Here is a 55,462-nt window from a genome sequence, read left to right on the forward strand (position 1 = left end):
CATCATGTCGCCCATCGGCGTCTTGCCGAAGGCCTGCGTCATCTGTTCGCGCAGGCGCTCTTGCTCCTTGGCGAAGGCCAGCATGGACTGCTCCAGGAAGCTCGGCACCACCATCTGCATCTGATCGCCGTAAAACGAGATGAGCTGGCGCAGGAACGAGATGGGCAGCATGTTCTGCCCGTTCTTGTCGTTCTCCAGTTCAAAGATGATCTGGGTCAGGACAGAATGCGTGATGTCATCGCCCGTCTTGGCATCCTGCACCACGAAATCCTCGTCGCGCTTGACCATCTCGGCCAAGTCCTCCAACGTCACGTAAGTGCTGGTGCCGGTGTTGTAGAGACGGCGGTTGGCATATTTCTTGATAACCACCGGATCATCTTTTCCAGGCATTCGCAGACCTCCCCCTGCGCGACTTCACAGCGGATCCTCACGGCTCCGCTTGGAAGCAGGATATGCGAAAGAGTGCGGCAATTGAAAGCGGTTTTCGCTGCAAGCGCGAACGCAATTTCGCGCGCGCCGCATTTTCACCGGTCGTGAAGGCAGCGTGCGCTTGACGCGCTGCGGAATGAACGCAACAAAAGAGTTATGCAGTGATCATCGCCAAGTAGGGAGTGAGCCATGCCGTCTTCCAACACCATCGTCGTCGCCAGTGCGGCGCGCACGCCCGTGGGCGCGTTCAGCGGGTCCTTCGCCCAAACGCCCGCGCACGAGCTCGGCGCCGTGGTCATCCGCTCCCTCCTTGAGCGTGCGAAGGTTGAGGGAGGGGAGGTCGACGAGGTCATCCTCGGCCAGGTGCTGACGGCCGGCCAGGGCCAGAACCCGGCACGCCAGGCCGCAATCGCCGCCGGCCTGCCCAGGGAGACGACGGCCTGGGGCATCAACCAGGTGTGCGGCTCCGGCCTCCGCGCGGTCGCCATCGGCATGCAGCAGATCGCCTGTGGCGACGCGAGCGTCATCGTCGCCGGCGGCCAGGAGTCCATGTCGCTGTCGCCGCACTGCGCGCACCTGCGCGGCGGCGTGAAGATGGGCGACTACGCCATGATCGACACCATGATACGCGACGGCCTGTGGGACGCCTTCAACGGCTACCATATGGGGATCACCGCCGAGAACGTCGCCCGCGCTTTCCAGATCACCCGTGAAGAGCAGGACGCCTTCGCGCTTGCCTCGCAGAACAAGGCCGAGGCCGCCCAGAAGGCGGGCCGCTTCAAGGACGAGATCGCGGCCGTCACCATCAAGACCCGCAAGGGCGACATCGTCGTCGAGGACGACGAGTATATCCGTCACGGCGCCACGCTCGAGAACATGCAGAAGCTGCGCCCCGCCTTCGACAAGGAAGGCACCGTGACCGCCGCCAACGCATCCGGCATCAATGACGGCGCGGCCGGCGCCGTCCTGATGAGCGAGGAGGAGGCCGTCCGCCGCGGCATCGAGCCCCTGGCACGCATCGCTTCCTGGGCGACCGCCGGCGTCGACCCGGCGGTGATGGGCACCGGCCCTATCCCCGCTTCCCGCCGGGCGCTGGAGAAGGCCGGCTGGCGCGTCGAGGATCTCGATCTGGTGGAGACCAACGAGGCATTCGCCGCGCAGGCCTGCGCGGTCAACAAGGACATGGGCTGGAATCCGGAGATCGTGAACGTCAACGGCGGCGCCATCGCCATCGGCCACCCCATCGGCGCCTCCGGCGCCCGCGTGCTCAACACGCTTCTCCACGAGATGCGCCGCCGTGGCGCGAAGAAGGGCCTTGCCACGCTGTGCATCGGAGGAGGCATGGGCGTGGCGATGTGCGTGGAGCGGTAAAGGAGAGTGAATAGGGAGTAGGGCAACCCCTACTTCCTATCTCATTCGTGACTAAGGGAGGAGACACATGTCCAGAACGGCACTCGTGACTGGCGGCACCCGCGGCATCGGTGCGGCCATTTCGGTGGGACTGAAAGAGGCGGGCTACAACGTCGCTGCAAATTATGCCGGCAACGAAGAGGCGGCAAAGCGTTTTACCGAGGAGACGGGCATTCCCGCTTTTCGGTGGTCGGTGGCCGATTACGGGGCTTGCGCGGCCGGCATCGCCCAGGTGGAGGCGGAGCTGGGCCCCGTCGACGTGCTGGTCAACAATGCCGGCATCACCCGCGACGCCATGTTCCACAAGATGACGCCCGAGCAATGGCGCGAGGTCATCGATACCAATCTCTCCGGCGTCTTCAACATGACGCACCCCCTGTGGTCCGGTATGCGCGAACGCCAGTTCGGCCGTGTCATCACCATCTCCTCCATCAACGGCCAGAAGGGCCAGATGGGCCAGGCGAACTATTCGGCCGCCAAGGCCGGCGATCTCGGCTTCACCAAAGCGCTGGCGCAGGAGGGCGCGCGCGCCGGCATCACCGTCAACGCTATCTGCCCCGGCTACATCGCCACGGACATGGTGATGGCCGTGCCGGAGGCGGTGCGCGAGAAGATTGTCGCCCAGATCCCTGTTGGCCGGCTGGGCGAGGCGGCGGAGATCGCCCGCTGCGTGGTCTTCCTCGCTTCCGACGAGGCCGGCTTCATCACCGGCTCGACGCTGACGGCCAATGGCGGGCAGTACATCGCCTGAAAAGGCGCATGTGCCCCATAACGAGACGAAACTGTTAACAGCCCCACGGGCCCGCCTGTGGGAATCCTGTGGAGCGTCGGTCGACAAGCTGTTGAAGACACAACATCTTGTGTGGAACGAAAGGGGAATATTCTCCGATCGCTGATTCGTCGCCGTTTCGTTCCGGGTTTGGCCGGAACGTTAACGGCGCGCCGTTCCGGGGGCACGAAGCCGTTAACGAAGGCTTTGGAAACATTAATGAAATCTGAAGCTTCGCTACAGTGGCACCGCACCGGCATCGAACGGGAGGACAAAAGTTAACGCGCGGCAGCGGAATCGTGCGGAGCGCTGGAACAGCGATTCACGATGTGGCTGTGAGCGACGCCTGGAGTGCCATATATTGTGGTGTACAAACAGAGAACATCGACAGGTCGGTGATTCGTCGCCGATTCGTTCCAGACTCGTTCCAAAGATTAACCGGGAGCGTTTTTTGCCTTTCGTTCCCCCGGTCACTTCCTATATGTCTGCGGCGGTAGCGGGGGCTTTGCGCTTCCGCACCACGCATGCGAGATCAGGCTGCGGATGAACATTCAGCCAAAGTACAGCGAACCTGCCGTCCTCGACGGGCGCGGCGTGACGGCGGTTCTGGGACCCACCAACACCGGCAAGACGCACCTGGCCATCGAGCGGATGGTGGCGCACGAGTCCGGCCTCATCGGCCTGCCGCTGCGCCTGTTGGCGCGCGAGGTCTACGGCCGCGTGGCGGGCCGCGTTGGTGAGCGGAACGTGGCGCTGATCACTGGCGAAGAGAAGATCGTGCCGCCTGGCGCGCGCTACTCCGTGTGCACGGTGGAGGCGATGCCGCGCCAGACAGACGCCGCTTTCGTCGCCATCGACGAGGTGCAGCTTGCCGGCGATCTGGAGCGCGGCCACATCTTCACCGACCGCATCCTCCACCTGCGCGGCCGGCAGGAGACCCTGCTTCTGGGCGCGGCCACCATGCGCGGCATTCTGGAGAGGCTCCTAAGAGGCATCTCTGTCGTCACACGCCCACGCATGTCGGTGCTCACCTACGCGGGCACGAAGAAGATCACGCGCCTGCCGCGCCGCTCCGCCGTCGTCGCCTTCTCGGCAGACGAGGTCTATGCCATCGGCGAGCTTATCCGCCGACAGCGCGGCGGTGCGGCCATCGTGCTGGGCGCGCTTTCCCCGCGCACGCGCAATGCCCAGGTCGCGCTCTACCAGTCGGGCGACGTCGATTACCTCGTCGCCACCGACGCCATCGGCATGGGGCTCAACCTCGACGTCGACCATGTGGCCTTCGCCCAGAACCGCAAGTTCGACGGTTTCCAGAACCGCGACCTCTCAGCGGCAGAACTCGCGCAGATCGCCGGCCGCGCCGGCCGCCACGTGCGCGACGGCACCTTCGGCGTCACCGGCAGAGTGGACCCGTTCGCGGACGCCCTGGTCGAGCGCATAGAGACGCACCAGTTCGAGCCGGTGAAGATGCTGCAGTGGCGCTCGGCCGACGTCGATCTCTCCAGCATCGACGCGCTGAAGGCCTCGCTCGAGGCCGCGCCGCCGGCCGAGGGCCTGACGCGGGCGCTGCCGGCGGCGGATTTGCGCGTGCTCGATCACCTGTCGAAGGATGAGAGCATCTGTGCGCTTGCCGCCAGGCGCAACGAGGTGGCGCTTCTGTGGGATGCCTGCGCATTGCCCGATTACCGCAAGATCGCGCCTGCCCAGCATGCGGAGCTGGTCGGCGCCATCTTCACGGATCTGGCCCGCAGCGGCCATGTGGACGAGGACTATCTGGCCGACCAGGTGCGCCGTGCCTCGTCTACCGAGGGCGAAATCGACGCGCTGTCGGCGCGAATTGCCCAGATTCGCACCTGGACCTTCGTTTCTCACCGTCCTGGCTGGTTGTCCGATCCGACACACTGGCAGGAAAAAACACGCGAGATCGAGGACAGGCTGTCGGATGCCCTGCATGAACGATTGACGAAACGTTTCGTTGACCGCAGGACTTCCGTGCTCATGAAGCGCTTGAGAGAGAATGCAATGCCCGAAGCAGAAATCAGCCCCGCCGGCGATGTCCTGGTCGAAGGCCACCACGTGGGCGAGATGCAGGGATTCCGCTTCACCGCCGACAAAAGCGCGGAGGGCGAGGACGCCCGCGCTGTCAAGACGGCTGCACAGAAGGCGCTCGCCGCAGAATTCGAGACCCGTGCCGAGCGCTTCGCCACGGCACCCAACGGCGACCTGGCGCTAGACTCCGACGGGAACCTGCGCTGGCTCGGCGCGCCGGTGGCCACATTGGCAGCGGGTGATGACGCCTTGAGGCCGCGCGTGATACTGCTCGCCGACGAGCAGCTCACCGGGCCGGCGCGCGACAAGGTGGCGGCGCGCGCCGAGCGCTACGTCAATTTCCAGATCGAAAGCCAGCTCAAGCCTCTCCTCGACCTGAAGAATGCCGAGACGCTGAGCGGCATCGCACGCGGGCTTGCGTTCCAGTTGGCAGAGAATTTCGGCCTTTTGAACCGCCGCGACGTGGCCGAGGAGGTGCGCTCGCTCGATCAGGAGGCGCGGGCGGCGCTGAGAAGGCTCGGCGTGCGCTTCGGCGCCTACCACGTCTTCGTGCCCGCCCTCATCAAGCCGGGGCCGGCCGGGCTCTCGACGCTTCTGTGGGCGCTCAAGAACGATGCAAGGGACAAGCCCGGCTACGGAGACGTGGTGGGGGCGCTTGCCGCCGGCCGCACCTCCATCGTCACCGAGCCCGGCTTCGAACGCGCCTTCTACCGCCTTGCCGGCTTCCGCAATCTCGGCCGCCGGGCCGTGCGCGTCGACATCCTGGAGCGGCTGGCCGATCTCATCCGCCCGGCGGTCAACTGGAGACCGGGCACCGGCAAACGGCCCGACGGCGCCTATGACAGCGGCGCCTTCGTCGTCACTCCCGCCATGATGTCGATTCTGGGCGCGACTGCCGAGGACATGGAAGCCATCCTCAAGGGGCTCGGTTATCGCGGCGATGCAAAGCCGGCTGAAGAGGTGACGGCAAGGCTCGAAACGCTGGATCGGAGCGCCGAGGCCGAGGCGGCGGCAAAGGAAGCGGCTGCGGCGCCTGCCGAGGAAAAGCGGGCGGAGGAAATGCCGGCCGAGAGCGGGAAAGAGACTGCCGCGGAAGAACCGGCGGAGGGCGAGGGCGAGACCGCTGCTCGCAGCCTCGCCGCTGAATTGCAGCCGACGACGGAGACGCCTTCGTCGGATGGCTCCACTCCCGAGAGCGAGGCCGTGGCCGCGCAACCGGAGCAGGCCGTCGCGTCGGCCGGTGAGGCGGAAGGCCTCGCCAGCAACGAGGGACCTGCACAGCCTGTGGAGGTCGAAGCTGCCGAAGAAGCCGGTTCCGGCGAAGCATCCGCCGGTGCGGACGCCGAGGAAGCGCCGAAGCCCGTCATCGTCTGGCGGCAGGCGCGCACCGAGCGGCGCCACCCTCCGCGCGGTCGCGACAGGCAGGACGGCGACCGTCAGGCGCGCGGCAAGAGCCACCCGCGCCACGCCGACGAGGGCCAGCGCAAGGCGCCGCGCAAGGGTAAGGACGGCCAGCGAAAAGGCCCGCCCGGCAACCGGCCGCCACGCGGCGACCGCCCGGCGAAGGTCGATCCCGATTCGCCCTTCGCCAAGCTCGCGGCCCTCAGGGACCAACTCACCAAGTAGGGACCGCGCCACCCGTGACCGCCGAAGGACGCCAGCGCATCGACAAGTGGCTGTTCTTTGCGCGTGTGGTCAAGTCGCGCTCGCTCGCCGCAAGGCTTGCGCAGGCGGGCCGCGTGCGCGTCAACCGCAACAAGATCGACCAGGCCTCCTACCAGGTGCGGCCGGGCGACGTGTTGACCATCACGCTCGACCGCCGCATCCTGGTCTACCGCATCCTCGATGCCGGTGAGCGGCGCGGGCCTGCGGCCGAAGCCCGCCTTCTCTACGAAGACCTCACGCCGCCCGCCCCGCCGGCGGCGAGCCCTGCGCTGCAGCCGCTGCGTGAACGCGGCGCCGGCCGTCCGACGAAGAAGGAAAGGCGGGAGCTTGATGATTGGAAGGGCGAGGGGTGAGTGATGGAGCACAGCGGTTGCCGCTTGGTGCCTTGCCTGCCGCCTTCCACGCACCGGGAAAAGCTGTTCCCCCGCGACCTTCGGCTGGGGAATGGCTACCCTTGCCACGGCCCTATAAAGGGTCTACCTCACGCGCCGACGCCATAGACGACCCGAGAGCCCGAAATGACCTACGTCGTGACCGACAACTGCATCAAGTGCAAGTATATGGATTGCATAGAGGTGTGCCCGGTCGATTGCTTCTACGAGGGCGAGAACATGCTCGTCATCCACCCGGACGAGTGCATCGACTGCGGTGTGTGCGAGCCCGAGTGCCCCGCCGAGGCGATCAAGCCCGACACCGAGCCGGGACTCGACAAGTGGCTGCAGATCAATACCGAGTATGCCGACAAATGGCCCAACATCACGGCCAAGAAAGAGCCGCCGGCAGACGCCGAGGAGTTCGACGGCGTCGAAGGCAAGTTCGAGAAATACTTCTCGCCCGAGCCCGGTGAAGGCGATTGAAAACGGGCCGCGCGGCCGCAATCAGCGCCGCGTCACCATGTCGCAAGCAGAGGACCGGCTGGGGATCGCCCACCGGCTGCGACTGTGCATATGCAGCAAATAGTTGATTCTTTCAGCTTTTTGTGTTACTTTTTTTCGACATGCCGGTGACAATACGTCTTTTGATGGCGCAGACGAAATAATCACTGAAAGGTGGGGTTTCACATCCGGGCCAAGGCAACTTGGCCATGGCGACGTGCGTGAGCCGCAACAGGGCCGCCCGGAAACCATCTCCTCCAGCGCTTTTCAATTGCGAACCGGCCTTCAGCACGGGCGGGCGCGGGCGTACTCCGCCCCATCGAGAACAGGAGTGTTTAAGCGTATGGCAAACCAGCAGAAGAAGTCGGCACAGCGGCAGGGGTTCAAGACGGGTGAATACATCGTCTACCCCGCGCACGGGGTCGGACAGATCGTAACGATCGAGGACCAGGAGGTGGCCGGGCACAAGCTGGAGCTGTTCGTGATCGATTTCCAGAAGGACAAGATGCGCCTCAAGGTGCCGGTCGCCAAGGCAACCTCCATCGGCATGCGCAAGCTTTCGGAGACGGATTACGTGGACCGTGCGCTCAAGGTCGTGCAGGGCCGTGCCCGCGTCAAGCGCACCATGTGGTCGCGCCGGGCGCAGGAGTATGATGCCAAGATCAATTCGGGCGACTTGATCTCCATCTCCGAGGTGGTGCGCGACCTCTACCGCGCCGAGAACCAGCCGGAGCAGTCCTATTCCGAGCGTCAGCTCTACGAGGCCGCGCTCGATCGCATGGCGCGCGAGATCGCTGCCGTCAACCGCGTCTCGGAGACCGAAGCCGTCCGCCTGATCGAGGTGAACCTCGCCAAGGGTCCGCGCCGTGGCGCCAAGGCCGACAACGAGGAGACGGAGAAGGAAGAGGCTGCGTAAGCTTCTCTCCGGGGAGCGTCCTTTGCGCGTCCGGATGGGCGCGCGGCGCTCTCAAGCCGATTTTAGTTCCGGGCCCGGCCGCCTTGCGGTCGGGCCTTTTGTTTTCCGGCTACTTTTGGCAGGCAGAGGGCTGAATCTCGACGCCGGGCTCGTCGCATAAAGCTTGAAACCGCGTATCCCTTCTCGGGGGAACGGCAGTTCACTTCACAATCACTGTTTCGTGCCGGTGGAACTTTTGGCCTCCACTTGGGTTATTCTATCCGAACTTAACCGGGTGGGCCGGGTGCGGGAATCGGCTATTGCAGCCGGCCATCATCGCAGACCGCAGGAGCGCTTGGGATGCAGCAGAGCGCTGGGCGAAGGCTCGTCAAGGCAGCCATGAAGGCGCCTTACTTGGCGCGCGAGGAAGAGCACGCGCTTGCCGTCCGATGGAAGGAATGCCAGGACCAGAAAGCGCTTCACCGCATGACCATTGCGCATATGCGGCTCGTCATCGCGATGGCAAGCCGTTTCCGCAATTTCGGCCTGTCGATGAGCGATCTCATCCAGGAAGGGCATGTCGGCCTGCTCGAGGCGGCCGCACGCTTCGACCCGGCGCGTGAGGTGCGCTTCTCCACCTACGCCACCTGGTGGATCCGCGCCTCCATGCAGGACTATATCCTGCGCAACTGGTCCATCGTACGGGGCGGCACGAGTTCTGCCCAGAAGGCGCTGTTCTTCAACCTTCGGCGGCTGAGAGCCAAGCTGCAAAAAGCCGGCGGCGCCACGCCGCCCGAGGAGATCTACCGCGAGGTAGCGCTGGCGCTGCGGGTTTCGGAGGACGACGTGGCGCTGATGGACGCGCGGCTGGCCGGCTCCGATACATCGCTCAACGCGCCGCTGAAAAGTGATAACGATCTCGCCTCCGAACGCATCGAGTTCCTGATCTGCGACGACCCATCACCCGACGAACTGGCGCGCGAGACGATCGACGGCGAGCGTCGTGTGCAATGGCTCAACCAGGCGCTGGAGACACTCAACGGGCGCGAACTGACGATCCTGCGTGAAAGGCGGCTTTCGGAGGAGGGCGCCACGCTGGAGGCGCTGGGCGCCACGCTCGGCATCTCCAAGGAGCGCGTGCGCCAGATCGAATCGCGCGCCCTGGAAAAGCTGCGCACCGCATTGGTGAAACGGCACCCCGAGATCGCCGCGCAGGCCGGTTGAGACACCGCGTAGATACAAGAATATGGAGCGTCCTTGCGTCGCGTTCGAACGGACGCACGGCGCTCTATCTACCTATCGATCCGTGACGATCTTCACCTTGTCGCCGACCGACAGGGCCGAACCGGGGCCGAGCCCGTTGAGCAGGCGGAACAGCTCCAGCTTGCGGTCGACACCCCTCATCCTGTTGGCAAATGTGGCCACGGTGTCGCCGGCTCCCACCGTCTCCACGCGGATCCTCAGCGGTTTGAGCGCGGCGATCTCCGCCTTGTCCAGCACGCGGAAGCTGTCGGCGATGGTACGCGCCACGGCGTCCAGCCGGTTGCTGTCCAGCGGCGCGACGGTCAACAGGCGGTAGACTTGCTCGCCGACGCGGATCACCGTCACGTCGAACTGCCATTCGTTCGTATAGGCACGCGCGGTGGCGGCCTCGCGACCGTTGATGCTGGTCTCGCGTATGGAACTCGGGTCCAGCCCGCTCAGCCAGTCGCCCTGCAGGTAGTCCTTCAGTGTGGTGTCGCGAGAGACCGTTGTGCCGTCGAAGCGGAAGGCAAGGTCGTCCGGGCCCTTGGCCGTCACCTCACCGGTGGAATTGTCGATCACGAATCCTTCGGGTACCGAAAGGGCGACGCCGAGGGTGGGGTGCAGGAAGTCGCGCCCGCGTACGTAGCCCTCGTCCGGCTTGTCGCCGTACACCATGCCGTCGATGCCTTGGAGATAGGCCTCACGGTCGCGGGCACCGGTGCCCGGCGCGCCGAACTGCCGTGCATGCTCCTGCGCCAGCTCGATGCGCCGTGGCGTGTTCGGGTGGCTAGCCAGGAAATCGAGCGAGGATTCTCCGGTGCCGCTGACGTCGCGGAAACTCTGATAGGCGTCCATGGAGCGGAGGAAGCGCGACGCCGCATAGGGGTCGTAGCCGGCGCGGCCGATGGAGCGGATGCCGATCTTGTCGGCCTCCAGCTCCTGGTTGCGGGAGAACTGGGCGAGCAGCAGCTTGCCGCGCAGGGCGGCGGCTCGGGCGTTGACGTCAGAGCTCACCACCTCGTCGACCACGCGATTCGTAAGGTTCGCCTCCGCTTCCCTTTTCTGGCGCTCCAGCCCGTGGTTGGCTGTTACATGCGCCATCTCGTGTGCCAGAACGGCGGCCACCTCGGCTGAATCGCTGGCTAGCGCCAGGAGCCCGCGCGACACGTAAAGATAGCCGCCGGGAAGCGCGAAAGCATTGATATTGGGCGAGTCCAGAATGGCGATGCGGTAGGCCTGGGAGGGGTTGTCCGGGTCCAGCGTCAGCTTGCCCACCACCCGCGCAAGTGTGCGCTCCAGCTTGGGGTCGGAATACTCACCGCCGTAGGTCTGCAGGATCTTCGGGTGCTGCCGGCGGGCGATGTTGGCCAGCCGGTCGCCGCGTGTCACCGTGTCGACGGTGATCGGATTGGAGGAAGGAACGAAGCCTGCCTCGGTGAACTCCATCGCCTGGCACCCGCCCAGCCCCGCCGTCAGGAGCCCGGCAAAAAGTGCCCGGCGCAGGGGGGTGCCCCGCGTGCGGCCCGTCGCCGTTCTCGTTATCTTCCGGTGAAGCAGCGCAATATCCTTTCGACAGCTCGTTCGGCGGTGTGCCGCCTCCTTGCGGACCTAGCCACAGTCTTCCGTCGAAGACAAGAATCAGCACGTAGGGGGTTTCGCCTGTGACGGTAAATAATGGCAAATTCGGGCTGGGCAATGGCTTCCGCCTATTGCGGCGCCTTTCGTGTGCCCAGATAGCGGTCAAAGGCCGCCGGTCCTCTTCTGCCTGAAAGGAAATCCATCGTCGCCCCCACACCGGCGATGGCGCCGTTTTCCAAGAAGACCAGCGTCTTCGACAGGCGCTCGGCGTCGCGCGGGTCGTGGGTGGCCATGAGGATCGTCATCGCCTGCTCGCGGTGGAGCGCGGCGATCAGGTCCAGCATCTCGTCGCGCAGCGCCGGGCCCAGCGAGGCGAAGGGCTCGTCGAGCAAAAGCACCGGCCGCTCGCGTACCAGCACCCGCGCCAGCGCCACGCGCTGCCGCTCACCGCCGGAAAGCGCATGCGGCAGCCGCTCTTCCTTGCCGGCAAGCCCGGTGCGGGCGAGCGCGTCCGTGACCGCCATCTGGTCGACACTGGAAAGGCGCAAGCCCGCCGAGCGGCCGAGCCCGACATTCTGCGCCACGGTGAGGTGGGCGAAGAGGTTGTTTTCCTGGAACACCATCGAGACCGGGCGCCGGTGCGGCGGCAGGTGGGTCACGTCTTCGCCGCCGATCAGCACTCGGCCGGCATCGGGCGCCTCGAACCCGGCGATCAGGTTCAAAAGCGTCGACTTGCCGGAACCGCTCGGCCCCATCAGCGCCACGATGTCCGAGGCACCGATCTTGAGGTCGAAGCGCATCGCCGCCCCGCCGGAATAGGCGAAGCGCAGGCCCTCCAGCCGGATGGCGGCGCCGCCGGGATCGTCATGCCGCGTCATCCCCTTCCCTTACCCCAGCGCGTGGCGGCGAACATCAGCCCCAGGCATAAAAGCCCCAGGAAAAGTGCGATGCCGGCGGCATCCGCGGTGCGGTAGCTGCCCATGCGCTGCAACAGCAGATAAGGCAGCGTCTGCACCCGGTCGCTGCCGAACAGCGCGATGACGCCGAGGTCTCCGAGCGACAGCGCCATGGCGAAGGCGAAGGCAGTTGCGGCCGGCTTCCTGAGCGCCGGCCAGTCGACGAGGCGAAGCCGGTTCCAGCCGGAAATGCCGAGCGCTGCGCACAGTTTCTCATGCCGTGCGCTCGCCGCGTCGTAGGCGGGCCGCACGGCGCGCATGGCAAAGGGCATCGCCATGACGGCGTTCACCGTCACCACCATCACCGGCGCGAAGGCGAAGACGTCGCCGAAATGCCGCAGCAGGACGAACCAGCCGGCACCGATGACGATCGGCGGCACGATCAGCACCATCGCCGCGCCGGTGTCGCTCATGCGCTCGAGGAGACCCGGCACCGGGGCCGCGCGGGCAAGCTCCAGCGCGCGGCGCGCCATCACCAGCGATAGGGACAGAAGCAGGCACAGAAGGGCGGCGAGGGCGGAAAGCACGAGGCTCGTCGCCGTCGCCGATAGCACGGCGTTCTCGCCGGCGAGGCGCCCGAGGTCGGCCTGCAACCCGGCAATCACCGTCGCCGCCATCGGCCCCGCCACGAAGGCGAGCGCCAGGAGGATGATGGCGGCGTTGAAGCCTTTTTCCCCGCGTCCGGGAAACAGCGCCCGGCGCGGCGCCACGGGCAGGCTCGCATCGCCCGTCATGGCGGCGCCCAGGCGGGCCAGCGCCAGCACGATCGCCCCCGTCAGCGCCACCTGCACCAGCGTCAGCGCAATGGCCCGCGCAGGGTCGAAATCGAAGCGCAGCGCCTGGTAGATCGCCACTTCGAGCGTCGTCGCCCGCGGCCCGCCGCCAAGCGTCAGAACGATGGTGAAGGAGGTGGCGCACAGCATGAAGACGAGCCCCGCCACGCCGGGAAGGGCAGCGCGCAGGACCGGCCACTCTATGAAGCGGAAGGAGGAAAAAGCGCCCATACCGAGCTGTGCGGAAAGCCGCCACTGGTCCGCCGGCACGTTTTCAAGCGCGGCCAGGAAGAGGCGCGCGGCAAGAGGCAGATTGAAGAAGACATGGGCGACCAGAATGCCGGAAAGCCCGTAGATGCCCGGCCAGCGCTCTTCCGACAGAGCGGAGAACAGCGGTGCGAAATAGCCGGCCCGCCCGTAGAGCGCCAAAACGCCGAGGGCGGCGACGATGGCCGGCAGTGCCAGCGGCACGGCGAAAAGCTGCAGGATGAGGCCGCGCCCGAAGAAGCGCGGGTGGCGTGCCAGCGCCCGCGCCACGAGGATCGCCGGGGCAACCGAAAGCAGCGTCGAGAGTGCCGCCTGCCACAGCGTGAAGCGGGCCACCCGTACGAGATAAGGATCGAAGGCCGAAAGCGCGCTCCGCCAAGCCGTCAGCGCTTCCTGCCCGAGCCCGAAAAAGGCCCCTCCGATGAGAAGGCCGATCACCGCCAGCGCCAGCACGCCGGCGGCAACGCGGCCCTGTCCCTGTCGCCGTGCCGTCACCGGCTCATCACGGACAGCCACTCATCGACCCAGGCCTTGCGGTTTTCCGCCACCTCTTGCGGGGAGAAGAGCAGCGTCTCGGCCGGCTCCACCAGTTCATCGAAGGCCGGGTTCAACGGCTTGGAGGTCTCTCCCACCGGGAACATCCAGTTGGTCTCGGGAATGGCGTCCTGGAAGCCGGGGCCGGTCATGAAGGTGAGGAATTCTTCGGCAAGCGGATTGTCCGCTCCCTTCACCGTCTTCGCCGCTACCTCCACTTGCAGATAGTGCCCCTCCTCGAAGGCCGCGGCCGCATAGCGTTGGGTCCCCTCGGCGATCCGGTGATAGGCGGGCGAGGTGGTGTAGGACAGCACCATCGGCACCTCGCCGCCGGTGAACAGCCCGTAGGATTCGCTCCAGCCCGGCGTCACCGTCAGTACCTTGTCCTTCAGCTTCGCCCAGGCGTCGGCCGCCTCGTTCCCATACACCGCTTTTACCCACAAGAGCAGGCCGAGCCCCGGCGTGGAGGTGCGCGGGTCCTGGATGGCGATCTTCAGGTCGTCGTCCGCCTCCACCAGCGCCTTCAGGCTCTGCGGCGGGCTGTCGAGGGCTTCCGTGTCGTAGACGAAGGCGAAATAGCCATAGTCGTAAGGCACGAAGACGTCGTCGGAAAAGCCGTCCGGCACCTCGACCCTGGAAAGATCGATGTCGTGCGGTGCGAACAGCCCCGTCTCCTTCGCCTCATGGGTCAGATTGGTGTCGAGCCCGAGCACGATATCGGCCTGCGTGTCCGCGCCTTCGAGCCGCACCCGGTTGAGCAACGCCACTCCGTCGGCCACCGAAACGAACGCGAGGTCGCAGCCGCATACCGCCTCGAACGCCTTCTCCACCACCGGGCCGGGGCCCCAGTCGGCGGTGAAGCTTTCATAGGTGTAGACGGTGAGCTTTTCCTGGGATCGCGCGCCGCCAGCGGCAACCAGGCCCAATGCGCATATCGCGCTTGCAACAATCCAGCGCATCAGCGCCTCCTCTCTTTCGTTCCAGGGGAATGAGGCGCCTTGCAATCGCAGCGTCTAATCCCTCCGCCGGTGCAAACCGGATCAGGTTCAGCGGGTTGGCACATGCCTCTCAGCCGGTCGGCAGCCGGCACCCCGTTAGAGCGAACGGGAAGATAGAGCGGGGTGGTGTGGAGCGCAAGTGGACACGCCGCTTCCGCTTCCCCCGCCCGCCGTGCTAATGCCCGCGTCCATGAGCCGATTTGCCATCCTGCTTGGCGGCGAGCTTCGCCGCACGCCTGAACTCGACGCCCAGATTGCCGGGGCTCGCGTCATCGCCGCCGATTCCGGCATGCGCCATGCCGAGACGCTTCGTATCACCCCGGAACTGTGGACGGGAGATTTCGATTCGGTATCCGACGGGCTGAGCGAGGCGTTCGCGCACGTGCCGCGCGAGGTCCACCCTAGAGACAAGGACAAGACGGACGGCGACATCGCCATCGAGGCGGCGCTCGGCCTCGGCGCCACCTCGCTGGTGCTCGTCGGCGCCTTCGGCGGGGCACGCCCCGACCACGGCTACCTGCACCTTACCCAAGCGGTGCGGCTTGCCGAGGCTGGCGTGCCGACACTACTCACCAGCGGCGCGCAGGAAGGGCAGCCGCTCACCACCGGCCACCGTCACAGTTTCGACTATGCCGAGGGAACGCTGTTCAGCATTCTCGCGTTCACCGCGCTTTCGGGCCTCACCGTCGAGGGGGCGAAATGGCCGCTCGACGCGGTGGGGGTTCCCTTCGGCTCCTCACTGACGCTCTCAAACGAGGTGCACGGCCAGCTTGCCGTCACGCTGCGCAAGGGCCGGGCGCTGATCATCGTTCATCTCCACGGGCCGGAAAAGGGCTGACATGGCGCCGCCGCTTCTGAAGCTCGATGATATCCACCTCACATTCGGCGGCACGCCGCTGCTTGCCGGCGCCTCGCTGATGGTGGGGCCGGGCGAGCGCATCGCCCTTGTCGGGCGTAACGGCTCGGGCAAATCCACTCTCTTGAAGATCGCGGCCGACCTCGTGGAGGCGCAATCGGGCGAGGTGTTCCGGCAGCCAACGGCCACCATGCGCTATCTGCCGCAGGCGCCGGACTGGCAGGGCTTTTCCACCGTTCGCGCTTATGTCGAGGCGGGGCTGGGGCCGGCCGACGATATAAACCGCGTGGCGCTGGTGCTGGGCAAGCTGGGGCTGACGGGGGAGGAGGAGCCGGCTTCGCTCTCCGGCGGCGAGGCGCGGCGGGCCGCACTCGCCAAGGTTCTCGCACCGCAGCCTGACCTGTTACTTCTCGATGAGCCGACGAACCACCTCGACCTCGCCACCATCGAATGGCTGGAGGAAGAGCTTTCCCGCTCCTCTTCGGCGCTGGTCATGATCTCCCACGACCGCCGCTTCCTGGAGCGCGTCAGCCGCGCCACGGTGTGGCTCGACCGCGGCACGACTCGGCGGCTCGACAAGGGCTTCGCCCATTTCGAGGATTGGCGCGACAAGCTCCTGGAGGAGGAAGAGCGCGACCAGCAGAAGCTCGGCCGGCAGATCGCCCGTGAGGAGCACTGGCTGCGCTACGGGGTGACAGCCCGGCGCAAGCGCAACGTGCGCCGTCTCTCCGAGCTTCAGGACATGCGCGCCCGCCACCGCTCCCATCGCGGGCCGGAGGGCACCGCAGTCATGACGGCGAGCGATGCTGCGGAATCGGGCAAGCTCGTCATCGAGGCCAAGGGGATCGAGAAGCGCTTCGGCGACCTCACCGTGGTACGCGACTTCTCCACCCGCATCCTGCGCGGCGACCGGGTGGGTCTCGTCGGTCCCAACGGGGCGGGCAAGACGACCTTGCTCAAGATGCTGATCGGCGTCACCGCGCCCGATGCTGGCTCGCTGCGTCTCGGCGCCAACCTGGAGGTCGCTACCCTAGACCAGAACCGCGCCGCCCTCGATCCGAACGAGACGCTGGCCCACTTCCTTACCGACGGGCGCGGCGACAGCGTGGTGGTCAACGGGCAAGAGCGGCACGTCGTCTCCTACATGCAGGACTTCCTCTTCAAGCCCGAGCAGATGCGCACGCCCGTGCGCGAGCTTTCCGGCGGTGAGAAGGCGCGGCTGGTGCTGGCGCGGCTCCTTTCCCGACCGGCCAACCTTCTGGTCCTCGACGAGCCCACCAACGACCTCGACATGGAGACGCTCGACCTCCTGCAGGAACTGGTGGAAGGCTTCCCCGGCACCGTCATCCTGGTCAGTCACGACCGCGACTTCCTCGACCGCACCGTCACCACCACCATCGCGCCGGAAGGCGATGGGCGGTGGACGGAGTATGCGGGCGGATATTCCGACATGATGGCGCAGCGCAAGGGTGTCGGGCTGGCCGGCCGCAAGGCGCGCCCGCCCGAGCAGGCGGGCAAACCGGCCGTGCCGCGCCGGGAGCCGAAGCCGGGGACGAAAAAACTGTCCTACAAGCAGAAATTCGCCCTGGAGACCCTGCCTTCGAGGATCGAGGCGCTCGGTGCAGAGATCGGCGGGCTGGAGGAAAAGCTCGCCGACCCCACGCTCTATGCCCGCAACGCGGCCGCTTTTTCACAGCTCACGAAGGAACTCGATGAAAAGCGGGGCGAGCGTGAGCGGCTGGAGGAGGAGTGGCTGGAACTCGAGATGCTGCGCGAGGAGATGGAAGGTGGATAAAGACAGGCTTTCTGCCGGAGCCGCCTGTGCTATCTTGCCCGCCTCCAGCCGCAGTGTGTCTCATGCCCACCGCCGTCGTCAGATCGACCATCTCGCTGTCTATCGCGCTTTCGCTCTTCCTCGCGGCAAGTGCCCGCGCACAGGAGCCGGATCGGCTCTACAGTGCTGCGACCATCATCACCGGCACGCTGGCAGCGGAGAGACAGCGCGGCTTTGCAGCCTGCCTGGAAGAGGTGCTGGCAAAAGTCTCCGGCGACACCAGCCTTGCCGGCTCACCCGAGGCGGCGGAACTTGGCAAGCGGGCGGCGGAGTTCGTCGAGACCTATTCGCTGCGCGACCGCATGGCGGGCATTCCGGTGCACGACGAGCAGGGGACGCGTGAGCGGCCGCACGTCCTCGAGGTGGACTTTTCGCCGGCAAAGATCGATGAGGCGCTCGACGCGCTGGGCCGCGCGCCATGGACGGAGCGGCCGGTCATCACACTTCTCATCGGTATCGACAACGGCGCGCGGCGGTTCGTGCTGGCGCGTGATTCCGCCCGTGGCACCGGCCAGCGGGAGGCGCTTTCGGAGATTGCAGGGCGCCTCGGGCTGAAGGCAAAGCTGCCGGGCGAGGCGATGCTTGCGGCAGTGCCGATCGACCACGCATCATTGGGCGCGACGAGGATCGACGGGCTGGAGACCGTGCGCGAAGCGCTCGGCGGCGAGGTCGTTTTGAGCGGGATGCTGGCGTGGGACGAGACGGCTTTTCGCTGGACATCGACCTGGCAGCTCGTCTCGGAGAACGGGGCGGAAGCGTGGGAGGCCACCGGCGTTTCCTTCGATGCCGTCTTCCGGGAGGCATTGGCCGGGGCGATGCGGATCCTGTCGAGCGAGAGCCGGAGATAGCAAGGCACTCTTCACCCGATGCTAACCCCAAGGGGTGACAGTGCCTGCCTGACGGCGGGGCCATCGCCCCTGAGATTTAGCCTCGGGTGAAGAATGAGCGAAGAATTTCTCGTTTCGGCAAAGCCCGACCTGCAAAGGGCGCGCGCTGCGTGGCTGACCGCACTCAGCCAAGAGCGGCGGCTGGCGCGGCTGACAGTGGAAGCTTATGAGCGGGACACGCGGCAGCTTCTGCAGTTTCTCACCGGCCATTGCGGCGGCGCGCCGGGGATAGCCGAGATCGCCGACCTGCGGCCGGCGGACCTGCGCGCTTTCCTGGCCTCGCGGCGCACCGGCGGCGCCGGCGCGCGCACGCTCGGCCGGGGGCTTGCCGGCATCCGCTCGCTGCTGCGCTATCTGGAGCGGCGCGGGCTGGTGAATGCGGCGGGTGCGGGAGCGCTTCGCGCGCCACGGGCGCCGAAGGGCCTGCCGAAGCCGCTGACGGCGGCCGACGCGCGGCGCGTCGCCTCCGGCGAGGGGCAGCTTGCAGAGGAGCCATGGGTCGCCGCGCGCAATGCCGCCGTGCTGGCGTTGCTCTACGGCGCGGGCTTGCGCATCGGCGAAGCGCTTGCCCTTAGGGGCGGAGACATCGCGACGGCCGGAGACAGCACGCTGCGCGTGACGGGCAAGGGCGGTAAGACCCGGGTGGTGCCGGTGCTGCCTGTCGTCTTCCAGGCCATTGCCGAATACCGCCGGCTCTGCCCTTATCATCTCAGCGCCGAGGCGCCGCTTTTCCGCGGAGCGCGGGGCGGAGCCCTGCAGCCGGCCATCATCCAGCGCGAGATGAAGAAGATGCGCTCGGCACTCAACCTGCCGGAGACGGCAACGCCGCATGCGCTCCGCCACTCCTTCGCTACCCATCTGCTTGGCCGCGGCGGCGACCTGCGCGCCATCCAGGAGCTTTTGGGCCACGCCAGCCTGTCGACGACGCAGGTCTACACGGCAGTCGATACCTCGCGGCTCCTGGAGATCTACGACAATGCGCATCCGCGTGCGTGAAGAGCGCAATTTGCATGGCCGGCTTAACTGTTTTGCCGTTTTCGTGCGGTAACAACGAACCCATGAACCGAACCCGTGCTATCGCCGACCGCGTTGCCGCCCTTTCCCTGAGCCTCGTGGCGGCGGTCAATCTCCTGTTCGTACTGTTCTTCGCGGCGGTGCTGGTTCTTGTCAGCGGGCGCGCCCGCGCCGAGGAGGTGGCCTGTGAGGGCACCAATCTCGTCGAAGCGCTTTCCGAGCGCGATCCGGCGCGTTTGCGGCGGATGCGGGAGGAGGCCGCGGCCACGCCCAACGGCCAGGGGCTATTGTGGCGTGTCGAGGGGAGGGACGGCCCACCCTCCTTCCTATTCGGCACAATGCACATGACGGACCCGCGAGTGGTGGCGATGCCGGCCGCAGCGCAAGCCGCCTTCGCCGCGGCGGATACCGTCGCCATCGAGACCACGGACCTGCTCGATGAGAAGGCGTTGATGGCGGCTCTGGCGGAAACGCCGGAGCTGATGATGTTCCCACCCGGAGAGGCGCTGACCGACCATCTGACGCCCGAAGAGCAGGAGCGGCTTCGCACCGCTCTCCAAACCTACGGCGTGCCGCTCCAGAGCGTCGTCAAGCTGAAGCCGTGGATGCTTCTCTCGCTCGTCGCGCAACCGGCCTGCGAGGTCGAGCGGCAGGAGGCGGGCGCGGTGGTGCTCGACGACAAGCTTGCACGAGACGCGAGGGCGGCGGGCAAGCGGCTTGTCGGCCTCGAAACGGCGAGAGAGCAGTTTTCGGCCATAGCCTCGCTGCCGATGGAGATGCATATCGAGGGGCTTATCAGCACGATCGACCTGGGCGAGAACGTGGATGACGTCACCGAAACCATGATCGGGCTCTATCTCGACGGCGAGATCGGCATGGTCCTGCCGGCGATCACGAGCCTGCTGCCGCAAGGCGCACAGTTCGCAGCCGGCTCCGCGGCCTTCGAGGAGAAACTGATCAAGGCCCGCAACAGGGTCATGGCCGAGCGAGCCATTCCCCTGCTCGAAGAGGGCGGAGCCTTCATCGCCGTCGGCGCGCTGCACCTGCCGGGCGAGACAGGGCTTGTCGCGCTGCTGCGCGAGGAAGGCTACACGGTCAGCCGCGCCGACTAACGCATCGGCTCGAAAATCGGAATCGATTTTCGAGAAGCACGATGCGTAGATTCAATCACCTACAGCGTCCTTTGTGCGTCCTAAAGGACGCACAGTGCTGTAAGGTCGGCGCGCTTCCAATCAGGAATGGATCGGCTTGTCGAAGGTGGCGAGCGCGGCCTCCTTGACCGCTTCCGACATGGTCGGGTGGGCATGGCAGGTGCGGGCGAGATCCTCGGACGAGCCGCCGAACTCCATCAGCACCGCCGCCTCGTGGATCATCTCTCCGGCGCCGAAGCCGACGATATGCGCGCCGAGCACGCGGTCGGTCTTCTTGTCGGCGAGGATCTTCACGAAACCGTCCGTGTGCAGCATCGAGCGGGCGCGGCCGTTGGCGCTGAAGGGGAACTTGCCGGCGTTGTATTCCACGCCTGCCTTCTTCAATTCCTCCTCCGTCTTGCCGACGGAGGCGATCTCGGGGCTCGTATAGACGACGCCGGGGATGACGTCGTAGTTCACATGGCCGGCCTGGCCGGCGATGATCTCGGCAACGGCGACGCCCTCATCCTCGGCCTTGTGGGCGAGCATCGGACCGGCGATCACGTCGCCGATGGCGTAGATGCCCTCGACATTGGTGCGCAAGTGCCCATCGGTCTTCACGCGGCCGCGCTCGTCCACCTCAACGCCCGCTTCCTCCAGCCCCAGCCCGTCGGTGAAGGGCCTGCGGCCGGTGGCCACCAGCACGACGGCGGCCTCGACGGTTTGTGACGCATCGCCGTTGGTCGGCTCGAAGGTCACCTTGGCGCCCTTGCCGGCCTTGGAGACGTCCGTCACCTTGGCGCCCAAGTGGAAGGTGAAGCCCTGCTTGATGAGCATGCGCTGGAACTGCTTGGCCACCTCGCCGTCCATGCCGGCGAGGAGGGTGTCGAGATATTCGACGACCGTCACCTTGGCGCCCAGCCGCGCCCACACCGAGCCCAACTCCAGCCCGATGACGCCGCCGCCGACCACCACCATGGTCTCCGGCACCTTGGTCAGCTCCAGCGCGCCGGTGGAGGAGACGATCACCTTCTCGTCGAACTTGACATCGACGCCGGGAATGCCGGCGACGTCCGAGCCGGTGGCGATGACGATGTTCTTCGTCTCGACCGTCTCTTCCTTGCCGTCCTCGCCGGCGACCACCACCTTGCCGGCGGCGGCGATCCTGCCGGTGCCGCGGAAGACGTCGATCTTGTTCTTCTTCATCAGGAAGTCGAGGCCCTTGACGTTCTGCTCGACCGTCTTGTCCTTGTGGGCCAGCATCTTTTTCAGGTCGAATTTCGGCTTGCCGACGTCGATGCCGAGGTCGGCAAAGGAATGCCCTGCCTCGGCGAACATCTCGGTGGCATGCAGCAGCGCCTTCGACGGGATGCAGCCGACATTGACGCAGGTGCCGCCATGGTTCGGCCGCTTCTCCACCACTGCCGTCTTCAGGCCGAGTTGGGCTGCCTTGATGGCGCAGACATAGCCTCCAGGGCCGGTTCCGATCACGACGACGTCGTAGGTGGTGGGCATCGTTCTCTCCGTTTGGGGTGGAAGGCGGCGTGTGGGTTCGGTGAGGATTATCGGTCGGCGAAGGCGAGGCGCAGGCCAAAGCCGGCAAAGGCGGCGGCCGTCGCGCGCCGCATCCACTTCATCACCGTCTCGCTTCTCAAGACCTTCTCGCCGACAAGGGCGGCGAAGCCGCCATAGACGAGGAAGACGGCAAAGGTCATGGCCATGAAGACGGCGCCGAGGATGAGCATCTGGCTGACCGAGCCGGCGGCGGGATCGATGAACTGCGGTAGGAAGGCGAGGAAGAAGAGGGACAGCTTCGGGTTAAGAATATTGATCAGGAAGCCGGTCCTGACGATCGCCATCGCGGCCAGCGGCCGGCGTTCGCCGGCATTGATCCTGAGCGGGCCCGCTTCCTTCAGGGTCTGCCAGGCGAGATAGAGAAGATAAGCGACGCCGGCGAGCTTGATCGCCTGGAACAGCAGCGCACTCGTGTGGAGAAGGGCGGCAAGGCCGACAACGGAAGCGAAAAGGGCCGGCAGGATGCCGAGCGTGCAGCCGAAGGCAGCAGCGAAGCTCGCCCTGCGTCCGTTAGCAAGGCCGGTGGCGACGGTGTAGACGACGCCGGTGCCGGGGATGAGGATGACGATCAGGGAGGTGACGAGGAACTCGATGCTCATCGGCGGGACTCCGGGGAGGAGGGGTGGGACGGTCGGCTATCCGGAAAGGTCGACGCCCCTTCGCGTGACACAGAATCGTCGTCTCCGGACATGAGCAAGTCCCCCTGACCCTTCCTTATCCTAAAGATCGAGCACCAGCCGCTCCGGGTCCTCCAGCACCTCCTTGACGCGCACGAGGAAAGTCACCGCTTCCTTGCCGTCGACGATGCGGTGATCGTAGGAGAGCGCCAGGTACATCATCGGGCGGATCTTGATCTCGCCGCCGACGACCATCGGCCGCTCCTGTATCTTGTGCATGCCGAGGATGCCCGACTGCGGGGCGTTCAGGATCGGTGTCGACATGAGCGAGCCGTAGACGCCGCCATTGGAGATGGTGAAGGTGCCGCCCTGCATCTCGGCCATCGACAATTTGCCGTCGCGGGCGGCCGCGCCCAGCCGGCCGATCTCCTTCTCGACCTCGGCGATCCCCATGCGGTCGGCATCGCGCACGACCGGAACGACAAGGCCGCGCTCGGTGCCGACGGCGACGCCGATGTGGCAGAAATTCTTGTAGATGATGTCGGTGCCGTCGATCTCGGCGTTCACCGCCGGGATCTCATGCAGCGCGTGGCACACCGCCTTCGTGAAGAAGCCCATGAAGCCCAGCTTTACGCCGTGTCTCTTCTCGAACAGGTCCTTGTACTTCTTGCGCAGGTCCATCACTGCCGTCATGTCCACCTCGTTGAAGGTGGTGAGCATGGCAGCCGTCTGCTGCGCCTCCTTGAGCCTGCGGGCGATTGTCTGGCGCAGGCGCGTCATCTTCACGCGCTCCTCGCGCGCCTCATCTTCGGCCGGCGCGGGCGCACGGGCGACCTTCGGCGCCTCGGCGGGCTCGCTGGGCGCGGCACGGCCGCGCTGCTCCATCGCTGCCAAAACGTCGCCCTTGAGCACCTGGCCGTCCTTGCCGGAGCCGGCCACCTCGGAGGCCTTCAGCCCCTGCTCCTTCAACAGCTTGGCGGCGGAGGGCGCGGGCGGACGGGCCGTTTCCCTGGCGCCGGTCTCGTTTTCGGCGGGCGCTGCCGCTGCCTCGCCGCTTTCCCTCTTCACGGCGGTGCTGTCTGCCACGCTTTCCTCGATGCGGGCAAGAAGGGCGCCGACCTGAACCTCGTCGCCCGTCTTCACCATAAGCTCGCGCAGCACGCCGGTGACAGGCGCCATGATCTCCTGAGCGGCCTTGTCGGTCTCCAGCTCCAGGATGGCCTCGTCGGCCTTCACCACGTCGCCGACCTTCTTGTATATCTCGCCGACCTCGGCCTCGGTGACGGATTCGCCGGCCGAAGGCACATTGACCTCGACGATCTTGCCGCCCGCGCCGGCCGGTCCTTCGACTTTCTCCGCTTTCACCTGTCCCTCTTCCTTTTCCTTCTTCGCGGGCTTTTCCGCAGGCTTCTCGGCGCCGGCAGCCTTGCCGTCGGCGATGGCACCCAGAAGTGCGCCGACCTCCACCGTTTCGCCTTCCTTGACGGCGACCTCCTCGAGTGTGCCGGCGGCGGGCGCGGGGACCTCGACGGTCACCTTGTCGGTCTCCAATTCGACGATCGGCTCATCGATCTTGATGGCGTCGCCGACATTCTTGAACCAGCGGCCGATGGTCGCCTCGGTGACGGATTCGCCCAGTGTGGGAACGCGGATTTCGGTGGCCATGGATCTGTTTCCGTTGGTTCTGTTCGATCGGTTGCTAGATCGTGATGCCTCTTCGTGGAATCGGTATCACGATCTATCTATTTGTTTCAGCATGACCTTATCCGAAAACCGGTATCCACTTTTCGGGGTCATGCCCTAGCTGCCTAACGCGTCCTCCAGGAAGGCCGCAAGTTGCTCCATGTGTTTCGACATGAGCCCCGTCGCCGGCGAGGCGGAGGCCGGGCGGCCGGTGTAGCGCACGCGCTGGCGTTTGGCCTCGATGTGCTGCAGCACCCATTCCAGATACGGGTCGATGAAGGACCAGGCGCCCATGTTCTTGGGCTCCTCCTGGCACCAGACCATCTCCGCATTGCGGAAACGCGACAACTCGGTGATCAGCGCCTTCGCCGGGAAGGGGTAGAGCTGCTCGACACGCAACAGGTAGACGTCGTTGATGCCGCGCTTCTCGCGCTCCTCGTAGAGGTCGTAATAGACCTTGCCGGAGCACATGACGACGCGGCGGATCTTCGAATCCTTGACGAGCTTGATCTCCTTGTCGAGATACTGCGCATCGTCCCACAGGAGCCGGTGGAAGGAGCTCTCGCCGGACATCTCCGGCAGGGTGGAAACCGCCCGCTTGTGGCGCAGGAGCGACTTCGGCGTCATCAGGATGAGCGGCTTGCGGAAGTCGCGCTTCAACTGCCGGCGCAGGATGTGGAAGTAGTTTGCCGGCGTGGTGACGTTCGCCACCTGCATGTTGTCCTCGGCGCACATCTGCAGGAAACGCTCCAGGCGCGCGGAGGAGTGCTCCGGCCCCTGGCCCTCGTAGCCGTGTGGCAGGAGGCAGACAAGGCCCGACATCCTGAGCCACTTGCGCTCGCCGGACGAGACGAACTGGTCGAAGACGACCTGGGCGCCGTTGGCGAAGTCGCCGAACTGGGCTTCCCAGAGCGTCAGCGCGCGCGGCTCTGCCAGCGAGTAGCCATATTCGAAGCCGAGCACGGCCTCCTCCGAGAGCATCGAGTTGATGACCTCGTAGTAGGACTGCTGGGGCCCCAGATTGTTGAGCGGGATGAAGCGGCTCTCGTCGCGCTGATCGTAAAGCACTGAGTGGCGCTGGGAAAAGGTGCCGCGCTCGGAATCCTGGCCGGACAGGCGCACCGGATTGCCCTCCAGAAGAATTGAGCCGAAGGCGAGCGCTTCGGCCGTTGCCCAATCGATGCCTTCGCCCGACTCCATCATCTTCCTGCGGTTGTCGAGGAAGCGCTGGGCAGTGCGGTGGACCTCGAAACCCTCGGGTACCTCGGTCAGCTTCTTGCCGATTTCCTTCAGGGTCTTCACCGGAACGGCAGTCTTGCCGCGGCGCTGCTCGTCCTCGTTGTCGGCTTTTCTCAAGCCGGACCAGGCGCCGTCCAGCCAGTCGGCCTTGTTGGGCCTGTAGGATTGGCCGGCCTCGAACTCGGCTTCCAATTGGGCGCGCCAATCCGCCTTCATCCGCTCGATCTCGTCTTCGGTGACGAGGCCCTCGTCCAAGAGCTTCTTGGAATAGATCGCGCCGGTCGTCGGGTGCTTGCGGATCTCGCGATACATGATCGGCTGCGTGAATGCCGGCTCGTCGGCCTCGTTGTGGCCGTAGCGGCGGTAGCAGAACATGTCGATGACGACAGGCTTGTGGAACTGCATGCGGAACTCGGTCGCCACCTTTGCCGCATAGACGACCGCCTCCGGGTCGTCGCCGTTTACGTGGAAGATCGGCGCTTCGACCATCTTCGCCACATCCGAGGGATAGGGCGAGGAGCGCGAGAAGCGCGGATTGGTGGTGAAGCCGATCTGGTTGTTGATGATGAAATGCACCGTACCGGCGACGCGGTGCCCTTTGAGGCCGGAAAGGCCGAAGCACTCGGCCACCACGCCCTGCCCGGCGAAGGCGGCGTCGCCGTGCAGCAGCAGCGGCATGACACGGGCGCGCTCGGGCAGCGGCACGACCTCCTCGCGCGTGCGGCCATAGACCTGGTCCTGCTTGGCGCGCGCCTTGCCCATGACGACCGGGTTGACGATCTCCAGATGCGAGGGGTTGGCCGTCAGCGACAGGTGCACCGTGTTGCCGTCGAACTCGCGGTCGGAGGAGGCACCGAGGTGGTATTTCACATCGCCGGAGCCCTCCACGTCGTCAGGGGTGAAGGAGCCGCCCTTGAACTCGTGGAAGATGGCGCGGTGCGGTTTGGCGAGGACCTGGCTGAGCACATTGAGGCGGCCGCGATGGGCCATGCCGAGCACGATCTCCTTCAGGCCTAATTGGCCGCCGCGCTTGATGATCTGCTCGAGCGCCGGGATCAGCGCTTCGCCGCCATCGAGGCCGAAGCGCTTGGTTCCCTTGTATTTCACATCGATGAACTGCTCGAAGCCTTCCGCCTCGATCAGCTTCTGCAGGATGGCCTTCTTGCCGTTGGCGGTGAAGTCCACCCCTTTGTCCGGCCCCTCGATGCGCTCCTGGATCCAGGCTTTCTCCTCGGGGTTGGAGATGTGCATGAACTCGACGCCCAGCGTCGAGCAATAGGTGCGCTTGAGGATCGCCAGCATGTCGCGGATGGTGGCGGTCTCGAGCCCGAGAACGTTGTCGATGAAGATGGGGCGGTCGAAATCGCCCTCGGTGAAGCCGTAGGCCTCGGGCGAGAGCTCGTTATAGTCCTCCAGCGGCTTGGCGATGCCGAGGGGGTCCAGGTCGGCGTGCAGATGCCCGCGCATGCGGTAGGCACGGATCATCATGATGGCGCGGACGGAATCTCGTGTGGCGCGCTGCACCTCGGCTTCCGTCATCGCGGCGCCTATCTTGGCCGCCTTTTCCCTTATCTTGTTGTCGAAATGGCTCTCCAGCGGCCCCCAGTCGCCGTCAAAGGCCGAGACCAGCTCGCCGTTGGCGGTGATCGGCCAGCCCTTCTTCTTCCACGAGGCGCCGGCGGCGGCCTTCTTCACGTCCGCCGCGCTGTCCTTGAGTTGGCTGAAATAGGCCCGCCAGTCCTCATTGACCGAAGCCGGATCGGCCTCGTAGTCGGCGTAGAGTTCCTCGATATAGGCGGCGTTGCCGCCGTAGAGGAAGGATGTGAGGGAGAATTCGTCGTTGGCCTGATCTTGCCGTGCCATCTGTCTTAACCGGGTTTTTCGCCGGTCTCCTGTTTTATAGTGAGTAGTGAGTAGGGAATAGTGAGTGGTAGCTCTTCGCCCGCTCACGTCGCTCATTCACTACTCTCTACTCACTATTCCCTACTCACTCACTTACCCTCGGATCGCCTCGACCAGGGTTTTTCCAAGGCGCGCGGGCGAGGGCGAGACCCTGATGCCGGCGCGCTCCATGGCTTCGATCTTGTCTTCGGCGCCGCCCTTGCCGCCGGAGATCACCGCGCCGGCGTGGCCCATGGTGCGTCCGGGAGGGGCAGTGCGGCCGGCAATGAAGCCGGCCATCGGCTTCTTGCGGCCCTTCTTCGCCTCGTCCAGGATGAACTGCGCTGCATCCTCTTCCGCCGAGCCGCCGATCTCGCCGATCATGACGATGGATTCCGTCGCCTCGTCGGCCAGGAACATCTCCAAAACGTCGATGAACTCCGTGCCCTTTACGGGGTCGCCGCCGATGCCGACGGCCGTCGTCTGGCCGAGCCCCTCGTTGGTGGTCTGGAACACGGCCTCATAGGTAAGCGTGCCCGAGCGCGATACAACGCCCACCGAGCCCTTCTTGAAGATGTTGCCCGGCATGATGCCGATCTTGCATTCGTCGGGGGTCAAGACACCCGGGCAGTTCGGCCCGATCAGGCGGGAGTTCGACTTGTCGAGCCGCGCCTTGACCTTGACCATGTCCATCACGGGAATGCCTTCGGTGATGCAGACGATGAGCGGGATTTCCGCCTCGATCGCCTCGACGATGGCCGCGGCCGCGCCTGCCGGCGGCACGTAGATCACGGAAGCGTTCGCCCCCGTCTTCTCCTTGCCCTCGGCCACGGAGGCGAAGATCGGCAGCTGCGCGCCGCTTTCGACCGAGCCCCAGGTCTCGCCGCCCTTCTTCGGGTGGACGCCGCCCACCATCTTCGTGCCGTTATAGGCAAGCGCCTGCTCGGTATGGAAGGTGCCGGTCTTGCCGGTGAGGCCCTGGACGAGAACCCTGGTGTCTTTGTTGACGAGGATGGACATTCTTTCTCCTAAAGCCGCTTTAACTCGGTGACAGTCAAATCACTCTCGGCGTTGCCCGTGTTGAGGGTCGTGGCAGGCTCGAACATGAGGACGACGGGCTCGGGGGTGAGCGAGCGGGGGCGATGCTCGACAGTCTTCGGCACGACGACGAACTCGCCCTCGCCCAGTTCGACGGAGCCGTCGCGGAAGTCGATGGCGATGCGGCCGCGCAGCACGAGGAAGGCCTCGTCCTCGTTGTCGTGGGCGTGCCAGTCGAACACCTCGCCGAACTTGGCAATCTTGACCTGCGAATCGTTCACGTCGCCTGCGATATGGGGATCGAAGACCTTGTGAATCTGCCGGTCGGCGGCGTTCAAGAGATTGATCTTTCGGGGTGGCATCGGGCTCGTTCTTCTGCGATGGCTATCACTGTTCGAGAAACGGGTTCACGGCTCGGACGGACCCGTAAATCTGATTGTGGTTGAGGTCTTCGGTGTAGAAAACGGGCGCACCAAGCCGCTCCGCCGCGCCGAGCAGCGCGGCGTCGTAGTATTTGAGCTGGTACCTTCTGGCCATGCGAAGCCCAGCGGCGACATAGGCCTGATCGACTGGCACGAACGGAAGCTGCCCGAGAAATGCCAACCATTGGTCCACCACACCGTCATTGGCGAGAGACTTGCGGCGCGCGACGTTGGCAAACTCGGCAAGCGTCTGACCCGACACCCCGAAAAGCGTCCCGAGAACGAGGTCATGTGCGATGTCGTGACGAAGCGGATCAAGTGTCCTCTCCGAAGCCGCGTAGAGGAGGACGTTCGAGTCGAGAAAGCATTCGATCCTCTCGTTCGGCATAGATCTCGTCCCGGTTCCACTCATAGGCAGGCCCTAAATCGAGAGGCCTTTCTTCCATCAGCCGTCGCATGCCTTCCTTCGCCCACGCGATCCGATCTTCCTGCTCGACCTCGTGGGCAAGCAGGCCGCGGACCATCGCGTTGAGCGTGGTCTTCCGCTTCTCGGCGAGCTTGCGGGCCTGCTCGAGCAGTGTCTCGTCAATGGCCAGCGTCACGTTCTTCATCGCAACCTCCACATAATCGCACAGTCTTAATATGTGTGATTATGTGTAAAATCTCAACTCCCGACCGCCGCAACGATCTTCTTCGCCGCGTCGTCGAGATCGTCGGCGGGGATGACGTTCAGCCCGCTCTCCGAGATGATCTTCTTGCCGAGCGCGACATTGGTGCCCTCGAGCCGCACGACCAGCGGCACCTTCAGGCCCACTTCCTTCACAGCGGCGATGACACCCTCGGCGATCACGTCGCAGCGCATGATGCCGCCGAAGATGTTGACGAGGATGCCCTTCACGTTCGGGTCGGCGGTGATGATCTTGAAGGCGGCCGTCACCTTCTCCTTCGAAGCGCCCCCGCCGACGTCGAGGAAGTTGGCGGGCTCTGCGCCGTAGAGCTTGATGATGTCCATGGTCGCCATGGCAAGGCCGGCGCCGTTCACCATGCATCCGATATTGCCGTCGAGCGCCACATAGGCGAGGTCGTATTTGGAGGCCTCGATCTCCTTCTCGTCCTCCTCCGTCGTGTCGCGCAGCGCGACCACGTCCTCGTGGCGGAAGAGGGCGTTGTTGTCGAAGGAGACCTTGGCGTCGAGCACGCGCAGGCGGCCGTTCTCCATGACGATCAGCGGGTTCACCTCCAGAAGGCTCATGTCCTTCTCGGTGAAGGCCTTGTAGAGGATGGGGAACAGCGTCTCGCCGTCCTTCGCCGCATCGCCTTCGAGCTTCAGTGCGGCGTTGAGCTTGGCGATATCCTCCGCCGTCACGCCCTTTTCCGGATCGATGGCCAGCGTCAGGATCTTTTCCGGCGTCTCCTCGGCCACCGCCTCGATGTCCATGCCGCCCTCGGTGGAGACGACGAAGGCCGGGCGGCCGACCGTGCGGTCGATCAGGATGGAGAGGTAAAGCTCGCGGTCGATGTCGGCGCCGTCCTCGATATAGAGGCGGTTCACCTGCTTGCCCTCGGGGCCGGTCTGCTTGGTGACCAGCGTGTTGCCGAGCATTTCGCCGGTGTGGGCAACCACTTCCTCGACGCTCCTGGCAAGCCGCACGCCGCCCTTGGCGTCGGGGCCGAGCTCCTTGAACTTGCCCTTGCCGCGCCCGCCGGCGTGGATCTGGCTCTTCACGACGTAGAGCGGCCCGGGCAGTTTTCCGGCTGCTGCCTCCGCCTCTTCCCGCTTGAAGACCGGAACGCCCTCGGCGACGGGGGCGCCGTAGCCCTTGAGCAGCTGCTTGGCCTGGTATTCGTGGATGTTCATGGGCCGGGTCCTACTTCTTCAGGTTGGGCGCGATCTCCGCGCAGGCCTCGCACAGGCCGGCAACGGCTCCGACCGAGCTTTCGAACATCTTCTGCTCGGCCTTGTTGAGGTCGATCTCGATGACACGCTCGATGCCGTCGGCGCCGATCACTGCCGGCACGCCGACATAGAGGTCCTTGACGCCGTACTGGCCGGAAAGGTGGGCCGCACAGGGCAGGACGCGCTTCTTGTCCTTCAGGTAGCTCTCGGCCATGGCGATGGCCGCGGACGCGGGAGCGTAATAGGCCGAGCCCGACTTCAGAAGGCCGACGATCTCTGCCCCGCCGTCGCGCGTGCGCTGGACGATCTCATCGATCTTCTCCTTCGAGGTCCAGCCCATCTTGACGAGGTCGGGGATGGGGATGCCGGCGACGGTGGAGTAGCGCGTCAGCGGCACCATCGAATCCCCGTGGCCGCCCAGCACGAAGGCCGTTACATCCTCCACGGAGACCTTGAATTCCTCGGCGAGGAAATGGCGGAAGCGGGCGGAGTCGAGCACGCCGGCCATGCCGACGACATGGCTCTTCGGCAGGCCGGAGAATTTCTGCAGCGCCCAGACCATGGCGTCGAGCGGGTTGGTGATGCAGATGACGAAGGCTTTCGGCGCGTATTTCCTGATGCCGGCGCCCACCTGCTCCATCACTTTCAGGTTGATGCCGAGAAGGTCGTCGCGGCTCATGCCCGGCTTGCGCGGCACGCCGGCGGTGACGATGCACACGTCGGCCCCCTCGATCGCCGCGTAGTCGTTGGCGCCGAGATACTTGGCGTCGAAACCTTCGACCGGGGAGGACTCGGCGATGTCGAGCGCCTTGCCCTGCGGGATGCCTTCGGCGATATCGAACAGGACGACATCCCCCAGTTCCTTCAGGCCCGCCAGATGGGCGAGCGTGCCGCCGATCATGCCGGAGCCGATGAGAGCGATCTTATCGCGAGCCATGTGGTGAAAATCCCCTATTCCATTTGGACGCGCCGGGAGTGTGGAAATCCGGCAATTACAGGGTTTCGGGCTGGACGAGGCGAAGCCCGAGGATCTCGATTGGCATAGTTGGTCACGGAAAGAAATTCAACCGATTATTTTCGCCTCTATGTTTTCAATCGGTTAGATGCGTTTGGATTTACGTAAACGTCAATAATTCTCCCGCTCAGGCGACGGAAGCCGCTGCCCGAGCGCCTTTTTCCACCCAGTCGCGGCTCTGCATTTCCGTGAGACGCGAGGCGGTGCGCGAGAACTCGAAAGCCTCCGTGCCGGAGGGTGCGCTGTAAAGCTCGTCGGGGGCCGCTTCCGCCGAGAGGAAGAGGCGGACGCGGCTGTCGTAAAGGGTGTCGATAAGCAGGATGAAACGCTTTGCCTCGTTGCGCTGCGCTGGCGCCATCACCGGCACGCGGTCGATGAAGAGCGTATCGAAGCGGTCGGCGATGGCGAGGAAGTCGCGGGCACCCAGCGGTTGCTGGCAAAGGTCGGCGAAGGTGAAGCGGGCGGCCCGCCCGGCGGCGCGCGGGACCCTCACCTTGCGGCCCTTCACGGCCAGTTCCTCCGCATGTTCCTCGCGTCCGTCCGTCGCCGTCTCCCACGCCTCGTCCATCATGCGCTCCGTCTCGGCGTTCAGCGGGGTCATATATATCGGCAGGCGGTTGAGCTTTTCCAGCCGGTAATCCGTCGCAGCATTGAGGTGCAGAACCAAGGTGTGGCGCTTCAGGATGTCGATGAAGGGCTCGAACAGGCCGCGGTTCAGGCCGTCGCGGTAGAGGTCCTCCGGTGCCACGTTGGATGTGGCGACCAGCACGACACCCTTGGCGAAAAGGGCGGAGAAGAGGCGCGAAAGGATCATGGCGTCGGCGATGTCCGTCACCGAGAACTCGTCGAAGCAAAGGACCCAGGCTTGCTTGGCGAGGTCTGCGGCAACCGGGGGGATCGGGTCCGTCTCGCGCGCCTCGCCGTTCTTCAGGGCCTCGCGGTGGCGGGCGATGCGGTCGTGCACATCGGCCATGAAGTCGTTGAAATGGGCGCGCCGCTTGCCACGCACGGGGAGGAGCTCGAAGAAGAGGTCCATGAGCATGGTCTTGCCGCGCCCCACGCCGCCGTGGATATAGAGCCCGGTGACGGGGCCGTTCTTGCGGCGTTTGGCGAAGAGCCAGCCGAGCGCGCTCGACTTGCGGGCCAGCCGCCGCTCCTCGATGCGGTCGATCAGCCGGTCGAGCGCGGCCGTCACCTTCTCCTGCGCGGCATCGCGGGTGGCCACGCCGGTTTCCACCATATGGGCGTAGCGCTGCGCGACGGTGGGGTGCGTCACAAGACCGTCGCGCAGGGACATGGGCGTTACCGGAAAGAGGCTGACAGGTTCATGGAAATGGCGGGGCGCGGCCGCGCCCCGTCTGCGGTTTAGCGGGAAAGCGAGACGGGCATGCCGGTCGTTGTCTGGCCGTCGAGGCGTTCGCCGCCGCTCGAATAAAGGCGCGCGATGGTGTCGCCGGCATCGTTGTATATCTCGAGCTGCTTTCCTGCGAGATCCCAACCACGCATATCGGCGAGCGCCCCCGAACAGCCGCGCGTGCCGCCGCGGGAAGCGTTGCCGTATTTGGTGAGCGTCAGGAACATCTGGCAGCTGGAGCCGCCCGAGTTGACCGACCAGGAGCCGAGCAGGCTGTTTTTGTCGATCGCGGGTGCCGCCGCTGCTGCTGCCGCTTGCGCTTCAGGATCGAGCGCTGCGACGTCGGTCCCCGTCTGGTTGGGTGCGGCGGGGAATGCGCCGGCGCTTGGCGCGGTGGGTGGGGGAAGCTGGCTCCCGATCACCGTGCCCGAAGGCGCGGGCGGCAACGGCGCCGGCGACTGCGGCGAGCCGAAGCGGCTGGACTGGCAGCCTGCCAAGCCAAGCGCCAACAGCGAGATGGCGAGAATTCCGGTTTTCGAGTGTAGCATCCCTCTCTCCGTTTTGGGCCGACCGTTTTGGGCCGAACGTCCGCGCCCTCGATCGCACTCCTGTTTGCGCTCAATCGTGGCGAAGATTGGAAATTATCACACACCGTCATGGTTAAGAACCGGTTTCCGTAGAGAAATTACCCGCTGTGCACGCACTGCGTGTGCCGAAAAGGCGGGGAACCGGCTGCGGGAGATCGCGTTATTGCAAGACGTTCGTTCTTGCGAAGGCCATTTCCATGCTCAAATGGATACTCATTCTTCTTATCGTCGCTGCCATAGCGAGCCTTCTCGGCCTCAACAGTATTGCCGGCGCGGCTATGAACGTGGCAAAAATCCTCATCCTCCTCGTCCTTGTCCTGTTCCTGCTCGCCGTCCTCGGCATCATCGCCATAGCCTGAACTGGTCTAACCCGTTGTTTTGTCACAATTCCGGGCGTAAAACCGATCCCACATGTCCCGGAGTTGCTCCAAGACCCTGCGTGTCTGGTAATTTGCGGCGCCATCCGCCATATAGGCGCCAAACCCCGGCGGGATCGGAACCCATGGCGGAACTGGCACAATTCGCAAAGATGAACGGGCTCGGCAACGAAATCATCGTTGCCGACATGCGCGGGCGCGCAGATCGCGTGCTGCCAGCCGCAGCCGTTGCGCTCGCCGCCGATCCGGCAACCCGTTTCGACCAGATCATGGCCATCCACGACCCGAAGGCGCCGGGCACCGACTATTATGTCGAGATCATCAATTCCGATGGCAGCATGGCGCAGGCCTGCGGCAACGGCATGCGCTGCGTCGTCCAGGCGCTTTCCGCCGAGACCGAGCGGAGCCGCTTCACCTTCGAAACGGTCGCCGGCGTGCTCGACGCAGAGGAGCATACGGATGGGCTGATCTCCGTCGATATGGGCCGGCCGCGCTTCGGCTGGCAGGAGATACCGCTGGCCGAAGAGTTCCGCGACACGCGCATGATCGAATTGCAGGTGGGGCCGATCGACGCGCCGGTGCTGCATTCGCCTTCCGTCGTATCGATGGGCAATCCGCATGCGGTCTTCTGGGTGGACGGCGATGTGAACGCCTACGACCTGGAACGCTTCGGCCCGCTTCTCGAGCATCATCCGATGTTTCCCGAGCGTGCCAACATCACCATCGCCCACGTGACGGCGCGGGATGCCGTGACCATCCGCACCTGGGAGCGTGGCGCGGGGCTGACGCGGGCCTGCGGCTCCGCTGCCTGTGCGGTGGCCGTCGCGGCGGCGCGCACGGGGCGCACGGGACGGCAGGTCACGGTCACAGTTCCGGGCGGGCCGCTCGACATCCTCTGGCGCGGAGACGACCACGTGGTCATGACCGGGCCGGCGGAATGGGAGTTTTCCGGCCGCTTCGACCCGGCAACGGGCGAATGGGAACGCGAGAGGGAAGGGGCGGCCTGATGGCGGTGGATGTCGTCACCTTCGGCTGCCGGCTCAACGCCTACGAGTCCGAGGTCATCAAGCGCGAGGCCGGCGCGGCGGGGCTCGGAAGCCTCGACGGCGGCGCCGTCGTCATCAACACCTGCGCTGTGACGGCGGAGGCCGTGCGCCAGGCGCGGCAGGCGATCCGCAAGGCCAGACGCGAGAACCCGGAGGCCCGTATCATCGTCACCGGATGCGCGGCGCAGACGGAGCCGACCACCTTCGGCAAAATGGAAGAGGTGGACCTCGTTCTCGGCAACGAGGAGAAGCTGCAACGCCATAGCTATCGCGCGCTGCCGGATTTCGGCGTCAACCGGTTCGAAAAGGTGCGCGTCAACGACATCATGGAGGTGCGCGCGACCGCCTCGCACATGGTGGACGCCATCGAGGGGCGGGCGCGCGCCTTCGTGCAGGTGCAGAACGGCTGCGACCACCGCTGCACCTTCTGCATCATCCCATACGGGCGCGGCAATTCCCGCTCCGTGCCCATGGGCGCGGTGGTGGACCAGGTGAAGCGCCTGGTCGACAACGGTTATACCGAGGTGGTGCTGACGGGTGTGGACCTGACGAGCTATGGTGCGGACCTGCCCGGCAGCCCACGGCTCGGCCGGTTGACCCGGGCGATCCTGCGGTATGTACCGGAATTGAAGCGGCTCAGGCTTTCCTCCATCGACTCCATCGAGGCGGACGCCGACCTTATGGCGGCGCTCGCCGAGGAGGAGCGGCTCATGCCGCATCTGCATCTGTCGCTGCAGGCGGGCGACGACATGATCCTGAAGCGCATGAAGCGGCGGCATCTGAGGGCCGATTCCATCCGTTTCTGCGATGAGGTGCGTCGGCTCAGGCCCGACGCTGTCTTCGGCGCGGACATCATCGCCGGCTTCCCGACCGAGACGGAGGCGATGTTCCAGAACTCGCTCAGGATCGTCGAGGAATGCGGGCTCACACATCTGCACGTCTTCCCCTTCTCGCCGCGCGAGGGCACACCGGCGGCGCGTATGCCGCTACTGCCGCACGCGGTGGTGAAGGAGCGCGCGGCACGGCTGCGGGCGGCGGGCGACGGGGCGTACCGGTCGCACCTTATGGCGCTCGAGGGCACGCGGCAGCGCGTTCTCGTTGAGCGTAAGGGCCTCGGCCGCACGGAAGGCTTCACCCTTGCCGCCATAAAGGCCGGCAAGCCCGGCGAGATCGTCGACGCCTTTATCACGGGACACGACGGCGCGCGGCTGACGGCAGTTCCCGCGGAACGGGCAGCGGCTTGAGAGCGTAAGGAATTCATGGCGTTCGGTTTCATCAAAAAGGTCTTCTCCTTCGGCAAGAAGACGGTCGAGGAACGGTCGGCGGAGGGGGAGACCCCGGCCACCGAGCCGAGGCCGGAAACCGTTCCGGAGCCGGAGCCCAGGCCCGAAAAGCCCGCCGACGTGCCCCCGGCGCCGGAGCCGCCGGAAACACCGGGCGAGCCGGAGCCCACACCCGTTCCGGTGCCCGACGAACCGGCCGAGCCGCAGCCCGAAATCCCGGAGCCCTCGCCCGAGGTCCCGCAGGAGGTGCCCGAGCCGCCGCGAGAAGTTCCCGAACCCGCCCCGGAGCCGCCGCCCACGCCGGCGCCCGAGGTCCCCGCTACGCCCGAGCCGACACCCCCTTCCCCGCCCCCGGCGGCAACGCCTCCGTTGACCGGGGAAGAGGCAACGCCTCCCTTGACCGGGGAAAAGGAGCCGGCCGAGGCTCTTCCAGAGCCAGAGCCAGAGCCAGAGCCAGAGCCAGAGCCAGAGCCAGAGCCAGAGCCAGAGCCAGAGCCAGAGCCAGAGCCAGAGCCAGCGATGCGGGAAGCAATGCCTGACGCTTCACCTCATCCTGAGCCTGTCGAAGGGCGAGGTGAAGCGCGCGCCGACATAGGCGATTTGCAAGGCGCCAAGGTCACCGTCGCCAAATCCGTCGAGCACACGCAGGAAGCGGCCCACGCCGAACTTGCGCCGGCGCCGCGCAAGCCATGGTTCCAGCGGCTGCGCGAAGGCTTGTCGCGCTCCTCGAAGGAGTTGCGCGAAAACATTGCCGGCATCTTCCTCAAGCGCAAGCTCGACGAGGACACGCTGCAGGACCTGGAGGACGTCCTATTACGCGCCGATCTGGGGCTGGAGACGGCGATGCGCGTGACGGACGCGCTGTCGGTCGGCCGCTATGGCAAGGACATCTCAGGCGCGGAAGTGCAGGCGGTGATGGCCGAGGAGATCGAGAAGGTGCTCGACCCGGTGGCGGTGCCGCTGGAGCTCGATCTCGGCCACAAGCCGCACGTGATCCTCGTCGTCGGCGTCAACGGCACCGGCAAGACGACCACCATCGGCAAGCTGGCGGCCAAGCTCAGGGAAGGCGGCCTGTCGGTGACGCTGGCGGCGGGCGATACGTTCCGCGCGGCGGCGATCGAGCAGCTCAAGATCTGGGGTGAGCGGACGAATTCGCCCGTGGTCGCCTCCAAGCTCGGAGCGGATGCGGCAGGGCTTGCTTGGGATGCCTACGAGCAGGCCAAGCAGGCGGGCAGCGACGTGCTCATCATCGACACGGCCGGCCGGCTGCAGAACAAGGCCGAGCTTATGGCGGAACTGGAAAAGATCGTCCGCGTGCTCGGCAAGCACGATGCGGAAGCGCCGCACACGGTGCTGCAGACGCTGGACGCGACAACAGGGCAGAACGCCCTTAATCAGGTCGAAATCTTCCGCAATGTTGCGGGGGTCAACGGGCTGGTCATGACCAAGCTCGACGGCACGGCGCGCGGCGGCATCCTCGTCGCCATCGCGGCAAAGCACAAGCTGCCTGTCTACTTCATCGGCGTCGGCGAACAGGTCGACGATCTGGAACCTTTTTCGGCGAGCGATTTCGCAAAAGCGATCGCGGGAGTTGCCTGAGTGACTGACAAAACCATATTCGAACGCGATCCCTCCGACCCCGAGCGCAAGGCGATCAACCCGCTCCTCAAGCTGGTGCTGGAGCTTGGGCCGCTCATGGTCTTCTTCTTCGCCAATGCGCGCGGCGAGTGGCTGGCGGAGCGTTTTCCCGCGCTGGGCAGCCTCGGCGGGCCGCTGTTCATCGCCACGGCGCTCTTCATGGTGGCGACGGCGCTCGCGCTCAGCGCCTCCTGGCTCCTCACGCGCACGCTGCCCATCATGCCGCTGATTTCGGGCGTCGTCGTCTTCGTCTTCGGCGCGCTGACGCTCTACCTGCACAGCGAGATCTTCATCAAGATGAAGCCGACCATCGTCAATACGCTGTTCGCCGCGGTGCTTCTCGGCGGGCTCGCCTTCGGCAAGTCGCTGCTCGGCTACGTCTTCGATTCGGCCTTCAAGCTGGATGCGGAAGGCTGGCGCAAGCTGACGCTGCGCTGGGGGCTGTTCTTCATCTTCCTGGCCGTCGCCAACGAGGTCGTGTGGCGGTCCTTCTCCACCGATGCCTGGGTGGCCTTCAAGGTGTGGGGCATCATGCCCATCACCCTCATCTTCACCATGAGCCAGATGCCGCTTATCATGCGGCATTCGGTGGAAGAGAAGCAGCCGGGCGAGTAAGCGCTTAAGCGCTCTCCTTCTCCCGCCTCGCGGCGGCGATGGCGCCGTCGAGCTTGCTGTAGAACCGCACATGGGGCGGGCGCACGCCGTGGGTGCGCAAGAGGTGGCGGATCGCCGGGCTGGCGCCGACGAGATAGACGGTGGCGCCCTGGCCGCGCGCCTTGCGGGCGAAGCCTTCGATTGTCGCGGCGGCCGTGGAGTCCAGAACGCTGACGGCGGCGATGTCGATGACATAGGCTTGGGGTTGGCCGCCGATGCGGTCGAGAGCTGCGGCGACGCTTGCGGCGGCGCCGAAGAAGAAGGCGCCCGAGATGCGGTAGACGACGATGTCGTCGTCGGTGGCGATCTCCGCCGCATAGGGCACCTCGCCGTTGTCGGCGCGATCCGCCTGCGTGATGGCGTTCGCCCGGTCGACCTCGACCGCCTGCGACATGCGGTGCAGGAAGAGCAGCGCCCCCAGGCCGAAGCCGACGAGTATGCCCTCGGTGAGGTCGCGGAAGACGACGAGCAGGAAGGTCACCATCAGCACGACGGCATCGCCGCGCGCGCCGCGCAGGAGAGCGGCGAACTGGTGCTTCTCCGCCATGTTCCAGGCGACGATCACGAGGATCGCGGCGAGCGCTGCAAGCGGGATGAAGCTCGCCAGCGGTGCTGCCGCAAGCATGAAGACGAGCAGGAAAGCCGAGTGCAGCATGCCGGAAACGGGCCCGCGCGCGCCGGCGCGGATATTGGCCGCCGTGCGGGCGATGGTGCCGGTGACGCAGAACCCGCCGAAGAGGGCGGCGGCGACATTGGCGGTGCCTTGGGCCACTAATTCGCAGTTGGAGCGATGGCGGCGCCCGCTCATGGAATCGGCAACGACGGCCGAAAGCAGGCTTTCGATGCCGCCCAGAAGCGCGAAGGAGAGGGCGGCCGGCAGGACGGCGGTGATCTTCTCCATCGTCAGCTCCGGCAGGTGCGGCAGGGGCAGCGTCTGCGGGATGCCGCCGAAGCGCGTACCGATGGTCTCCACCGGCAGGTCGAGCAGCCAGGCGGCAAGGGTGGCGAGCGCGACCGCGATCAGAAAGCCCGGCCAGTGAGGCCGGTAGCGGCGCAGGACAAGGATGGTGAGGACGGCAAGCACGGAGAGCGCCACGGCGGAGACGCTGACGGTCGGCAGTGCGGCACCGAGCGCCTGAAGCTTGGGAACGAACGGCCCCGGCTCCGGGCCAATGAGCGAAAGGCCCAGGAAGTCCTTGATCTGGCTGGCAAGGATGATGACGGCGATGCCGGAGGTGAAGCCGACGGTAACCGGGTAGGGCACGTATTTGATAAAGGTGCCGAGCCTCAGGAAACCGATGGCGAGAAGGATGAGGCCGGACAGGAAGGTGGCGAGGATCAGCCCGTCCACGCCGTGCGCCTGCACGGTGGCGAGCACGAGGACGATGAAGGCGCCGGCCGGACCGCCGATCTGAAAACGGCTGCCGCCAAGCGCAGAGACGAAGAAGCCGCCGACGATGGCCGTATAGAGCCCGCGCTCCGGCGAGACGCCCGAGGCGATGGCGATCGCCATGGAAAGCGGCAGGGCGATGATGGCAACGGTGAGGCCGGCCAGCGCATCGGCCTTGAATGCCGCAAGGCCGTAGCCTTCGCGGAAGACGGTGACAAGCTTTGGCGTGAAGAGTTCGATGAAGCCGGGTTCACGCGTGCGGGCAAGCATCCCTTTTATCCCATATGGGCAGCGGGCCATTTAGGCGGCGGATCATGGCGCCTGCCCTGCGGCCGTTGTTGCATGTTCCTCGTCAGCCGGCCTTGCCCTTCACCGTCGCTTCCTTGAAGCGCACGCCGCGCCCGCTGCCGGTGCTTGGTGCGTTTTCGCCGATCAGCTCGATGCCGGCGGCATCGAGCGCCTCGACAACCTTGGAAAGCGTATCGACCACGCCGCGCACATTGCCCTCGCTCGCCTCCATCCTCTGGATGGTGGGGAGCGAGACGCCGGAAAGCTCGGCAAGCCGCTTCTGGTCGATGCCCAAAAGGGCACGCGCCGCGCGCATCTGTGCTGCCGTGATCATGGACGCTCCGTCTGACGGAATGTCATATACGATAGATGAATGATGATGTCTAGAACATCAGTATTGATGCCTGCACCCTGCTTTTCCGCGTGGAGACCTAAACCCCGAACCAGCCGATGATGCCGCCCATCAGCAGCGCCACGCCCAGCCAATGGCCCGCATCGATAAGGGTGAGGTCCCAGCCGAAGCCCTGGTAGCGGTGGTTGACGGCGATGATCGTCGCCATGAAGCCGAGCCAGATGAAGGCGCCGGAGATCACGCCGTTCCACAAGGTCACCTGGCCCGTGCCCAGATGGCCGATGACACCGGCCAGAACCCAGGCTATGATCAGCTCGGCGGCGAAGGACGTGATGAAGGGCACCGGGCTCATCTTCATCTCTTCCGGCTTCAGCCGCGCAGCCTTCATCCACGGCTTGCCGAGCGCCATATAGTAGACCGCGCCGAAGGCGAAGGCGGCGACGGCCGCCACGAGGATCGCCAGATAGTTCATTCCGCCGAAATCCATAGGACCCCTCCGCGTTTTCATGCACGGCGGGATTGAACGCCCGCGCGCTTATAGCGTCAAGTGAAGCGCCAGACCGTGGTGCGCTTGACCTCTGCATCCTCCAGCGCCCGGGTGACCGGAACGGAGTAGCTGGCGAGGGGCTGCATGCGTGCCTTCGGCAGGTAGGCGCGGCCCGGATCGCCCACGAGGACGGTGGTGCCCCCCGCGGTAAGATGCGTGAACCAGGGGGCGAGTATTTCGGCAAGGGTGCGGTCGTAGAAGACGTCTCCGGCAGTAAGCACCGCGCATCCAGGATCGCTGCCGATGGCTTCGTCGGCGGTCAGATCGAAGGCAACGCCGTTTGCCGCCATGTTGAGCCGGCAGGCGGTTGCGCAGAAGGGGTCGGTGTCGGCGGCCGTCACGCGCGCCGCACCCGCCTTGCAGGCGGCGATGGCGACGAGGCCGGAGCCGGTGGCGAAGTCGAATACGGTGCGGCCACGCACGGTCTCGGGATGGTCGAGCAGATAGCGGGCAAGCCCCTGGCCGCCGGCCCAGGCGAAGGCCCAGAAGGGCGGCGGCAGGCCGATCGCCTCAAGCTCCTCCTCCGTGCGCTGCCACAGGTCGTGCGCCTCGTCGGCAAGGTGGAGCCGGATTTCCGGCACATGCGGCGGGGCGCGGAGCGTGGTATTGGCGCGGATGAAGGCTTCCGCACCCTCAGGTGTCAGCTTTCGGGTCACGGCGCCTTTTCGAGGCCGCCCATGCGGCAGACCTCCTGCCATTCCGCCGCGCTCACGGGCTGCACGGAAAGGCGCGAATTGTTGACCAGCACCATGTCCTTGAGCTTCGGGTTGGCCTTGACGTCGGCAAGGGTGACGGGCTTCGGCACGTCGCGGACGGCGCGGATGTCCACGCACTCCCAGGCGGGGTCGTCGGCGGTGGAGTCGGGATGGGCCGGTGCGATCACCTCGGCGATGCCGACGACGGCCTTCTCTTTGCCCGAGTGATAGAAGAAGCCGAGGTCGCCGACCTTCATGGCCCGCATGTTGCTGCGCGCCTGGAAGTTGCGCACCCCGTCCCACTCCTGGCCCTCCTCGCCCTTCTTCTTCTGCATCTCCCACGACCAGGTGTCGGGTTCGGATTTGAACAGCCAATAGGCCATCACGCGTTCTCCGGTTTGTTGAAGACCCAGTTCCAGGGGCGAATTTCAACGGATTCGAAGAGGCCGGCAAGAGCATAAGGGTCGGCCTTGGCGATCGCCTCCGCCGCAGCGCCGTCCTCCGCCTCGATGGCCACCATGCTGCCACAGGGTTTTCCCTCGCCGTCCAGGAAGGGGCCGGCGAACTTCAGCGTGCCCTCGGCATTAAGCTTGTCCAGATAGGCGACATGCTCGGGGCGCGTGTCCATGCGGACATTGAGATGGCCGGGCTTGTCGCTGCAATGGATGATGTAGATCATTGGGCGGTTCCTTTCGGTTAGTGAGTAGTGAGTAGTGAATAGTGAATAGTGTTTGGTATAATTAATATTCAAAACTATCTTCTACTCACTACTCACTACTCACTACTCACTACTCACTACTCACTACTCACTACTCACACTTCTCTCTTCAACGGTCGCGCAAGCAGCGCCTGCATGGCCGCCTCCACGGTCATCCGGCCTTCGAGTATTTCCGTCACGCTCCCGACGATGGGCGCCTCCAGCCCGCGTTCGCGCACAATCCTGGCAGCGATGCCGGCGGTGAAGATGCCCTCGGCAAGCGGCAGCCCCTCCACGCTTTCACCCCGCCCCAGCGCCAGGCCGTAGGCAAAGTTGCGCGACTGGGCCGAGCTACAGGTGAGGATCAGGTCGCCAAGGCCCGACAGGCCCATCAGCGTCTCGGGCTCGGCACCGAAGGCGGCGCCGATGCGCCTCAGTTCCACGAAGCCGCGGGTAACGATCGCGGCAACGGCGCTGGCGCCGAGGCCGGCGCCGCTGGTTGCGCCGGCGGCGATGGCGAGCACATTCTTCAGCGCCCCGCCGATCTCCACGCCGGTAAGATCGGCGCTGGAATAGCAGCGCAGGTTGGGGGCGGAGAGGCGGGCGGCAAGTTCCGCCGCCAGCGCGCCGTCATGGGCGGCGACGGTCACGGCCGTCGGCAGGCCGGCCGCCACGTCGGCGGCGAAGCTGGGGCCGGAAAGCGCGGCGAGCGGGTTCGCCGGCAGCACCTGGCGGGCGACCTCGGACATCAGCCGCCCGGTCTCGCGCTCGATGCCCTTGGCGCACAGCACCACCGGCACGTCCGGCGCGAGCGCATCGCGGGCGGCGCCGAGCACGGCGCGCAAGGTCTGCGCCGGCGTGGCGGCAAGCACGCAGTGCACGCCGTCGAGGACGGCGGCAACGTCGCTCAGGGCGGCGAGCTTTGGGTCGAGCTTCACGCCCGGCAAGTAGCGGCCGTTCGTATGCGTGTGGTTGATCTCGTGGGCAACCTCGGTGTCGCGTGCCCACAGCGTTGCCTTGTGGCCGGCGCGGCGCGCGGTGAGCGCGAGGGCCGTGCCCCAGGCGCCGGCGCCGAGAACGGCGATGTTCCACGTCTCGCTCATGCCTTGGCTCCTCGCTTGCCGGCGCCGAAAAGCGGCTGCGATGCAGTGTCGAGCGGCCAGCGCGGGCGGGGGGCGAAGGCGAGAGCGCCTTCTTCCGGCAGCCCCGCTTCCAGCCGCTCCAGCCCGGCCCAGGCGATCATCGCGGCATTGTCGCCGCACAGGTTCAGCGGCGGCGCCACGAGGCGGAAGCCTTCGCGCTCGCACAGGGTTTCCAGCGCCTTGCGGATGGCCGCGTTGGCGGCCACGCCGCCGGCCACCACCAGCGCGGGCCGCTGCGGCCTCGGGTGCGCTTTGCGGAAGCGCTTGAGGCTCAGCGCTACCCGGTCGGCAAGGATTTCCGTGACGGCGAGTTGGAAGGAGGCGCAGATGTCGGCGATGTCGGCCGCAGACAGCGGCGCGCGTTCCGTGGCGGCGCGGCGCACGGCGGTCTTGAGGCCGGAGAAGGAGAAATCGGGCCGCGCCTCGCCCTTGAGCGGCCTTGGGAAGGCGAAGCGCTTCTGATCGCCCCCCAGCGCCGCCTTCTCGACACTGGGGCCGCCGGGATAGGGCAGGCTCAAGAGCTTGGCCGTCTTGTCGAACGCCTCGCCCAGCGCGTCGTCGATGGTGCTCGCCCAGCGCTCGTAGCGACCAAGACCCGCCACGTGGACGATCTGCGTATGGCCGCCGGAGACGAGCAGCAGGAGGTAGGGAAAATCGAGCCGGTCGGTCAGGCGCGCCGTCAGGGCGTGGCCTTCGAGGTGATTGATGGGCAGGAGCGGCTTGCCGGTGGCCGCGGCGATTGCCTTGGCCGTGGTGAGGCCGACGATCAGCCCGCCGATCAAGCCGGGGCCGGCGGTGGCCGCAACGGCGTCGACGTCGCCGAGCGCAAGGCCGGCTTCTGCAAGGGCGGCGTCTATGACGCCGTCAAGCGCCTCGACATGGGCGCGGGCGGCGATCTCCGGCACCACGCCGCCGAAGGCCGCGTGCGCCTCGATCTGGCTCAAGACGACGTTGGACAGGATCGAAGGCCGGCCGTCGTTTGAACGCGCGACGACGGCGGCGGCGGTCTCGTCGCAACTCGTCTCGATGCCCAGAACGCGCGTCATTCGGTCCAGCCTGCCTTTGTTGCCGATGCGGGCGATCCCCGATAGGTAGGGGAAGTATCCGCGTTCACGAGATGCGGTTAGCACGGACATGACGGCATGCAAACGGATGTGGTGAGGATTGGAACGCGCGGCAGCGCCCTGGCGCTGGCCCAGGCGGCGGAAACGCGGGCGCGGTTGATGGCGGCGCACGGGCTGCCGGAGGGCGCGTTCGAGATCGTCGTCATCCGCACCTCGGGCGACCGTATCCAGGACCGGCCCTTGTCCGAGGCTGGCGGCAAGGGGCTTTTCACCAAGGAGATCGAGGAGGCGCTGATTGACGGGCGCATCGATCTTGCCGTGCATTCCTCCAAGGATATGCCGACCCTCCTGCCGGAGGGGCTGGAGATTTCCGCCTTCCTGGAGCGTGAGGACGTGCGCGACGCCTTCATCGGCCGGCGGGTGAAGCGGCTCGAGGACCTGCCGCGGGGAGCCAAGCTCGGCACCTCCTCGCTGCGCCGCCAGGCGCTGGCGCTGAGGCTGAGGCCCGACCTCGACGTCGGCATCTTCCGCGGCAACGTGCAGACGCGGCTCAGGAAGCTGGAAGAGGGCGTTGCCGAGGGCACGCTCCTGGCGCTCGCCGGGCTGAAGCGGCTGAAGCTGGAGCATGTGGCGAGCGCCGTCATGGATCCCGCCACCTTTCCGCCGGCGCTGGGGCAGGGGGCGATCTGCATCGAGAGCCGCATCGGCGATGGGCGCATCCTGCCGCTGGTGAAGGCGATCCACCACGAGGCGACGGGGTTCGCCCTTATCTGCGAGCGGGCCTTCCTCGCCACGCTCGACGGCTCCTGCCGCACGCCGATCGCCGGGCTGGCAAAGGTTAAGGGCGGCAGGGTCGGCTTCACCGGCATGATCCTGACACCGGACGGGCGCGAGGCGCATGAGATCGCCGGCGAGGGCGAGGTAGCGGATGCGGCGAAGGTCGGCGCCGAGGCGGGCGCGCGCATCCGCGAGAAGGCGGGGAGCCACTTTTTCCAGGGCTGGGAATGAGGGATGCGGTGTGTCCTCGTCACACGGCCTGAGCCCGGCGCCTCGCGCACGGCGGCTCGGTTGAAGGCGCTGGGCTTCGCGCCGGTTGTCCTGCCGCTGACGAAGATAGAACCCTTAAGGCCAAGCGCGCCGCCGGCGGCCGGGCAATCGAATGCGGTGGCGATCTCCAGCGCCAATGCCGTGCGCCACGCACCGGCCGATCTTCTGCGGAAGATCGCGGACCTGCCCACTTATGCGGTTGGCGAGAGGACTGGGGCGGCGGCGCGGGAAGCGGGGCTCACGGTCACGGACGCCGGCGCCGGGGATGCGGAAAAGCTCGTTCAGCGCATCGCCGGCGGCGTGGAGCCCGGCGGCCGCGTGCTCGTCCTCGCCGGGCGGGTGCGCCGCGGGACGCTGGAGCGAGGGCTTTCTGAAGCCGGATTTGCGGTCGAGGTCGTCGAGACCTACGACACGCTGCCGCTCCCGCCGTCGCCGGGGGAGATCGATGCGGCGTTTGGCAGCGCCCCCATCGATGCGGTGCTTTTCTACTCCGCCGCGGCGGCGGAGGCGTTTGGGCGTCTCGTCGAGCCTGCCGCCGCGGGATTGTCCGAAGGCGCTGTCTTTATTGCCATTTCCGCGCGCGTCGCAGAGCGCCTGCCCGCGGCCTCGCGGGGCCGGGTATCCATTGCAGCGGAACCGACCGAGGAGGCGATGTTTTCCCTGATCGAGGCAGGAATGTAATGCCGGCCTCTTCTCATGCCCTTTCCGTGTGCTAGGGAAGGTGCTGCGCCGCACAAGCGGACAAGAACTGGAACTGCCAGCGGAGCTGCCTGATGGCCAAGACACCGAGGACGCGCCACTCCAGAACCAAGCGGGAGGCGGTGACGATCGATCTCGAAGCCGACGAAGTGAAGCGCGAATCGGAAGAAGCCGGGGGCGCAGCCGAGCCCGCCCAGGAGCCAGCCGAAGAAGGCAAGGCTGAGGCGGCGGCGGAAAACGTAGAATCCTGGTTCTCGGACAGGCAAGAGGGCGATGTCGCCGGCGCCGCGGACGAAGCCCCGATGGGCGAAGCGGATGCCGCCGAGACGGCCGACGCCGGCGCGTGGGACGAACCCGTTTCCGAGCCCCCGCCCGCCGGGCAACGCCCGGGCGGTGGGGCCGGCCGCGCGCTGGCGGCGGGTGTAGCCGGCGGCGTCATCGCGCTGGTCCTTGCCGGTGGCCTGCAATGGGCGAACGTGCTGCCCGTTCCGGGCGCGCCCGAGGATATCCGGGATCCGGCCGTGGACGGCCTCCGTCAGGACGTCGAGGCGATGCGCGGCGAGATCGCGCGGCTGCGCGAGGCGGCCTCGGCGGGCCCATCCGACGATACGGTGGAAGAGGCGCTGGCCGAGCCGCGCCGGCAGATCGCCGAGCTTCGCGAGACGGTGTCTTCGCTGCAGGAAAGCGTCTCCTCGGGCGGGGCGGGCGAGGCAGCCGGCCTCCAAGCGCTCGATACGCGCCTCTCCGGCCTGGAAAGCCAGTTGGCAAGCCTTTCCGAAACGGCCGGGCAGGCGGGTGCCGGCGATGCATCGGCCGAACGGCTGGAGGCTCTTCAATCGGCCGTCGAGGATGTCCGCGAGGCGGCCTCCGCCAACGCACAGCGGCTCGATGCGCTCACCGGCGACCTGCAAGCGCTCTCCGAAAAGGTGGCGAGCCAGGACGAGGGGCCGCGGCTGGCGCTGGTGGTCGCGGCATCGGCGTTGCGCTCGGCGGTGGAGCGGGGCGAGCCCTTCGCCGGCGAACTGGAGACCTATTCCGCCCTGGCGCCCAATGCGCCCGAGCTCGAGCCGCTGCGGCAATATGCCGACGCGGGCATCCCCACCCGCGCTGCGCTTGCCGAGGAGGCGCCGGCCGCGGCTTCGCGCATCGCCGCGGTGGCATCCGCCCCGCCCGCGGAGGCCGGCTTCTTCGATCGGCTGATGGCGAGCGCGCGCTCTGCCGTTACGGTGCGCCCCGTGGGCGAGGTCGAGGGCGATACGCCGGAGGCCATCGCCGCGCGCATGGAAGCCGCCGTCGTTAAGGGCGACTACGCCGAAGCGCTCGCCGAATACGAGACCCTGCCGCCCGAGGCGCAGGGGGCCGCAAGCGGCTTCGCCGAGAGGCTGCGCGCCAGACAGGCGGCGGACCGGATCCTCGAACAGGCGCTTTCCGATGCGCTGAAGCCGGCCTGAGGAAGGGCGCTCATGTTTCGCATTCTTTTCTTTCTCGTCGTCGTCTTCCTGCTCGGCCTCGGCTTTGCCTGGCTGGCCGAGCGGCCGGGCGACCTGGTGATCACCTTCGGCGGATATCGCTACGAGGTGACGCTGATGGTGGCGGCGGTGCTGGTGGTGGCGGTCGTTGCCGTGGTGATGATCGTGTGGTGGCTGGTCCGCAGCATCTGGAACAGCCCCTACGCGGTGGCGCGCTACTTTCGCGTGCGCCGGCGCGACCGGGGCTACCAGGCGCTTTCCACCGGCATGATCGCCGCCGGCGCCGGCGACGGCGGCCTCGCCCAGCGCATGGGCAAGCAGGCGGCCAAGCTGATCTCCTCGGACCAGGAGCCGCTCATCCACCTGCTCGACGCGCAAGCGGCCCTGCTCGAAGGCGACCATGAGGCGGCGCGAAAGAAATTCGCCGCCATGGCGGACGACCCGGAGACGCGCCTTCTGGGGCTGCGCGGGCTTTATCTGGAGGCAGAGCGGCTGGGCGAGCGGGAGGCGGCCCGCCACTATGCCGCGCGGGCGGCCACCCAGGCGCCGCAGCTCGGCTGGGCGGTGAAAGCCACGCTCGAAGCCAAGACCGAGGAGGGCGACTGGCCGGGCGCGCTGGCGCTCGTCGAGGCGCAGAAGGCCGCGCACAAGGCCGACCGCGAAAAGCAGGCGCGCCGCCGCGCCGTCCTTCTCACCGCGCAAGCGATGGAGCAGCTCAGCACCGACCCCACCGCGGCGCGCGCGGCGGCGCTGGAGGCCAACCGCCTGCAGCCGGATTTCGTGCCGGCGGCGGTGACGGCGGCGCGCGCCCTGTTCCGGGAAAACGACCTGCGCCGCGGCTCGAAGGTGCTGGAAGCGGTGTGGAAACAAGAGCCGCACCCCGAGGTGGCGGACCTTTACGTGCACGCGCGGCCGGGCGATTCCACGCACGACCGGCTGGCGCGGGCGAAGCGGCTCTCGCGGCTGAAGCCGAACCATGTGGAATCGGAACTGGTGGTGGCGCGTGCCGCGCTCGATGCCGGCGAGTTCAAGGAGGCACGCGCCGCGGCCGAGGCTGCCGTGCGCATCGCCCCGCGCGAGGGCGCCTTCCTGCTTCTGGCCGATATCGAGGAGGCGGAGACCGGCGACCAGGGCCGCGTGCGCCATTGGCTCGCCAAGGCCGTGCGCGCCCCGCGCGATCCGGCCTGGGTGGCCGACGGCGTCGTGTCCGAACGCTGGGCACCCGCCTCGCCGGTGACCGGGCAATTGGACGCCTTCGCGTGGCGTGTCCCGGTGGAGCGGCTGGGCCAGGTGGTGGAAGGTGAAGAGGCGCTCGCGGCGCTGCCGGCCTTGGCCGCACGGCCTGCCGAGGCCGAGGCCGTCGTGACGGTCGATGCCGAGCCCGTTCCTTCCCCGCCGGCCGAAGAGGAGGCGCCGGCCAAGCCGGATGACGCGCCGCGTGTGCCGGAGAAAGCGGTCCCGCCTGCCGATGGAAGCGGCGAGGGCGGCGAAAGACCGGCGGTGCCGGACGAGCCCACCGAGGAACGGCCGCCGATCCCCGATGATCCCGGTGTAGAACCGGACGAGGCAAAGCCGAACGGGTCTTCCCGTTTCCGGCTGTTTTGATGAGCGGGCCGGGACGGTTGGGAACCTTGGCGATCATTTTTTCTTTATCAGCCATGGCAAGCGCAAAAAACGCGCTTGTGCGGCCTGCCGCCTGTCCGCAACATATCCACGATGAGTCCATAGGAATTCGATGTTCGACCGTATCCTCTCCTTTCTGAAAGACCTGCCGGCAGGCGGCGATACCTCGCGGCACCTCGACGCGGACGACCCGCGCGTGGCCGCCGCCGCCCTGCTCATCCACGTGATGGCGGCCGACGGCGAGCGCAGCGCGGACGAGCAGGCGCGGCTGAAGAAGACGCTGTCACAGGCCTATCACCTGCACGGCGCGGAGCTTAAGGCGCTGATGAAGGCCGGCGAGGAGGCCGAGGCCGATGCGGTCGATCTCTACACCTTCACCAGTGTCCTGAAGCGGCATCTCGACGAGGATGCACGGGCCGAGTTCATCCGGCTGATGTGGGAGATCGTCTTCGCCGACGGTGAGATGCACGAACTGGAGGACAACCTCGTCTGGCGCGTGGCCGAGTTGATCGGCGTCGATACGCGTACACGCGTCAACATGCGCCAGCGCGTGCAGAAAACGGAAGATGGGGAAGGGGACGAGTAGCCGCGAAGATGGCCAGGGGGACCGATAAGAAAATCCTGATCGTGCTGCATCAGGAGATGTCGAGCCCTGGCCGGGTCGGCCAGCTTCTGCAGCGCAACGGCTTCACGCTCGATATCCGCCGCCCGCCCCTGGGCGATCCCCTGCCCGAGACCCTTGCCGAGCACGAGGGCGCCGTCATCTTCGGCGGGCCGATGAGCGCCAACGACCATGACGACTTCGTGCGGCGCGAGACGGAATGGCTTTCCGTGCCGCTCAAGGAGGAGAAGCCCTTTCTCGGCATCTGCCTCGGCGCGCAGATGCTCGTCAACCACCTGGGCGGGCAGGTGAAGAGCCACGACGATGGCCTGGTGGAGATCGGCTGGTATCCGCTCAAGGCCACCGAGGAGGGGCGGCGGCTCACGCACTGGCCGGAGATGGTCTACCAGTTCCACCGCGAAGGTTTCTCGCTGCCCGCAGGCGCCTCCCTTCTGGCCACCGCCGACCACTATCCCAACCAGGCCTTCCGCTACGGCCGCAACGCCTGGGGCATTCAGTTCCACGCCGAGCTGACGCGGGCGATGATGCAGCGCTGGGTGGTGCACGGTGCACACCGCTTCGTGCTGCCCGGCGCCCAGCAGGGCCGCGACCATCTGGGCGGCCGCCTCATCTGGGACACGCACCTGAAGCAATGGCTGGTCGGCTTCCTCGACCTCGTCTTCGGCTGCGGGGCGGAAGAGCGCGTGACGGCGGGGGATGAAGCAGAGGCGCAAAAGCCCGCCGGGCGGCGCCAGGTCGGCCGGCGGGGCGTGGCGTAGACCCAACTGCGGGTTATTGTGCCCAAAACCTCACTTCCGCGTTACGGCGGCTCACGCTATTCTGAAGATCCTGGGATGGAGATTTTGTAGCATGGCGAAGCTTGTCTTCGGAATGAACCAGTCCTTGGACGGCTACGTCGACCACATGGCGTTTGCGCCAGGCCCCACGCTCTTCCGCCACTTCATAGAGCAGGCGCGTGAGCAGACCGGCAGCGTGTATGGTCGCCGCTTGTACGAGGTCATGCGTTATTGGGACGAGGATCATCCCGAGTGGGACGCGGAGGAACGCGACTTCGCGGCGGCGTGGCGGGAGCAACACAAGTGGGTCGTGTCGCGCTCGTTGAAGTCGGTCGGAGCCAACGCCACACTTGTCTCGGATGACGTGGAGGCGGTGATACGCAGGCTCAAGGCCCAACGCGTCGGGGAGATTCAAGTCGGCGGACCAGACCTGGCGCGAAGCCTGACCGAACTTGGTCTCGTTGACGAGTATCGAATCTACCTCCACCCCGTGGTGCTTGGTCGCGGCAAGCCATTCTTCGCCGGTCCCCGGCCGCCGCTCCGCCTTGTGGCCAGCGATCTGATGGGCGAAGACGTGATCAGGTTGACCTACGTTCCCGCTTAATCCCGCAACCCGCCCGCGCGGGGTAGGGATGACGCGCGTGGCGGCGGCACCCTTCACCTCAGCCGGCGATGCCTCGCCTGCGCGGGGATAAATTTCCGCACCCTCAAAAAACATTCGTTCCAAAACAATCGCTTATCATTTTTTTGCTCCCCCCAACCGCGCATTTTATCCCCGCTGCCCAAGCCGCCCTTATCCTGTGCCCGTCCCTCCCGCGGGAACGTGGATCGCGACGGCGGTCTCGCGGGGAGGGGCCGGCGCCTCCGGCGGGCCGCTAGCGTGGCGGCCGGCCCGGGGAGGCTCCGCCCAAGGGTTCCCCTGCCGCCACTACGGGCGGCGCGTGCCGGACGGTGCACTTTAAAAGGGAGCCGGGGAGACGGGGGCGCGGAGCGCCCTGTCGTGGAAGGCTCAAAGCCTTCCGGATCCGGCTTCGTGGAAGCGGAACGGGCGGAGACTTAAGAACGCCGGACGGGCGGCCCGAGGGTCGCGAAAAAAAATTGACTGGCGACACGAAGGCCGCCCGTCTTCCCGGTTCTTTGACATAGCCCGGCTTCGGATGAAGCGCGGCAACGGATAGGCACGTCCTTCGCCAGGAAAGGCGGGGCGCTCGCGGATCCCCTCCCCATCCTGAACTTGTTGAAGGGGAGTGGAGCCGCCATCGCCGCGCCCTCCCCAATTCACAACGCCGATTGCAACCGCCTGCCACTGGCGCGGCCCCTGCGTCCGGCCTATATTGCGTCTGCGGTCTGCGCCTCGCGACAGGAAATCATATCCCCGGGGCCTTATCGATCCTTAAGGGAGCTGTCCCTGGCCTCGCTCGTGGGCTTGGCTATACGGCGCCCACCTACTTTGTAGGTTCCCGGGATCGACATTCCATCGGTTGCGTGGATCGCATCTTTTCCCTTCTCCCCTGTCGCCCTCCTTCGCCTGCATGTCGTCTCTCGGCCTTCCCGCCGAGCGAACGGCCCCCTATTGTCCCGGGCGTTGAGAGGATCGGCGGATGGCAGTGACGGCACGTGAGACGAAGAGGGTGTTGAGGGGCGAGGCGCTGGCGCGGCGCGATGCGCTCGATCCAAGGTGGCGGGTCGAGGCTTCGCTCGGCTTTGCCGCGTGGGTGGAGGAGATTGCGCCAAGGCCTGGAGCGGTGGTGTCCGGCTTCTGGCCCATGCGCTCGGAGGTCGATGTGCGGCCGCTGATGGCGGCGCTCGCCGACAGGGGCGCGCGGCTCTGCCTGCCGGCGATCCTCGACAAGACCACCATCGTCTTCCGCGAATTGGTGCGCGGGGCGCCGCTCATCGACATGGGCTTCGGCACACGAGGGCCGGGCGAGGAAGCGGCGGTGCTGGAGCCGGAATTGATGCTGGTGCCGCTGGCCGCCTTCGACAGGCGCGGCCACCGCATCGGCTACGGCGCGGGCTATTACGACCGGGCGATCGCGCGCATCAAGGAGAACGGCGCGGCGCCGCGCCTCATCGGCATCGCCTTCGACTGCCAGGAGGTGGCCCGGGTGCCGGACGAGACGCATGACGTCGTCATTCCGGAAATCCTCACCGAAAGCGGCTTGCGCCGCTTCCCCCCATCCCTGTAAGAGCGGGCAATGCGACTTCTTTTCCTTGGCGACATGGTCGGGCGCACCGGCCGCACAGCGGTTTGGCAAAAACTGCCCGGCATGATCTCCGACTTCAACCTCGATTTCGTGGTTGTGAACGGCGAGAACGCGGCGGGCGGCTTCGGTATCACCGAGGAGATCTTCCGCGAAACGCTCAATGCCGGCGCCGATGTGGTGACCACGGGCAACCATGTCTGGGACCAGCGCGAGGCACTGAGCTTCGCCCCCTACGAAGAGCGTTTCTTAAGGCCGGCCAACTTCCCCAAGGGCACGCCGGGCCGGGGCTCCGGGCTTTTCATCGCCAGGAACGGCGCCCGCGTGCTGGTGGCAAACATCATGGGCCGCGTCTTCATGCATCCCGATCTGGACGACCCCTTCCGCGCCGCCGAGGAGGAGCTTGCCGCATGCCCGCTCGGCGAGCAGGCGGACGCCGTGCTGATTGATTTTCACGCCGAGGCGACGTCGGAGAAGATGTGCTTCGGCCATTTCGTCGATGGGCGGGCGAGCGCGGTGATCGGCACCCACACGCATCAGCCGACGGCCGACCATCAGATCCTCAATGGCGGCACGGCCTACATCTCCGACGCCGGCATGTGCGGCGACTACGATTCCTCGCTGGGGATGGAAAAGGAGGAGCCGCTCAACCGCTTCATCGCCAAGGTGCCCAAGGGGCGCTTCGAGGCGGCGACGGGGCCTGCGACGCTGTGCGGCGTCGGCCTGGAAATCTCCGACCGTACGGGGCTTGCGGAAAAGATTGCGCCGCTCAGGCTGGGCCCGAGGCTGGAGGAGACGATCCCCGCTTTCTGGCGTTGACGGCTGTGGGAGGCGGCCCTACCTGTGCGAGGCTTTTGCCTTTTCATCAAGAAGGACGGTTGCCGCCATGGACTGGCTCATTTCCCACTTCGCATTCATGTCAAATCCCGAGGCCTGGGTCGCGCTGGCGACCCTCGTCGTCCTGGAGATCGTCCTCGGCATCGACAACCTGATCTTCATCTCCATTCTCACCAACAAGCTGCCTGAGGAGCGCCAGGCGTTCGCCCGCCGGCTGGGCATCAGTGCGGCGCTTATCCTGAGGCTGGCGCTGCTTGCCACCATCTCCTACATCGTCCAGCTCACCACGCCGCTGTTCACGCTTTTCGACCACGGCTTTTCCTGGCGCGACCTCATCCTGATCGCCGGCGGGCTGTTCCTTGTCTGGAAAGCGACGAAGGAAATCCACCACTCGGTGGACCCGGGGGATCCGAAGGAAAACATGATGGGCGGCGCGGTGACGATGTCGATAGGCGGGGCGATTGTGCAGATATTGCTGCTCGACCTCGTCTTCTCCATCGATTCCATCATCACCGCCGTCGGCATGACCGACGAGATCGCCATCATGTTCATCGCCGTCATCAGTGCGGTGACGGTAATGCTGCTGGCCGCCGAACCGCTGTCGCGCTTCATTGCCGCCAACCCGACGGTCGTCATGCTGGCGCTCGGCTTCCTTCTGATGATCGGCATGACGCTGATCGCCGACGGCTTCGGCTTCCACGTGCCCAAGGGCTATATCTACGTCGCCATGGGCTTCTCGGCGATGGTCGAGGCGCTCAACATGCTGGCGCGGCGCAAGCGTGTGCGCCAGAAGGCCATGCGGGAGGAAGAGGCGTGAGACCTACACCCCTTCGAGCACGATAATTGTCGGCCGGCGCGGCAGCGTCGTCAGCGAGACGGTGAGCGAGCGTGAATCGCGGAAGTCGAGGTCGAAGCCCTCGCCCATGCGCCGGGTGAAGGCGTCGAGCGGCGTGGCGTGGCGGTGCATCGGCAGTATGACCGACGACGACAGCCGCCGGGCGATCTCGCTCATGCCGTCGAGCGACATGGTGAGCCCGCCGTCCACCGGCACCATCACCACGTCGAGCCGGCCAATCGCCGCATAGTGGGAGTCTTCAAGGCGATGGTGCAGGTGGCCCAGATGGCCGATGCACAGGCCGGCCACCTCGAAGATGAAGATCGAGTTGCCGTCTTTTTCCATCACGCCGAAGCGGTTGATATCGGTCGTCACGTTGCGGATGTAGACGTCGTCGACCAGCAGGGAATGTTCGATCGGCCCGCCATCCGGGTTCCAGCCCTGGAGCACGTGCTCGATCGCCGGATCGGGAGCGGACGTGAAATGGGTGGAGTGCGCCTTGTTCATGGTGACCACGCGCGGCGTGGGGCGCGTGCCGTAGGCGCCGGAAAAGTCCGTGGCGATCCTCACGCCGGCCGGCGTTTCGATGACATATGTGGAATGGCCGGCATAGGTGATCGACACCTCCTCGCCGGCTGCCGGCTGGAGGCTGACGAAGGTCACATTGGGCAGTGCCTCGGCCATGGCGAGGCAGGTGCTGGGCCG

At 66.2% G+C, this 55,462-nt stretch carries 54 protein-coding genes, 1 other RNA gene and 1 riboswitch (2 of these 56 only partly in view); of the genes, 28 read left to right on the plus strand and 27 right to left on the minus strand.

The window, feature by feature from the left end:
* Positions 1–390, minus strand: the 5' portion of a protein-coding gene (gene phaR / locus GPJ75_RS04135) for a polyhydroxyalkanoate synthesis repressor PhaR (RefSeq protein ID WP_163265397.1). The gene continues 207 nt to the left of window position 1, outside the view; the window shows 390 of its 597 coding nt (coding positions 1–390); it begins with the start codon at positions 388–390; the stop codon falls past the left edge of the window.
* 228 nt (positions 391–618) lie between these two features.
* Here phaR and GPJ75_RS04140 point away from each other — a divergent pair, with 228 nt between their 5' ends.
* From GPJ75_RS04140 to fdxA, 5 genes are all read left to right on the plus strand, one after another.
* Positions 619–1,800, plus strand: a complete 1,182-nt coding sequence (locus GPJ75_RS04140; RefSeq protein ID WP_163265399.1) for an acetyl-CoA C-acetyltransferase — start codon at positions 619–621, stop codon at positions 1,798–1,800.
* Positions 1,801–1,867: 67 nt separating this feature from the next.
* Positions 1,868–2,590 (plus strand): acetoacetyl-CoA reductase, encoded by a 723-nt coding sequence (gene phbB, locus GPJ75_RS04145; protein WP_163265401.1) that lies wholly within the window; start codon positions 1,868–1,870, stop codon positions 2,588–2,590.
* A gap of 561 nt (positions 2,591–3,151) precedes the next feature.
* Entirely contained in the window at positions 3,152–6,283 is a 3,132-nt protein-coding gene (locus GPJ75_RS04150) for a helicase-related protein (protein ID WP_163265403.1), read from the plus strand.
* A gap of 14 nt (positions 6,284–6,297) precedes the next feature.
* Positions 6,298–6,675: an RNA-binding S4 domain-containing protein gene (locus GPJ75_RS04155; protein ID WP_163265405.1), complete on the plus strand. Its 378-nt coding sequence runs from the start codon at positions 6,298–6,300 to the stop codon at positions 6,673–6,675.
* 165 nt (positions 6,676–6,840) lie between these two features.
* The gene (fdxA, locus tag GPJ75_RS04160; RefSeq protein ID WP_159586240.1) at positions 6,841–7,179 is read left to right on the plus strand and encodes a ferredoxin FdxA; all 339 of its coding nucleotides are present in this window, start codon (positions 6,841–6,843) and stop codon (positions 7,177–7,179) included.
* Between the two features lie 112 nt (positions 7,180–7,291).
* Here the strand turns inward: fdxA and GPJ75_RS27140 are convergent, their stop codons facing one another.
* Positions 7,292–7,489 (minus strand): hypothetical protein, encoded by a 198-nt coding sequence (locus GPJ75_RS27140; protein ID WP_205602461.1) that lies wholly within the window; start codon positions 7,487–7,489, stop codon positions 7,292–7,294.
* Positions 7,490–7,540: 51 nt separating this feature from the next.
* Between GPJ75_RS27140 and GPJ75_RS04165 the strand changes: the two genes are divergently transcribed.
* Both GPJ75_RS04165 and GPJ75_RS04170 read left to right on the plus strand, forming a co-directional pair.
* On the plus strand, positions 7,541–8,113 hold the full coding sequence (locus GPJ75_RS04165) for a CarD family transcriptional regulator (protein ID WP_159586239.1): 573 nt from the start codon (positions 7,541–7,543) through the stop codon (positions 8,111–8,113).
* A gap of 339 nt (positions 8,114–8,452) precedes the next feature.
* On the plus strand, positions 8,453–9,316 hold the full coding sequence (locus GPJ75_RS04170; protein ID WP_163265407.1) for an RNA polymerase factor sigma-32: 864 nt from the start codon (positions 8,453–8,455) through the stop codon (positions 9,314–9,316).
* A gap of 72 nt (positions 9,317–9,388) precedes the next feature.
* Here the strand turns inward: GPJ75_RS04170 and GPJ75_RS04175 are convergent, their stop codons facing one another.
* The 4 genes from GPJ75_RS04175 to thiB all read right to left on the minus strand — a co-directional run bounded on the left by GPJ75_RS04175 (position 9,389) and on the right by thiB (position 14,404).
* Entirely contained in the window at positions 9,389–10,783 is a 1,395-nt protein-coding gene (locus GPJ75_RS04175) for a M48 family metalloprotease (RefSeq protein ID WP_163265409.1), read from the minus strand.
* A 260-nt stretch (positions 10,784–11,043) separates the two neighbouring features.
* Positions 11,044–11,793: a thiamine ABC transporter ATP-binding protein gene (thiQ, locus tag GPJ75_RS04180; RefSeq protein WP_163265411.1), complete on the minus strand. Its 750-nt coding sequence runs from the start codon at positions 11,791–11,793 to the stop codon at positions 11,044–11,046.
* Positions 11,790–13,427, minus strand: a complete 1,638-nt coding sequence (gene thiP, locus GPJ75_RS04185; protein ID WP_163265413.1) for a thiamine/thiamine pyrophosphate ABC transporter permease — start codon at positions 13,425–13,427, stop codon at positions 11,790–11,792. Before thiP ends, thiQ begins: the two co-directional genes overlap by 4 nt.
* The gene (gene thiB, locus GPJ75_RS04190) at positions 13,403–14,404 is read right to left on the minus strand and encodes a thiamine ABC transporter substrate binding subunit (protein WP_163265415.1); all 1,002 of its coding nucleotides are present in this window, start codon (positions 14,402–14,404) and stop codon (positions 13,403–13,405) included. The genes thiP and thiB overlap by 25 nt, the downstream gene beginning before the upstream one ends.
* 41 nt (positions 14,405–14,445) lie before the next feature.
* Positions 14,446–14,549, minus strand: a riboswitch (TPP riboswitch).
* Between the two features lie 84 nt (positions 14,550–14,633).
* Here thiB and GPJ75_RS04195 point away from each other — a divergent pair.
* The 5 genes from GPJ75_RS04195 (at position 14,634) to GPJ75_RS04215 (ending at position 20,146) form a co-directional block, all read left to right on the plus strand.
* The gene (locus GPJ75_RS04195) at positions 14,634–15,281 is read left to right on the plus strand and encodes a thiamine diphosphokinase (protein ID WP_163265417.1); all 648 of its coding nucleotides are present in this window, start codon (positions 14,634–14,636) and stop codon (positions 15,279–15,281) included.
* Between the two features lies 1 nt (position 15,282).
* Positions 15,283–17,094, plus strand: coding sequence for an ABC-F family ATP-binding cassette domain-containing protein (locus GPJ75_RS04200; protein ID WP_163265419.1), 1,812 nt, complete (start codon positions 15,283–15,285; stop codon positions 17,092–17,094).
* Positions 17,095–17,156: 62 nt separating this feature from the next.
* Complete coding sequence (locus GPJ75_RS04205; protein WP_163265421.1) at positions 17,157–17,981, plus strand: DUF2066 domain-containing protein; 825 nt, start codon at positions 17,157–17,159, stop codon at positions 17,979–17,981.
* Positions 17,982–18,074: 93 nt separating this feature from the next.
* Positions 18,075–19,016: a tyrosine recombinase XerC gene (locus GPJ75_RS04210; RefSeq protein WP_163265423.1), complete on the plus strand. Its 942-nt coding sequence runs from the start codon at positions 18,075–18,077 to the stop codon at positions 19,014–19,016.
* A gap of 62 nt (positions 19,017–19,078) precedes the next feature.
* Positions 19,079–20,146 carry a TraB/GumN family protein gene (locus GPJ75_RS04215; RefSeq protein WP_163265425.1) on the plus strand — a complete coding sequence of 356 codons (1,068 nt, stop codon included), beginning with the start codon at positions 19,079–19,081 and terminating at the stop codon, positions 20,144–20,146.
* A 120-nt stretch (positions 20,147–20,266) separates the two neighbouring features.
* Here the strand turns inward: GPJ75_RS04215 and lpdA are convergent, their stop codons facing one another.
* The 12 genes from lpdA to GPJ75_RS04275 all read right to left on the minus strand — a co-directional run bounded on the left by lpdA (position 20,267) and on the right by GPJ75_RS04275 (position 33,433).
* Positions 20,267–21,679 (minus strand): dihydrolipoyl dehydrogenase, encoded by a 1,413-nt coding sequence (gene lpdA, locus GPJ75_RS04220; RefSeq protein WP_163265427.1) that lies wholly within the window; start codon positions 21,677–21,679, stop codon positions 20,267–20,269.
* 47 nt (positions 21,680–21,726) lie between these two features.
* A complete protein-coding gene (locus tag GPJ75_RS04225) occupies positions 21,727–22,338 on the minus strand; it encodes a LysE family translocator (RefSeq protein ID WP_163265430.1) in 612 nt (203 codons plus the stop codon).
* Between the two features lie 120 nt (positions 22,339–22,458).
* Complete coding sequence (gene odhB, locus GPJ75_RS04230; RefSeq protein ID WP_163265432.1) at positions 22,459–24,021, minus strand: 2-oxoglutarate dehydrogenase complex dihydrolipoyllysine-residue succinyltransferase; 1,563 nt, start codon at positions 24,019–24,021, stop codon at positions 22,459–22,461.
* 135 nt (positions 24,022–24,156) lie between these two features.
* Positions 24,157–27,141: a 2-oxoglutarate dehydrogenase E1 component gene (locus tag GPJ75_RS04235; RefSeq protein ID WP_163265434.1), complete on the minus strand. Its 2,985-nt coding sequence runs from the start codon at positions 27,139–27,141 to the stop codon at positions 24,157–24,159.
* A 132-nt stretch (positions 27,142–27,273) separates the two neighbouring features.
* Entirely contained in the window at positions 27,274–28,179 is a 906-nt protein-coding gene (sucD, locus tag GPJ75_RS04240; protein WP_163265436.1) for a succinate--CoA ligase subunit alpha, read from the minus strand.
* Positions 28,180–28,187: 8 nt separating this feature from the next.
* Positions 28,188–28,559, minus strand: a complete 372-nt coding sequence (locus tag GPJ75_RS04245; RefSeq protein ID WP_163265438.1) for a cupin domain-containing protein — start codon at positions 28,557–28,559, stop codon at positions 28,188–28,190.
* A 25-nt stretch (positions 28,560–28,584) separates the two neighbouring features.
* Positions 28,585–29,031: a PIN domain-containing protein gene (locus GPJ75_RS04250; protein ID WP_343036159.1), complete on the minus strand. Its 447-nt coding sequence runs from the start codon at positions 29,029–29,031 to the stop codon at positions 28,585–28,587.
* The gene (locus GPJ75_RS04255; protein WP_159586221.1) at positions 28,934–29,230 is read right to left on the minus strand and encodes a hypothetical protein; all 297 of its coding nucleotides are present in this window, start codon (positions 29,228–29,230) and stop codon (positions 28,934–28,936) included. The genes GPJ75_RS04250 and GPJ75_RS04255 overlap by 98 nt, the downstream gene beginning before the upstream one ends.
* Before the next feature lie 53 nt (positions 29,231–29,283).
* Complete coding sequence (gene sucC / locus GPJ75_RS04260) at positions 29,284–30,477, minus strand: ADP-forming succinate--CoA ligase subunit beta (protein WP_163265442.1); 1,194 nt, start codon at positions 30,475–30,477, stop codon at positions 29,284–29,286.
* Positions 30,478–30,487: 10 nt separating this feature from the next.
* Positions 30,488–31,453, minus strand: a complete 966-nt coding sequence (gene mdh, locus GPJ75_RS04265; protein ID WP_163265444.1) for a malate dehydrogenase — start codon at positions 31,451–31,453, stop codon at positions 30,488–30,490.
* Positions 31,454–31,658: 205 nt separating this feature from the next.
* Positions 31,659–32,828 carry a cell division protein ZapE gene (zapE, locus tag GPJ75_RS04270; protein ID WP_163265446.1) on the minus strand — a complete coding sequence of 390 codons (1,170 nt, stop codon included), beginning with the start codon at positions 32,826–32,828 and terminating at the stop codon, positions 31,659–31,661.
* 68 nt (positions 32,829–32,896) lie between these two features.
* Positions 32,897–33,433 (minus strand): protease inhibitor Inh/omp19 family protein, encoded by a 537-nt coding sequence (locus GPJ75_RS04275; RefSeq protein ID WP_163265448.1) that lies wholly within the window; start codon positions 33,431–33,433, stop codon positions 32,897–32,899.
* Positions 33,434–33,669: 236 nt separating this feature from the next.
* Here GPJ75_RS04275 and GPJ75_RS04280 point away from each other — a divergent pair, with 236 nt between their 5' ends.
* The 5 genes from GPJ75_RS04280 (at position 33,670) to GPJ75_RS04300 (ending at position 38,431) form a co-directional block, all read left to right on the plus strand.
* Complete coding sequence (locus GPJ75_RS04280) at positions 33,670–33,831, plus strand: DUF1328 family protein (RefSeq protein ID WP_163265450.1); 162 nt, start codon at positions 33,670–33,672, stop codon at positions 33,829–33,831.
* Positions 33,832–33,974: 143 nt separating this feature from the next.
* Positions 33,975–34,856, plus strand: a complete 882-nt coding sequence (dapF, locus tag GPJ75_RS04285) for a diaminopimelate epimerase (RefSeq protein ID WP_163265452.1) — start codon at positions 33,975–33,977, stop codon at positions 34,854–34,856.
* Entirely contained in the window at positions 34,856–36,139 is a 1,284-nt protein-coding gene (gene mtaB, locus GPJ75_RS04290) for a tRNA (N(6)-L-threonylcarbamoyladenosine(37)-C(2))-methylthiotransferase MtaB (protein ID WP_163265454.1), read from the plus strand. The genes dapF and mtaB overlap by 1 nt, the downstream gene beginning before the upstream one ends.
* Positions 36,140–36,154: 15 nt before the next feature.
* Positions 36,155–37,777 (plus strand): signal recognition particle-docking protein FtsY, encoded by a 1,623-nt coding sequence (gene ftsY, locus GPJ75_RS04295; RefSeq protein ID WP_163265456.1) that lies wholly within the window; start codon positions 36,155–36,157, stop codon positions 37,775–37,777.
* Positions 37,778–38,431: a septation protein A gene (locus GPJ75_RS04300; RefSeq protein WP_163265458.1), complete on the plus strand. Its 654-nt coding sequence runs from the start codon at positions 37,778–37,780 to the stop codon at positions 38,429–38,431.
* Between the two features lie 4 nt (positions 38,432–38,435).
* Here the strand turns inward: GPJ75_RS04300 and GPJ75_RS04305 are convergent, their stop codons facing one another.
* From GPJ75_RS04305 to tsaD, 8 genes are all read right to left on the minus strand, one after another.
* A complete protein-coding gene (locus GPJ75_RS04305) occupies positions 38,436–40,130 on the minus strand; it encodes a SulP family inorganic anion transporter (RefSeq protein ID WP_163265460.1) in 1,695 nt (564 codons plus the stop codon).
* A gap of 82 nt (positions 40,131–40,212) precedes the next feature.
* Entirely contained in the window at positions 40,213–40,482 is a 270-nt protein-coding gene (locus GPJ75_RS04310; RefSeq protein ID WP_163265462.1) for a helix-turn-helix domain-containing protein, read from the minus strand.
* A gap of 97 nt (positions 40,483–40,579) precedes the next feature.
* Positions 40,580–40,987, minus strand: coding sequence for a DUF1761 domain-containing protein (locus GPJ75_RS04315; protein WP_163265464.1), 408 nt, complete (start codon positions 40,985–40,987; stop codon positions 40,580–40,582).
* A 56-nt stretch (positions 40,988–41,043) separates the two neighbouring features.
* On the minus strand, positions 41,044–41,745 hold the full coding sequence (locus tag GPJ75_RS04320; RefSeq protein WP_163265466.1) for a class I SAM-dependent methyltransferase: 702 nt from the start codon (positions 41,743–41,745) through the stop codon (positions 41,044–41,046).
* Positions 41,700–42,125, minus strand: a complete 426-nt coding sequence (locus GPJ75_RS04325; protein ID WP_159586207.1) for an EVE domain-containing protein — start codon at positions 42,123–42,125, stop codon at positions 41,700–41,702. The genes GPJ75_RS04320 and GPJ75_RS04325 overlap by 46 nt, the downstream gene beginning before the upstream one ends.
* A complete protein-coding gene (locus tag GPJ75_RS04330; protein ID WP_163265468.1) occupies positions 42,125–42,421 on the minus strand; it encodes a YciI-like protein in 297 nt (98 codons plus the stop codon). Before GPJ75_RS04330 ends, GPJ75_RS04325 begins: the two co-directional genes overlap by 1 nt.
* Before the next feature lie 134 nt (positions 42,422–42,555).
* Positions 42,556–43,542, minus strand: a complete 987-nt coding sequence (locus GPJ75_RS04335; RefSeq protein ID WP_163265470.1) for an NAD(P)H-dependent glycerol-3-phosphate dehydrogenase — start codon at positions 43,540–43,542, stop codon at positions 42,556–42,558.
* Positions 43,539–44,627 carry a tRNA (adenosine(37)-N6)-threonylcarbamoyltransferase complex transferase subunit TsaD gene (gene tsaD / locus GPJ75_RS04340; protein WP_163265472.1) on the minus strand — a complete coding sequence of 363 codons (1,089 nt, stop codon included), beginning with the start codon at positions 44,625–44,627 and terminating at the stop codon, positions 43,539–43,541. The genes GPJ75_RS04335 and tsaD overlap by 4 nt, the downstream gene beginning before the upstream one ends.
* Positions 44,628–44,723: 96 nt before the next feature.
* Here tsaD and hemC point away from each other — a divergent pair, with 96 nt between their 5' ends.
* From hemC to GPJ75_RS04395, 11 genes are all read left to right on the plus strand, one after another.
* On the plus strand, positions 44,724–45,653 hold the full coding sequence (gene hemC, locus GPJ75_RS04345) for a hydroxymethylbilane synthase (RefSeq protein WP_163265474.1): 930 nt from the start codon (positions 44,724–44,726) through the stop codon (positions 45,651–45,653).
* A gap of 3 nt (positions 45,654–45,656) precedes the next feature.
* Positions 45,657–46,373, plus strand: a complete 717-nt coding sequence (locus GPJ75_RS04350; protein WP_163265476.1) for a uroporphyrinogen-III synthase — start codon at positions 45,657–45,659, stop codon at positions 46,371–46,373.
* A 92-nt stretch (positions 46,374–46,465) separates the two neighbouring features.
* Positions 46,466–47,842, plus strand: a complete 1,377-nt coding sequence (locus GPJ75_RS04355; RefSeq protein ID WP_163265478.1) for a COG4223 family protein — start codon at positions 46,466–46,468, stop codon at positions 47,840–47,842.
* Between the two features lie 12 nt (positions 47,843–47,854).
* Entirely contained in the window at positions 47,855–49,465 is a 1,611-nt protein-coding gene (locus GPJ75_RS04360; RefSeq protein ID WP_163265480.1) for a heme biosynthesis protein HemY, read from the plus strand.
* Between the two features lie 130 nt (positions 49,466–49,595).
* Positions 49,596–50,069: a tellurite resistance TerB family protein gene (locus GPJ75_RS04365; protein ID WP_163265483.1), complete on the plus strand. Its 474-nt coding sequence runs from the start codon at positions 49,596–49,598 to the stop codon at positions 50,067–50,069.
* 8 nt (positions 50,070–50,077) lie between these two features.
* A complete protein-coding gene (locus GPJ75_RS04370; RefSeq protein WP_163265485.1) occupies positions 50,078–50,863 on the plus strand; it encodes a glutamine amidotransferase in 786 nt (261 codons plus the stop codon).
* 91 nt (positions 50,864–50,954) lie between these two features.
* The gene (locus GPJ75_RS04375) at positions 50,955–51,485 is read left to right on the plus strand and encodes a dihydrofolate reductase family protein (protein ID WP_163265487.1); all 531 of its coding nucleotides are present in this window, start codon (positions 50,955–50,957) and stop codon (positions 51,483–51,485) included.
* Positions 51,486–52,222: 737 nt separating this feature from the next.
* Positions 52,223–52,377, plus strand: a non-coding RNA gene (gene ssrS / locus GPJ75_RS04380) — 6S RNA.
* A 105-nt stretch (positions 52,378–52,482) separates the two neighbouring features.
* Positions 52,483–53,070, plus strand: a complete 588-nt coding sequence (locus GPJ75_RS04385) for a 5-formyltetrahydrofolate cyclo-ligase (RefSeq protein WP_163265489.1) — start codon at positions 52,483–52,485, stop codon at positions 53,068–53,070.
* A gap of 9 nt (positions 53,071–53,079) precedes the next feature.
* Entirely contained in the window at positions 53,080–53,904 is an 825-nt protein-coding gene (locus GPJ75_RS04390; RefSeq protein ID WP_163265491.1) for a TIGR00282 family metallophosphoesterase, read from the plus strand.
* Between the two features lie 67 nt (positions 53,905–53,971).
* Positions 53,972–54,739, plus strand: a complete 768-nt coding sequence (locus tag GPJ75_RS04395; RefSeq protein WP_163265493.1) for a TerC family protein — start codon at positions 53,972–53,974, stop codon at positions 54,737–54,739.
* A gap of 3 nt (positions 54,740–54,742) precedes the next feature.
* On the opposite strand, the gene GPJ75_RS04400 is transcribed toward GPJ75_RS04395, so the two are convergent.
* Positions 54,743–55,462: the 3' portion of an MBL fold metallo-hydrolase gene (locus GPJ75_RS04400; protein WP_163265495.1), read on the minus strand. It continues 75 nt past the right edge of the window; only the last 720 of its 795 coding nucleotides appear in the window; its start codon lies off the right edge, out of view; its stop codon occupies positions 54,743–54,745.

The sequence above is a fragment of the Chelativorans alearensis genome, assembly GCF_010993735.1.
Lineage (GTDB): Bacteria > Pseudomonadota > Alphaproteobacteria > Rhizobiales > Rhizobiaceae > Chelativorans > Chelativorans alearense.

Bases quoted from the DNA above. Each gene is read 5' to 3' on its own strand.
- GPJ75_RS04140 (WP_163265399.1), top strand. From the start codon at position 619: ATGCCGTCTTCCAACACCATCGTCGTCGCCAGTGCGGCGCGCACGCCC.
- phbB (WP_163265401.1), top strand. From the start codon at position 1,868: ATGTCCAGAACGGCACTCGTGACTGGCGGCACCCGCGGCATCGGTGCG.
- GPJ75_RS04150 (WP_163265403.1), top strand. From the start codon at position 3,152: ATGAACATTCAGCCAAAGTACAGCGAACCTGCCGTCCTCGACGGGCGC.
- fdxA (WP_159586240.1), top strand. From the start codon at position 6,841: ATGACCTACGTCGTGACCGACAACTGCATCAAGTGCAAGTATATGGAT.
- GPJ75_RS04165 (WP_159586239.1), top strand. From the start codon at position 7,541: ATGGCAAACCAGCAGAAGAAGTCGGCACAGCGGCAGGGGTTCAAGACG.
- GPJ75_RS04170 (WP_163265407.1), top strand. From the start codon at position 8,453: ATGCAGCAGAGCGCTGGGCGAAGGCTCGTCAAGGCAGCCATGAAGGCG.
- GPJ75_RS04175 (WP_163265409.1), bottom strand. From the start codon at position 10,783: ATGGAGTTCACCGAGGCAGGCTTCGTTCCTTCCTCCAATCCGATCACC.
- thiQ (WP_163265411.1), bottom strand. From the start codon at position 11,793: ATGACGCGGCATGACGATCCCGGCGGCGCCGCCATCCGGCTGGAGGGC.
- thiB (WP_163265415.1), bottom strand. From the start codon at position 14,404: ATGCGCTGGATTGTTGCAAGCGCGATATGCGCATTGGGCCTGGTTGCC.
- GPJ75_RS04195 (WP_163265417.1), top strand. From the start codon at position 14,634: ATGAGCCGATTTGCCATCCTGCTTGGCGGCGAGCTTCGCCGCACGCCT.
- GPJ75_RS04200 (WP_163265419.1), top strand. From the start codon at position 15,283: ATGGCGCCGCCGCTTCTGAAGCTCGATGATATCCACCTCACATTCGGC.
- GPJ75_RS04205 (WP_163265421.1), top strand. From the start codon at position 17,157: ATGCCCACCGCCGTCGTCAGATCGACCATCTCGCTGTCTATCGCGCTT.
- GPJ75_RS04210 (WP_163265423.1), top strand. From the start codon at position 18,075: ATGAGCGAAGAATTTCTCGTTTCGGCAAAGCCCGACCTGCAAAGGGCG.
- GPJ75_RS04215 (WP_163265425.1), top strand. From the start codon at position 19,079: ATGAACCGAACCCGTGCTATCGCCGACCGCGTTGCCGCCCTTTCCCTG.
- lpdA (WP_163265427.1), bottom strand. From the start codon at position 21,679: ATGCCCACCACCTACGACGTCGTCGTGATCGGAACCGGCCCTGGAGGC.
- GPJ75_RS04225 (WP_163265430.1), bottom strand. From the start codon at position 22,338: ATGAGCATCGAGTTCCTCGTCACCTCCCTGATCGTCATCCTCATCCCC.
- odhB (WP_163265432.1), bottom strand. From the start codon at position 24,021: ATGGCCACCGAAATCCGCGTTCCCACACTGGGCGAATCCGTCACCGAG.
- GPJ75_RS04235 (WP_163265434.1), bottom strand. From the start codon at position 27,141: ATGGCACGGCAAGATCAGGCCAACGACGAATTCTCCCTCACATCCTTC.
- sucD (WP_163265436.1), bottom strand. From the start codon at position 28,179: ATGTCCATCCTCGTCAACAAAGACACCAGGGTTCTCGTCCAGGGCCTC.
- GPJ75_RS04245 (WP_163265438.1), bottom strand. From the start codon at position 28,559: ATGCCACCCCGAAAGATCAATCTCTTGAACGCCGCCGACCGGCAGATT.
- GPJ75_RS04250 (WP_343036159.1), bottom strand. From the start codon at position 29,031: ATGAGTGGAACCGGGACGAGATCTATGCCGAACGAGAGGATCGAATGC.
- GPJ75_RS04255 (WP_159586221.1), bottom strand. From the start codon at position 29,230: ATGAAGAACGTGACGCTGGCCATTGACGAGACACTGCTCGAGCAGGCC.
- sucC (WP_163265442.1), bottom strand. From the start codon at position 30,477: ATGAACATCCACGAATACCAGGCCAAGCAGCTGCTCAAGGGCTACGGC.
- mdh (WP_163265444.1), bottom strand. From the start codon at position 31,453: ATGGCTCGCGATAAGATCGCTCTCATCGGCTCCGGCATGATCGGCGGC.
- zapE (WP_163265446.1), bottom strand. From the start codon at position 32,828: ATGTCCCTGCGCGACGGTCTTGTGACGCACCCCACCGTCGCGCAGCGC.
- GPJ75_RS04275 (WP_163265448.1), bottom strand. From the start codon at position 33,433: ATGCTACACTCGAAAACCGGAATTCTCGCCATCTCGCTGTTGGCGCTT.
- GPJ75_RS04280 (WP_163265450.1), top strand. From the start codon at position 33,670: ATGCTCAAATGGATACTCATTCTTCTTATCGTCGCTGCCATAGCGAGC.
- dapF (WP_163265452.1), top strand. From the start codon at position 33,975: ATGGCGGAACTGGCACAATTCGCAAAGATGAACGGGCTCGGCAACGAA.
- mtaB (WP_163265454.1), top strand. From the start codon at position 34,856: ATGGCGGTGGATGTCGTCACCTTCGGCTGCCGGCTCAACGCCTACGAG.
- ftsY (WP_163265456.1), top strand. From the start codon at position 36,155: ATGGCGTTCGGTTTCATCAAAAAGGTCTTCTCCTTCGGCAAGAAGACG.
- GPJ75_RS04305 (WP_163265460.1), bottom strand. From the start codon at position 40,130: ATGCTTGCCCGCACGCGTGAACCCGGCTTCATCGAACTCTTCACGCCA.
- GPJ75_RS04310 (WP_163265462.1), bottom strand. From the start codon at position 40,482: ATGATCACGGCAGCACAGATGCGCGCGGCGCGTGCCCTTTTGGGCATC.
- GPJ75_RS04315 (WP_163265464.1), bottom strand. From the start codon at position 40,987: ATGGATTTCGGCGGAATGAACTATCTGGCGATCCTCGTGGCGGCCGTC.
- GPJ75_RS04320 (WP_163265466.1), bottom strand. From the start codon at position 41,745: ATGGCAGGAGGTCTGCCGCATGGGCGGCCTCGAAAAGGCGCCGTGACC.
- GPJ75_RS04325 (WP_159586207.1), bottom strand. From the start codon at position 42,125: ATGGCCTATTGGCTGTTCAAATCCGAACCCGACACCTGGTCGTGGGAG.
- GPJ75_RS04330 (WP_163265468.1), bottom strand. From the start codon at position 42,421: ATGATCTACATCATCCATTGCAGCGACAAGCCCGGCCATCTCAATGTC.
- GPJ75_RS04335 (WP_163265470.1), bottom strand. From the start codon at position 43,542: ATGAGCGAGACGTGGAACATCGCCGTTCTCGGCGCCGGCGCCTGGGGC.
- tsaD (WP_163265472.1), bottom strand. From the start codon at position 44,627: ATGACGCGCGTTCTGGGCATCGAGACGAGTTGCGACGAGACCGCCGCC.
- hemC (WP_163265474.1), top strand. From the start codon at position 44,724: ATGCAAACGGATGTGGTGAGGATTGGAACGCGCGGCAGCGCCCTGGCG.
- GPJ75_RS04350 (WP_163265476.1), top strand. From the start codon at position 45,657: ATGCGGTGTGTCCTCGTCACACGGCCTGAGCCCGGCGCCTCGCGCACG.
- GPJ75_RS04355 (WP_163265478.1), top strand. From the start codon at position 46,466: ATGGCCAAGACACCGAGGACGCGCCACTCCAGAACCAAGCGGGAGGCG.
- GPJ75_RS04360 (WP_163265480.1), top strand. From the start codon at position 47,855: ATGTTTCGCATTCTTTTCTTTCTCGTCGTCGTCTTCCTGCTCGGCCTC.
- GPJ75_RS04365 (WP_163265483.1), top strand. From the start codon at position 49,596: ATGTTCGACCGTATCCTCTCCTTTCTGAAAGACCTGCCGGCAGGCGGC.
- GPJ75_RS04370 (WP_163265485.1), top strand. From the start codon at position 50,078: ATGGCCAGGGGGACCGATAAGAAAATCCTGATCGTGCTGCATCAGGAG.
- GPJ75_RS04375 (WP_163265487.1), top strand. From the start codon at position 50,955: ATGGCGAAGCTTGTCTTCGGAATGAACCAGTCCTTGGACGGCTACGTC.
- GPJ75_RS04385 (WP_163265489.1), top strand. From the start codon at position 52,483: ATGGCAGTGACGGCACGTGAGACGAAGAGGGTGTTGAGGGGCGAGGCG.
- GPJ75_RS04390 (WP_163265491.1), top strand. From the start codon at position 53,080: ATGCGACTTCTTTTCCTTGGCGACATGGTCGGGCGCACCGGCCGCACA.
- GPJ75_RS04395 (WP_163265493.1), top strand. From the start codon at position 53,972: ATGGACTGGCTCATTTCCCACTTCGCATTCATGTCAAATCCCGAGGCC.